The following is a 57,671-nucleotide window of genomic DNA, read 5'->3' as shown; positions in this document are numbered from 1 at the left end:
GGTGTGAATCTGAATACGATTGAAAAAATCGAGGTGGCGAAGCAGCTTGAAAGACTGGGTGTTGACATTATTGAAGCTGGATTTCCTGCAGCTTCAAAAGGAGACTTCGATGCTGTACAGAGGATCGGTTCCACTATTAAAAACAGTTCCGTAACGGGGCTGGCGCGGGCTCAGCAAAGAGACATTGATGCAGTATGGGAATCCCTGAAAGGAACGGCGGAACCAAGGCTGCATGTCTTCCTTGCCACTTCGCCCATCCACATGACCCATAAGCTGAAGATGACACCGGATCAGGTCATCGATACCGCCGTCCAGGCCGTACAATATGCGAAGAAATTCTTCCCCGTCGTTCAGTGGTCGGCAGAAGATGCTTGCAGGTCGGATCTCAATTTCCTGGTCAAAATCATGGAAAGGGTCATTGATGCGGGAGCTTCAGTCATCAATCTCCCTGATACGGTGGGGTATATCACCCCTCATAAATACGGCGAACTGTTTCGATACGTAAGGGAAAACGTCCCGAATATCGACGGTGTGAAGCTTTCGGCACACTGTCATGATGATCTTGGTATGGCGACTGCCAACTCCCTTGCAGCCATCGAAAACGGAGCCGACCAAATTGAAGGGACCATTAACGGTATCGGTGAACGTGCCGGTAATGCAGCCCTGGAGGAAGTGGCGGTCGCACTTCGGATCCGTGAAGATTTTTACGGAGCGACAACCCGGCTTAAATTAGACGAAATTAAGAAAACCAGTTCTCTTGTCAGCAAGCTGACGGGAATGAGGGTACCCGCTAATAAAGCAGTCGTCGGTGACAATGCCTTTGCCCATGAATCAGGCATCCATCAGGATGGAGTACTGAAAGAAAAAACGACATACGAAATCATCACTCCGGAACTGATCGGAGTAAACTCGAATCGTCTGGTACTCGGGAAACACTCAGGCCGCCATGCTTTCAAAAATAAGGCCGTCGAACTGGGCTTTGAACTGAGTGATGAAAAACTGAATGAAGCATTTCATACGTTTAAAGATTTGGCAGACAAGAAGAAGGAAATCGTCGATGAAGATCTCTTCAGCATCCTGACCAATAAGCAGACGGAGATGGCCGAATCTGTCGGTTTTACTTTAGAACGAATGCAGGTTCAATACGGCATGGACAATATACCGACAGCCACAATCGAGTTGAAGTTCGAGGACGGAAGCGTAACGAGGCTCGCTTCAACGGGATCAGGAAGTGTAGAAGCCATCTACAACACAATCGAGAAAATCCTTCCAGAGTCTTCAAAATTGCTGGATTACAAGATCAACTCGGTCGGCGGGGGCCGGGATGCCCTGGCAGAAGTATATGTAAGACTTGAATATGACGGAGAAAAGACAAGCGGACGCGGAACGGCCCAGGATGTACTGGAAGCATCGGCCCGTGCGTACTTAAACGCAGTGAACCGACTATCTCAACGGAAATCTCAACAAAGGGAAAGAGTAGAAGCCAGTTTGTAAGATCAAGGTCCCTGAAGTCAGGGGCCTTCCCTAAAACCAATAAGCAGGAGGTAATTCTAATGAAGAAAAAAATCGCTGTACTACCAGGAGACGGTATCGGTCAAGAGATTATGGACGGGGCATTAGAAGTACTGAAGGCAGTGGGTGATTGGTTCGGCCATGAATTCGAAGTGGAGAAAGGATACATCGGCGGCTCTGCTGTAGATCGCTTTGGTACGCCATTACCTCCTGAAACGATCAAGCTTTGCAAAGGGAGTGATGCCGTCCTATTAGGTGCTGTCGGAGGACCGAAATGGGAGCATCTGCCGAAGGAAACCCGTCCGGAAAAAGGGCTCCTGGCCATCCGCAAAGAGTTCGATTTATTCGCGAACCTGCGCCCGGTGAAGGCATTCGAGAGCCTGCTCGGTGCCTCTCCTTTAAAGCGCGAAATCGTGGAAGAGGTAGACTTAGTGATTGTCCGCGAACTGACAGGAGGATTGTACTTCGGTCAGCCGTCCGGTCGCCAGGGGAAACGGGATGAAGTAGCCGTTGACACACTGGTCTATGAAAAAAGTGAAATCGAACGGATCGTCCACAAAGCCTTTAAGCTTGCTCAGAAGCGCAAGAAGAAATTAACCTCCGTCGACAAGGCAAATGTTTTGGAAACTAGTCGAATGTGGCGGGAAGTCGTGAATGAAGTGGCGGTTGAATATCCGGATGTAGAAGTGGAGCACATGCTGGTTGATGTAGCGGCGATGAAGCTGATGTATCAGCCGAAGCAATTCGATGTGCTGGTGACAGAGAATATGTTCGGGGATATCCTGAGCGACGAAGCCTCGATGATCACAGGCTCACTGGGCATGCTGCCATCCGCAAGCCTGAGGGGAGACTCTTTCGGACTGTATGAACCGGTTCACGGGTCAGCCCCTGATATTGCAGGAAAAGGAAAAGCCAATCCTCTTGCCATGATTTTGTCGGTAGCCATGATGCTTCGTCATTCCTTCGGTTTAAAAGAAGAAGCGGAAATGATTGAAATGGCCGTCCAGGAAGTCTTGAATGCAGGATACCGTACAGGAGACCTTTGGACAATGGGGCGTGGAACCGTTGTCGGTACAGGTACCATGAGCCAGATGGTGGTGGAGCGACTGGAAGCCGATCACGCCCTATCTTCAATCTTGGCGGCTTACTTATAAAATTGGTTCGCAGGGTCGAAGCCCCGGAGCACGGACGTTATGGAAATAAAATTGTACCAAACCAGGAGGGAGTTCATGGCAGGGAAAAATATCATCGAAAAGATTTGGGAAAAACATATTGTGCACAGAGAAGAGGGAAAGCCGGATTTACTTTATATTGATCTGCACCTTGTACATGAAGTAACATCCCCCCAGGCATTTGAAGGGCTGCGCTTAAAAGATCGCAGCGTTCGCAGACCGGACTTAACGTACGCAACCATGGATCACAATGTTCCGACAAGGGAGAGACACATTGTGAGAGATGAAATCGCACGACTGCAAATGGATACACTGAAGAAAAATTGTGCAGAATTCGGCGTCACCCTTGCTGATATACATCACCCCGATCAAGGGATCGTCCACGTCATCGGGCCGGAACTTGGTTTGACCCAGCCAGGGAAGACCATTGTTTGCGGGGACAGTCACACTTCAACCCATGGTGCGTTCGGCGCACTGGCCTTCGGGATCGGGACGAGTGAAGTGGAGCACGTGCTGGCGACACAGACCCTTTGGCAATCGAAACCGAAAACCCTTCAAGTGGAAGTATCAGGGGAGCTTGGTTTCGGTGTCACGGCAAAAGACGTGATCCTGAACATCATTTCCGCTTATGGAGTGGGGTTTGGGACTGGATATGTCATTGAATTCACCGGTGATGTGATCCGCAATCTGTCCATGGAAGAAAGAATGACGGTTTGCAATATGAGCATTGAAGCCGGTGCGAAGGCAGGTTTGATCAGTCCCGATGAAACGACCTTTGGCTATTTAGAAGGAAGAAAATATCTGCCTAAAGACCGGTCATTCCAACAGTGCAAGGAAGAATGGAGAGCCCTTTCGAGTGACAGCGACGCAGCCTATGATCACACAATCTACGTGAAGGGTGAAGAAATCGAGCCGCATGTCACGTGGGGAACAAATCCAGGTATGGGGGCTGCGATTTCGAGGTCCGTCCCTCACCCGGATGAGTATAGCGATCCTTCTGATAGAGAAGGAGTGGAGAGGGCCCTTCATTATATGGGACTTGAGGCTGGTATGAGAATCGAGGACATCGAGGTTGATTATGTGTTCATCGGTTCGTGTACGAATTCGCGCTTAAGTGACCTGAGAGCGGCGGCTGAGGTGGTGAAGGGCCACAAAGTCAAGGAAGGGGTCACCGCTTTGGTCGTTCCAGGCTCTTATAAAGTGAAGCAAGAAGCAGAAGCGGAAGGCCTGCATACGGTCTTTGAAGATGCGGGCTTTGAATGGAGGGAAGCCGGATGCAGCATGTGCCTGGCCATGAATGACGACATCGTTCCACCGGGCAAGCGCTGTGCATCTACCTCCAACCGGAATTTTGAAGGCCGGCAGGGAAATGGATCGAGAACCCATCTGCTGAGTCCGTCCATGGCGGCAGCGGCTGCCGTGACCGGTAAATTGACAGATGTTCGTAAACTTGAGAAACTGCCGATTTCATAGGAGGTGAACCCCATGGCAATCAATCATGTGGAAGGCAAAGTGTTTCCTCTCAGGAGAGACAACGTAGATACGGATCAAATCATCCCGAAACAATTCCTGAAAAGGATCGAACGGAAAGGCTTCGGCCAGTATTTGTTTTATCATTGGCGATTTGAAGACGATGGGAAATCCTTAAGGAAAGACTTCTTATTGGATACCCCCCAATATCACGATGCCGAGGTTCTCCTTGGCGGAAAGAACTTCGGCTGCGGCTCATCAAGGGAGCACGCACCGTGGGCCCTTCAGGACTATGGGTTTCAAGTGATCATTGCAAAAAGCTTCGCTGATATTTTTTATAATAATTGTTTAAAAAATGGGATTCTTCCCATTCAGCTGGATGAAGCAACAGTGGATGCCCTTTTGAAAAATGAGAGTCAGGTAGATTTATATAAAATCGAAGTGTCCCTTGAGCATCAGACCATTTGTGATTCAGAGGGCCTCCGTGTCACGTTTGATGTCGATCCTTACTGGAAGACGATGTTGTTAAAGGGATTGGATGAAATCGATCTGACATTGCATTACGGAAAACATATCGAAGACTACGAAAAAAAATATGAGGTGAGTGACTTGGGAATTTAATGGATAACACTGAAGTTGTAGAAGCGATGGAACGAATCAGTCATCAGGTGCATCGAACACCGTTAAAGCAATCATCTACTCTGAATGCGTACACAGGTGGAGAAATCTATTTGAAAATGGAGAATCTGCAGCGAACAGGATCATTCAAAGTGAGAGGCGCCATGAATAAAATCATGTCATTATCTGACGCGGAAGCAGGCAAGGGCATCATTGCCGCATCGGCAGGGAATCATGCCCAGGGGGTGGCATTGGCCGCCTCTAAGCGCGGGGTTCCGTCGAAGATCTTCATGCCGAAGCGGACGCCTTCTACCAAAGTTGCGGCAACGAAACACTACGGAGCTGAAATCGTATTGACAGGAGACACCTATCAAGAAGCCTACGGGGCAGCACTCCAAGAGAAAATCAGAAAAGGCTCGACGTATGTTCATGCATTTGACGATCATAAAGTGATGGCTGGACAAGGGACAGTCGCACTGGAAATGCTTCAACAACTCAGTGATCTGGACATGATCCTCGTACCCGTCGGCGGAGGGGGCTTGCTCGCAGGGATGGCGCTGGCCGTGAAGGCCTTCAACCCACGGGTCCAAATCGTGGGGGTGCAGGCACTGGGAGCACCTGCGACATATAACTTTTTTACAGGAAGAAATAAAGGGGCCCTGGAGCATGTTCACACCATTGCAGACGGGATTCTCGTCAAGAAGCCCGGGGAACTCACATTTCCGATTATCCAGAAATATGTAGACGACATGGTCACGGTGACGGATGAAGAAATCTCCTACAGCATCATGTTCATGCTGCAACGGGAGAAGACGCTGGTCGAAGGAGCGGGTGCCGCATCATTGGCGGCAGCCATGTGCCAGAAGGTTCAGGTGAAAGGCAAGAAAGTGGGCTGTGTCATCAGCGGCGGAAATGCCGATCCGAGCAAAATCCCTGTGTACAGGGATTTATCCAAAATGGCCAGGCAGCTTCATCATATCGTGTAAAGGAGGGGCGGTCCTTAACTATGTGAGTAGTTGGGGGCGGTCCTCTGTTTATAGCCATTTGGTACGGGTGTTGATGGATTTACTATAAATGGAAAAAAGGCGCAATTACTAGATGAAATGGCGCAATAAACATGATAATGACGCAATTATCGAGAAAAAGACGCGATAAACAAAATAATGACGCAATTGTTCACTAAAATGACGCAATTATCTACAAGTCGGGATTAGAAGTGCCTCAGGAAATGAGGAAAGTGCTCCAATAACAGAACAGATAATAGTACCGCAACAACCCAAAAAAAGACCAACAAATTATAGGTGATCCTTGAAAAGCATAGGTTTTTCGTGGAGATAACCAGAATGAACCAGCAACATCACAATCAATTAAACTTGAAAGCTCTTACATTCTGAAAATACGCAAAAACCTATTGTAATAGGTAATTTTTTCAACTATAATGTCCACTATACAAGAACAAATGTACACGAGAAATAAACAAATGGAGGTTTTCGGCTTATGGAATCAATTTCAATCGGACTTTTAGGACTCGGCACGGTGGGAGCGGGAGTGGTGAAGATTGTAGAGAATCATCAGGATAAATTATCCCATCAAATCGGCTGCCCGGTGACGGTGAAAAAAGCCCTTGTACAGGATTTAGAGAAAGATAGGGGACTCGACATTGAAAACAGCATACTGACCTTAAATCCTGAGGAAGTCCTGTTTGATCCTGAAATTGATATTGTGGTCGAGGTCATGGGTGGAATCGAAGCGACAAAGGAGCATCTTCTTCATGCTCTAAACGAGGGTAAACATGTCGTGACGGCAAATAAAGACCTCATGGCTCTCCATGGACCGGAATTATTGAGGGCTGCATCGGAGAATGGCTGTGACTTATTCTACGAAGCAAGTGTCGCTGGAGGCATCCCGATCTTAAGGAGTTTAGTAGACGGCCTGGCCTCCGATCGCATCACCAAAATGATGGGAATCGTAAACGGAACAACGAACTTCATTTTGACAAAGATGACGAAAGAGGGACGGACCTTCGATGATGTTTTGAAGGAAGCACAGGTTCTCGGTTATGCTGAAGCGGATCCGACAGCGGATGTCGGCGGACTGGATGCAGCAAGGAAGATGGCAATCCTCTCCACATTAGGTTTCTCCATGAACGTGGACCTTGCCGATGTGAAGGTGAAGGGCATCACGGAAGTAACGGGTGATGACATTCAATATGCCGAGCAGTTCGGTTATACGATGAAGCTCATCGGATACGCCCATAGGGAAGGGGAGAAGGTTGAGGTAAGTGTGGAACCAACTCTCCTTCAAAATGAACATCCCCTCGCCTCCGTACACGACGAATATAACGCCGTTTACGTTTACGGGGAAGCAGTGGGGGAAACGATGTTCTACGGTCCCGGGGCCGGCAGTCTCCCAACGGCTACAGCCGTCGTATCCGATATGGTGGGAATCATGAAGAATATGAGACTGGGGGTCAACGGTAAGAGTGCCGTTAATCCTCAATTCCCGAAAAAGTTGAAAGAACGGAATGAAATTCATTCAAAATACTTCCTGCGCCTGCATGTACAAGATGAAGTGGGCGTGTTAGCCAAACTGACATCCATCTTTTCAAATCATGGAGTCAGTTTCGAGAAGATCCTGCAGAATCCCCTGGAAAGTGATGAGTTTGCCGAGATCGTCCTGGTGACACACAAAGCGTCACTCGATCATTATGAGGACATTTTGATGGAGTTGAAGGATTATGAAGCGGTTCATTCAATCGAAAGCTCATATCGTGTAGAAGGAGGAGAAAAAGGATGAGATGGAAAGGGCTACTGGAGCAGTATAAAGAACATCTTCCATTAAATGCGGATACTCCCCTTTTAAGCTTGAACGAAGGAAACACTCCGCTGATCGAGCTGAAGTCGCTGTCCAGGGAATGGGGCATCGAGCTTTATGCAAAGGTAGAAGGGGCGAATCCGACGGGCTCCTTTAAGGACCGGGGAATGGTCCTCGCGGTTGCGAAAGCCGTGGAAGCCGGCAGCTCGACAGTCATTTGCGCTTCAACCGGCAATACAAGTGCTTCCGCTGCGGCTTATGCTGCAAGGGCGGGAATCAAATGCATCGTCGTCATTCCCGAGGGGAAGATCGCTCAAGGGAAATTGGCACAGGCCGTCATGTACGGAGCAGAGATCATTTCAATTGAAGGGAATTTTGATGAAGCGCTTGAGATTGTCCGGGAGTTAAGCAAAACCGAATCGGTCACTCTCGTGAATTCAGTGAACCCGTATCGATTGGAAGGGCAGAAAACAGCTGCCTTCGAAGTGATAGACGGATTAGGGGAAGCTCCTGATGTACTGGCAATCCCCGTCGGAAATGCAGGAAATATTTCAGCATACTGGAAAGGATTTAAGGAATATTCTCGTCAACACGCTTCCACACTGCCCAGGATGTTCGGTTTTGAAGCTTCCGGTGCGGCGGCTATCGTCCATGACCGTGTATTTCCACAGCCCGAAACGGTCGCCACTGCGATCCGGATCGGGAACCCGGCAAGCTGGACATTGGCAGTCGACGCTTTGAGGGAATCAAATGGTCATATCGACGAAGTGACGGATGACGAAATCCTTGAAGCGTATCAGCTGATGGCAAGGAAAGAAGGAATCTTCGCCGAACCGGCGTCCTGCGCGTCCATTGCCGGGGTTAAGAAGTCTTTGGAAAAAGGGTTGCTCGACAAAGGGTCGAAGATAGTCGCGGTATTGACGGGTAACGGTTTGAAAGATCCGGTTACGGCCATGGAGTGCAGCCCGGTCACACCGGTGAAATTACCGAATGATCGTGAAATGGTGAAGGATTACATTAAGGGAACGATCGGGGTATGAAGGGGCGTCGCTCTTGGAGAATCGTCGTCCCGGGAAGTACGGCTAATTTAGGTGCCGGTTTTGACTCGCTTGGCTTGGCTTTGGATGTGTATTTAACCGTTGAGGCACAAGAGGCAGACGAATGGCAAGTGATTCCCCTGTCGGCGGCACTTGAGGTATTTCCGGCTGATGAGTCCCATTTCATTGTTGAAGTAGTGAAAGAAGTATGTAAGGAATACGGAAAGAAGCCTACTCCGTGCCATTTGTATATTTCAAGTGACATACCGTTGACGAGGGGGCTGGGCTCCAGCGCAGCTGCCGTAGTGGCCGGGGTGGAGCTCGCAAATGTCCTGTGCGACCTGAACTTGAGCAGGGAGAGGAAGCTTTCCATTGCGAACAGGTTCGAAGGTCATCCCGATAACGTTGGCGCATCACTTTACGGGGGGTTCATCGTCAGCTGTCAGCATGAAAAGGGTGTCAACATCATAACCGTACCTGATCTTCCGATTGAAATCGTATGCGTCATCCCGAAAGCGGAGCTGAAAACATCCGATTCGAGAAATGTCCTTCCGTCCACTCATTCATTTGCAGAATCCGTGGGGGCTGGATCCATTTCGAATGTACTTGTGGCAGCGCTTTTGACCGGCGATTGGGACATGGTCGGGAAGATGATGAAGCGTGATCGATATCATCAACCGCACAGGAGAAAGTTGCTCCCTCACTACGATGCCGTAGAAGAAGTGGCGGGACGATTCGGCGCATTCGGTGTCGCCCTTAGCGGTGCCGGCCCGACGATTGCCTGCTTCGTGGAAAGGGAAGCTGGCGAATGGCTCCACCGTCAGCTCGAGCAAACCTTCCCATCCATGGATGTCCGTAAACTATCCATTGCCGAGTCCGGCAGCACCATCACCCTCCAACAACCAAAGGTCCGTCCCTCATCGCTTTAAAGGAGCGAGGGACGGACCTTGTTTTTATGCTTTCTGCCCTGGGCGTACATTTAACATGGTGGAAATATAGGCTCTTCGAGGAAGCCTGGGAGATACTTGGTTTCACTATTTCTCCCTGGTGATCATAAAACAATTTTCTTTTTCATTGATGTGGAGGCAGTAGGATGATTGATCAGTCATCCCCATTTCTTCCCGGAGTTCCTTTGGGATATGGACAGTTCCTTTTTCTGAGATGTAGCGCTTGTTATGGGTGGAGTCTTTCAACGCGCGTTTAATATAGAGGCAGTTGTTTTGATAGACGAGTTCTGCGAGCCTTCCCGGCAATAGCCCAAACTGCTGTCGCCATTTGTGGGGAAGGGTAATCGTGCCACTTTTACTGAACGGTTTTCTGCCATACATCAAGCTCAACATGATGCATCACCTGCTTTCAATTTCCTTTTGCTTCTCTTTTTACCAACTTTCCGGTAAATAAACGCCATTTTGAAAAAATAGGAAGAAGGTTGGGGTGGAGTTTAGTAAAATAAAAGGAGTGGAAATAGACTTGTAACTGGAGGTGTGAGTCATCGAACCTATACATATTTTAATCTTGCTTATGATTGGTTATAGCGTCTTTACCTTTGACAAAAAGAAGAAGAACATTCCCGTGCCGGTTGTTTTGCTCCTTATTGGGATGGGGCTGTCGTTTGTTCCCGCGTTTTCTGATGTCACCCTGACAAAGGATATAATATTTCAGTGGTTTCTGCCAGCGCTTCTATTTATATCCGCGTATCAATTTCCTGCAAAGGCTTTAAAGAAGCATGCTGGAATCATCACTCTCCTAAGTACGGTGGGGATTGTCATCACGACATTATTGATGAGTCTTCTTACGTACTATGGTCTGCATCCTTGGATCCCTGTGACCTATGGAGAAGCTTTACTGATTTCTGCCATCTTAACACCGACGGATCCGGTTTCGGTCGTATCGGTCTTGAAAGAGTCTTCAAACAGAGATGATATAGCCGATGTAGTGGAGGGGGAGTCGATGATCAATGATGGCACAAGTATCGTTCTCTTTACGGTTGTGGCTGGAATCTACTTTGGAGGGGAGACGTTTTCCGTTTCTTCTTTCATGGGAGAATTCCTTTTGGTTTCCCTTGGAGGGATCGTGTTGGGTGTGACGCTTGGATGGCTGGCGAGTAAAGCAATCCATTTCACGACAGATTCGCGGTATCAGATCATGCTGAGTATCATCCTTGCATACGGAACCTTTTACGTAGGGGAGGAGCTGGGAGTTTCAGGAGTTCTTGCAACTGTATCGGCAGGAATCCTGCTTTCCTATGAGTATGGAAAAATGATAAAGGAAAATCATTTCCGGAAGGATCTGGATGGATTCTGGACTGTGATTGAACCGACCATCTTAACCTTTTTATTCTTATTGATCGGAATCCAGACAACGCGATATCTCTCTTTTTCTTTAATTGGATGGATCTTCTTCCTTTTTGTTCTCTCATTATTTGTTCGCTATGTTATTATTATTGGTGTTGTAAAATTGAAAGAAACATGGAGAAAGACGTATGGATGGAAGGAAGTATCCATCTTAACCTGGTCTGGAATTAAAGGCACGATGTCTGTGGCGTTATTATTAGGTTTAGATGATCAAGGTCCCCTTCTACTGCACTCCTTAACATTCGGAGTGATCATGCTGTCGCTCCTGATACAAAGCGTTGGAATTTATCCTTTGTCCACCTTTTTCCTGAAAGGGGAGAAAGAGAGGAAAGATTATTGATAAATTGGTAAGAACTGTGAAACCATAGGAGAAAGACTATCTGAATGTAGGTGAACATTCCGAAATGAAACAAGCTAAAGACATTGCCTTAAGAGTTACCATCACCTATGTATTGTTAGGAATTCTCTGGATTGTGTTATCCGATTATTTTTCTATGGCACTGACTCATGAAAACCTTAATATGTATATCTACTTTCAACGATATAAAGGCTGGTTCTTTGTTTTTGTAACGGGTACCATTCTCTTCTTATCCCTATATCGGAGGACTCATGCACTCATTGAATCAAATAATAAATTGATGAATAAAGAGAGACAACTGCAAATAAAGAATCAACACTATCACTCCTTGTTCGAGCAGAACCCCGATGCCGTCTTTGAATTGAGTCTGGACGGCGATGTAATGTCTGTCAACGGAGAGGCTGAGGGATTACTTGAGTCAACATTTGAAGAATTAAAAGAAGTGAACTTCAGCCAATTCCTGCTAGGGGAAGAAATGAAACGTGTCACAGACTACTTTTTCGAAACGTTCAAAGGGTTTGCCTCTACATTTGAAACCACGATTCATTTGCCCAACATGAAAAGGAAGATTCTGCGCTGCTCCCTCGTTCCAATCATCGTGAACAGGAACGTGACAGGGATCTTTGCGATTGCAAGGGATATTACGCATATTAAAGAAAATGAAGAAATGGTTGTCGCATCTGAAAAGCTTTCAGTGATAGGGCAATTGGCTGCTGCCGTGGCCCATGAAATCCGTAACCCACTTACATCTTTAAAGGGATTCATCCAATTAATGCAGTCGACCAAGTCTATTAACGACAGCCATCTGGACATTATGCTATCTGAAGTGGACCGGATCGATTTGATATCGGGAGAGATGTTGATACTTGGAAAACAGCAGGAAATCCATTTCCGGCAAGAGGGATTGGATGAAATCTTACGGCAGGTATTGATACTTATGGAAGCACAGGCCCATCTTGATAATGTGTCCATTACATATGAAAACCTCGAGGGGAAACCTTTATGTGTGTTAGGGGAATCCAATCAGCTGAAACAGGTATTCATCAATATTATTAAAAATGCAGTGGAATCTATCCCTGCAGGTAGAAATGGAAGGGTCTCAATCACATTGGCCCCGCATGGGACGGACGCTCGTGTCATCGTAAAGGACAATGGTGTGGGGATGGAACCGGAAAGGATCGAGCATCTGGGAGAGCCATTTTACTCGACCAAAGAAAAAGGGACGGGTCTCGGTCTCGCCGTTTGTCAGAAAATCATCGAACGACATAAAGGACATATACACTTTAAAAGTGAAATACAAAAAGGAACGGCAGTGGAGATCACCTTACCTGTCAAGGAAAGTGAGACTACATCCGACTTTGCCGATTAGAAAGGACGAATCGAATGAATTCAATATCAGATATTATACATTCTCCGTCGCTACAGAAAAACTGGGAAGAATCAGGGTTTACTGCCTTAACTCCTGTACAGGAAAAAGTTGTGCCGGTCATCATGGAGGGGAAAGATGTCGTATGCGAATCGCCGACAGGGACAGGGAAAACCCTTGCCTATTTGCTGCCGATCATCCAGGCCATTGATCTATCCAGAAAACAGGCACAGGCCGTCATCCTTGCCCCGTCAAGAGAACTGGTCATGCAGATACACCAGGAAATCCAGAAATGGGCGAAGGGGACAGACGTAACGAGTGCTGCCTTCATCGGTGGAGCGAATATTAAAAAGCAGGTCGAGAAACTGAAGAAGAAACCGCATATCGTTGTCGGAACAACCGGGCGAATGATCGAACTGATGAAAATGAAAAAGCTGAAGATGCATGAAGTGAAAACGATCGTCGTCGACGAATTCGACTTAATGATCTCAGCAGAACATATCCGGGAAGTGAAGGATATCATCAAATCGACCCTGAAAGAACGTCAGGTGCTATTCTTCTCTGCCACTTTATCAGATGAAACGGAACAAGTCGCACAGTCTCTACTGCAAAACTATGAAATCATCAAAATGGAAGCGAATCTGGATAATCCAAAAGTGGATCATGTCTTTGTGTATAGTGAGCTGCGGGATAAGATGGAAGCCCTCAGAAGCATCTCTTACTTCAAAGGAATCAAGGCACTTGTATTCTTCAATCAATTGGAGAAACTCTCTGAAATGGAAGAAAAGCTTAAATATAAGGGAGTCGAGCTCGAGGTACTGGCAGGGGAGTCCAACAAGATGGAGCGTAAACAATCACTGGACCGCTTCCGCTCAGGTAAAGTATCCATGCTTCTCACAACAGATGTCGCTGCACGTGGTCTGGATATCACGGACGTCACACACGTCATCCATTTCGACTTCCCGAGTGACACTAAGCAATATATCCATCGTTCAGGAAGAACCGGCCGGATGGGAGCTGAAGGAACCGTCATCTGTCTCGTCTCAAAGCGCGAGTTGAGCTTCCTTGAAAAACTAAGCAAAGAACTCAACCTCCCATTCCAGGAAAAGACGATCCGTGGTGGAGGCCTTCAAGACCAGGAAACAAAATAGCATACGTTAAAGGTCCGTCCCTCATGAGTGAGGGACGGACCTTTATTGCGTTATATCATGCCGCTACTTCCCAAATACAATCTCACCGTCCATGATGGTCAACCACACATTCGTCTCAAGGATAGCCTCTGCTTCCCATGCGAATGGGTTTCGGTCCAACACGACCAAGTCGGCTTTCTTTCCCGCTTCGATTGTCCCTAAATCATTCTCTCTGAAGTTTCCATAAGAAGGGGACTTCGTGTAATGAATCAGGGCATGCGCTAATGAGATCTTTTCTTTTGGATTCCACCCGCCGTGAGGAGTGCCGTCTTCATGCTTCCGGGTGACAGCCCTGTACAGGCCAAGCATAGGATTCAGATCCACTATCGGAAAGTCCGTGCCAAACGCGATGCTCGCGTTATGTTGCTGCAATGACCCAATCGGCCATGTATACCTTGCACGTTCTGGTCCGAGTCGGTCCAGATATGCATGGGTGTCCATTGATCCAGATGTCAGATGCTCAGGCTGAATCGACGCGATGACCCCGAGTTTCTGAAAACGAACGAAGTCTTCTGGGCTGCAGACTTCAATGTGCTCGATCGTATGCCGTGAATCCCTTGAACCATTCACATCCCGGGCGTGCTCATAAAGATCCAGGCCCATCCGTACTGCCGCATCCCCGCATGCGTGAAGACGGATACGGAATCCTTGCCTGTCAGCGTCCTCGATTAACTGTCGGTACACATCAGGCTCATAGATGGTACCGCCGGTTTCTGCAGGTCGGTCAGCATATGGCTGCAGCAAATATCCGGTATAGGTGAGGGGGACCCCATCCAAGAATTGCTTCAGTCCTGAGAATTGAAGCTTGTCGGAGTGATACTTATTTCTATAACCGATACTGCGTTCAAGGTCTCCATCCAACACATCCAGAAAATGAATGCGTGTCGTGAGCTTTCCTTTTTCCTCAAATTCTTGATAGAAAGAGGGATCTCCTAACGTATAGCCGGGGAGGGGCAGCATGTCGGAAACGGAGGTGATCCCGTAGGAAGAAGCCTTCTTCAGCATCCCGTTCATCAATCGAAGCTTCACATTCTCATCAAAATGGAAGGCCTCCACCACATACTGAACAGCAGTCTCATATAAAAACCCTGTTGGCTCACCGCTGTCATCTTTTTCAATCTTTCCGAAAGGGGGCTCAGGTGAATCCCGGTTAATCCCTAATTTTTCGAGGGCGGCCGTATTCAACCACGCGCTATGAGCTTCTTCATTCAGGAGAACGACTGGGCGGTGTGGGATATATTTATCCAATGAATGACGTGTGGGGAGCGTCTGGCCTGGCCAGCGTACGTGATGCCAACCGAACCCGAGCACCCATTCCTCATCAGGGTGCTTCCCCGCATAGTCTGCCACCATCTTCGCCGTCAAGTCTTCTGTAGAACCGAAAGTCAATTGACAAAACCCTTCGAACATCGCCCCTAAAAACCAGTGAAGATGAAAGTCGTGAAACCCTGGTACTACGAGTCGACTTCCGACATCCCATACTTCAGTACCTGATCCTTTATAAACCTCCATTTCAGAACGTGGGCCAACCCCAATAATCATATCCCTTTTGATAGCTGCAAACCCATCAATAGGGAAAGAGGCATTTCCGGTGAATAATGCAGTGCTTACAATAATTTTATCGGCTTTCATCGCCATTCCCATCCTTTTTCATCTGTTATATCGATTGTAACCAGATATAGGAAAGAACACAAATTGTGATTTTATGAAACTTTATCTAATAAGAAGGCATTGTAAAATCCCGTGTTGAATTAATAAGTAGAACAAGAAGAAAAGGAGAATGAAATATGCTGACACGAACCTTTCCGGTCATGGAAACAGCAAGATTCCGTTTACGTCAGATGCAAGAGACGGATGCTCCCAATGTTTTTGATTATTTTTCAAAAGATGAAGTGACACGATATTATGATTTGGACTCTTTTCAAGAGGAAAAGCAGGCGAAGGAAATCATTGAGAAATGGAACGAAAGGTTTCATGTAAATGAAGGCATCAGGTGGGGGATTGCTTTAAACGATTCCAACGAGATCATCGGCAGCTGCGGTTTTCATCAATGGGAAAAAGAACATTTTAAAGCTGAGGTGGGATTTGAGGTTCATCCTGCTTATTGGAGACAAGGTGTGATCACTGAAGTATTGCAACCGATCCTTCGATACGGGTTTGAAGAAATGGCCCTTAATCGCATAGAAGCGTATTATGATCCGGAAAATACGGCATCAAAGAGAAGTCTGGAGAAGGCAGGTTTTATTTTTGAAGGGATCTTAAGAAAAGCTGCATTTGAAAAAGGCGTCTTCTGCGATGCGGCGGTCTGCTCTTTATTAAAAGAAGAATTTTGACACAAATTTAAGACGCTGCTTATGCCTATACCACATAAACAGCGTCTTAACTTAAGTAAACCATATTCAATTAACTTTACTATCCTTTCTTACTAATACACATACGTAACATTCATTTAACAATTAAATTAATGGTCTTGCATGGTTTATTAGTTTATTTTCACTTTCCGTTGATTTTCCCACACGCCCACATGTTACGAAGATAGTTTTCACGGGCTATCTTCTTACGTACCATGATGTTAGCATGCTTCGCTTACACTCTTCATTGGAATCATCTCCTGAAATAAGATTGCGCATTCCCACATATCCACACATCTTGAAATCAGTTTTCACGGGCCGATCTCAAAAGCGAGATGTGATGCTGATATGCTTTGCTAGCTCACTTCATTGGAATCACGCCTTCCTTTAAAGTTTGTGTTTGTAAATCATTTATTAATTATATATTAACAAATTATAAAATTAATGCAAATGTTCAGAATTATTAATTTAATACGATTTGGGGTGGTTTTTGAATTGGAATGGGTGTTTATCTCGGTTTATCTTATTTTTTCTTGGTTTTTTAAAATCTTTTTAAAACCTTTGGAGATGGTTGGTGAATGAGCGATTCGTTTTGCGTTGACCGTTCCTTTCCGCTGCAGGTGCTCGCTTTCCGCGGGGCGGGCGGTGAGCCTCCTCGGGCTTTGCCCTGTGGGGTCTCACCTGTCCCGCGTTTCCCGCAGGAGTCGAGCACCTTCCGCTCCAATCCACTCTGTGCTTCTACCTTATTTATCAATTATAGGTATGAAGATAGTTAAAACACTTTTACAAAAGTTTTGAACATAATTTCCAAAAAGTAGCCCCAGTTTAAAAATTCATCATTTGATTAATCCAATCTCCTCCTAAGATAATTCTCCTCCAAGTCCATCTCCCGGTTGACTAAGAGTTCCATTTGTTCGAGGTGGTGGGTTTCGACGACGGGATCTAGGTGGGACCAGTGGATTTTGTTGACGAAGTAGTAGTTTCTGATTTTCCTGAGGATGACAAGGGAATGTGGGAAGTGATCGAATTCTGCTTTTATGCTGTTGAAGCGGGTAAAGCCCCATTTTGTTAGTTTCATAGTTTATCACCTAATGTTTTATTACCTTTTCTTACAATATGTTAATCCCCGGGGAGCATATCCGATTTAAACAAACGTTTGATTAGTACTTCAAAACATTTATTCTACTAGGGTTCAGGGGATTAAACAATCGTTTAACAGTATTTACATATCGGGTAGTCTATCCCTTTCACCCTGAGATTGTCATTGCTATTCACAAAGACCTCTTGTTATGATGAGAAGGTTATGAATCGTAAAGAAAAGCTAGGAGAATGAGCTTTGAATAAAGTATTAAACAATTATTCTAATTATCCATATGAAGCGGAAAAGAAAGAAATCCCCATGGCGCCACTTCATAAGGGAGAGACGTCGGAACAGCTGGTATCCTCCCATGAAGAGGATGCTTTTTTCTTTCGGACGCTGGAAGAAGCCGGTATCCACTTAAATGCAGCGCAAATTGAAGCGGTCAGGCATGTGAATGGACCTTGCTTGACCCTGGCAGGCGCAGGGACCGGGAAGACAACAGTTCTTGTCTGCAGGGCGGGGTATCTCATGAGGTATCAGCATATCCATCCAAGAAATATTCTGCTCGTCACGTTCACGAAGAAAGCGTCGGAAGAAATGAAGCAGAGGATCTCGAATCTGCCGGGTACTGAACATGGCGGGCAGGTGCATGCCAGCACATTCCATGCCTTGTTTCTATATCTATTAAGATCCCGTCATTATACACAGGAAGTAATCGGGAATGAAAGATATAAACAAATCATATTGAAACAGATTCAGAGAGAAATGAATATATATGATCCTTATGATGCCGAGACGCTCCTTGCAAAGCTCTCTCATTATAAATTAAATCAAAAAGATATCAGGGAAATTCCGCAGAAATCCAAGTCAGAAAAAGAAGTTCGTGACATTCTATTGAAATATGAAGAGTGGAAGCGCATGAATCATAAAATGGATTTTGATGATATTCTGACAGAGGCCCATCAATTATTACTGGGTAACCCGAACCTTCTGACTTCTCTTCAGCATCGTTTCCAGTATGTCATGGTCGATGAATTTCAGGATACAAACCTTGTACAATACGAGCTGATCAAATTGATTGCGGCTCATCGAAACTTGTTCGTGGTGGGGGATGGTGATCAAACGATCTATACCTTCAACGGTGCCCGGAACGAATTTATTTTGGATTTCGATGAAGAGTTTCCTGATGCGAAAGTCGTGACACTAAAAGAAAACTATCGTTCTGATGCCTATATTATCGGGTTAGGGAATGAAGTGATCGGGCGGAATGAACATCGTCGGAAAAAAGAATTGATTGCTACCAAAATCGAAGGTCAAAAGCCTCTATATTCAAGACCGGCAACGGCGGATGAAGAAGCCGTCTGGATTACAGAAGAGATTCAAAGACTGATAGGGGAAGGCTACACGTACAGGGACATGACGGTTCTTCACCGCACCATGAGCAGCGGCCGTGCCGTGTTCGAGCAGCTGCTGCTTAAGGAAATTCCTTTTACACCCTATAATCAGAAGGATTCCCTTTTCTATGAAAACTGGACGGTGAAACCAGTTGTGGATTACTTGCGTTTATCAATCGTTCCAAGAAATTTCCCAGCGATGGAATCGATCTTGCCCACGCTTTTCATCAGAAGGGATCGAGGGATGGCTCACATTTTGGAAGAAGAACAGAAGGAGAGAAAGATATATCCTCTCATTCACTTGACGACTTTATCCGGACTCAAGCCTTTCCAAGTGAAAAATATAAAAGAGCGAATGAAGTTTCTGAAGGCGATCGGGGATCAATCACCGGAAACAGCCATCAAGCGTATCCGGAAGGAATTCTACCATCAATACATCGATGCAAAGGAATCTCATGTCGTAACCGAACAGAAGGAACTCATTAAAGAAATGCTGGACGAGCTTGAAGGTTCGGCAAAGCGTTTTGAGACGATTTCGAGTTTCATTACGTTCATTGATGAAATGAAAGCAAAGTATGAGGAAATCTATTCGAATCAAAGAGGTAAGGACACCGACAGCGTTTCCCTTATGACGATTCATCGGTCAAAGGGGCTAGAATTCCCTGTCGTGTTTTTAATCGGCGCAATTGAAGGAAATCTTCCCCACAGTTCAGCCCTCAACGCCAATAAGCTGGAGGATAAGGTCTATAAGGATCCGAATCAAAAAGAGAAGGCATCTGGAGCAGTGGAGGAAGAAAGACGCCTTGCTTATGTGGCAATCACAAGGGCGAAAGAGAGATTATTCATTTCTTCTCCCGCTTATTATCAAGGGGAACAGCGGAAGTGCTCGCGCTTTATTTCGGACTTGTTCAAACAGGTCCCCCATGTGGACGAGCCGAAAATATCTAAAAAGGCGAGAAGCGGTAAGGTGAGTAAGATTCTGGCGTGGGTTTGCACTAGCCCTGGATGCATTGCATGGCAGAGGCCGGAAACCCATGAAGACACGGATTCAAAGGTTTGTCCCCTTTGTTCAAGCTCAATGAAGCTTGGGGAGAAGGAGATTACGGAATAAAAAAGGCCCCGGCGTCCCCTGAAACACAGGACGCCGGGGCTTTTTGCGGTTTATAGACCGTTATTGAAAAATCGATCGTTCTACAAAAGTCTACAAATCCTGCATAAGTCGATCAACAAACTGAAGCCTCATTGCGAAAAATGATCATCACGCGAATCAATCTTTTTGGAGTCATTTGAATCCAAAGCCTGTCGTAAGAAATAAATAAGTATACCCATTATGATTCCAAGTATCACGATAAAGCCGATGGTGATCGTAATTCCCATAAACCCCACTCCTTTTTTCTAGCTATCTACTATTAGTCTATGAAAAAGGAGTGGAGATATATTCGATTCTAAGGACAAAAACCATTCAGTCAGAAGAAAATGTTTTACTTTCGATCGATCAAAACGGCGCGAACCGGTGATCCGTCCCCTTCTTTAAGAGGCAGGGGGAGGGCTACAAGTTCGTATACCCCCGGGTCCACATGGGAAAGGTCAATTCCTTCCAAAATCCCGATATCACACTCCCGAAGAGAATGATGGGCTTTTAAGTCCTTACTATCCAATGGATCAACAGAAGGAAGATCGACCCCGATCAGATCAATGCCCTTTTCCTTTAAAAAAGGGGCAAGTTCTTTATTGATAGGAGGAATATGCTCGGGGAATCGAGCCGGCTCCTTCCAGGCACCGGTCTTGAAAAGTACTTTTTTTACAGAAGTAAAGTCGACCTTCATTACATGCTCAGGACCGATTTCAGGAATATCTTCCACTGAAACCACAATAGCCGGTCCCATGAATCGTTCAAGGGGCATGTCGAGGATCCGTTTTCCATCGCTGTCAAAATGGAATGGAGCATCAACATGGGTCCCTGTATGCGAACTCATGGTCAGTTGACCGACATTCACGGATCCTGTTTCCTCCTTCGTCCAGTTCAAGGAGAAGGAAAATGGCGTGTCACCCGGCCATACGGGTGTTTCATTGTAGAGAGGTCTCGATATATCAATGATCTTCATGATTGCACCATCCTTTCTGCGTTACGCAACAACATTACGCGTATTTTCAAACTGCTTGTATTCTTCATTTTCCATGATCCCCTTGAGGATTTGAACGGTCTCCCATACATCTTCGTACGACGAATAGAGGGCGACGGGAGCCAAACGGATCACATTAGGTGAACGGAAATCAGGGGTCACCCTGTTGGCTTTCAAAGCTTTACAGATTCTTGCTGCTTCCTCATGCTGTAAGCTGATATGACCACCCCGGCGATCATCTTCAAGGGGGTTGCAGAGGGTGAATCCATATTCGGAAAGCTCCTGTCGGAATACGTCCATCATGAATCGTGTAAGAGAAAGGGATTTTCTTCTCAGGTTCTCAATCCCAGCTTCCTCAAACAATTGGAGGGAACCGAGTAAGGGTGCGCTGCTCAAGATATGTGGCGTGCCAATTTGAAAAGCCCCGGCCGATTCAGCGTGTGTTAAGTTGTGATCCATATCAAACTGTGCATCCTTACGGGAACTGAACCATCCGGACAGACCAGGCTTTTTCCCTCTATGCCGGTTATGGACGAATAATCCTCCTACACCACCAGGCCCGCTGTTTAAGTATTTGTAATTACACCAAACCGCAAAGTCCACCCCGTCTTCATGAAGCTTATGGGGAAGGGCACCGATGGAATGGGCAAGGTCGAAGCCGATGATGATATCACGTTTGTGGGCTTCATCAGTCAAAAGCTTAATATCCAGCAGCTGTCCACTTCGATAGAGAACGGACGGTAATAGAATGAGGGCAATATCATCCGTCATATGTCCGATAATGTCCTCTTCACTTAATGTATAACCGTCTGTGCTTTTTACTTGTATTAAATGTTCGTCAGGGGAGTATCCCTTCAATTCCAGCTGACTTTGAATCGCGTATATATCCGAGGGGAAAGTCAGTTCATCTGCCAGAATCTTGGTGCGTTTTCCACGAGGTTGATAGAATGTGGCGAGTAATTGGTGAAGATTCGTCGTGATGGAACCTGTCACAATGACCTCTTCTTTTTCTGCTCCCACTAAAGGGGCAGTCATTTCTCCAAGTTTCTCAGAATAATAGAACCAGGGCTCCTGACCGTCCATCCACCCATCGATTCCATGTTCCTTCCAATCATTCAAAGAGGTCAGTAATGCCTCCTCAGCCCGCTTCGAAAGCAGTCCTAAAGAATTCCCGTCCATATAATAATGATTTTCTTTTAAATAAAATTCATTGCGGAATGGAGCAAGTGAGTCCTGTTTGTCCAGCTCCCGGGCATGTTTCAGTGTTAATTCTTCTCTATGTACCATCTTTATCCCACCTTCAACAGTCTTACCAAAATGATAATCGAAATGATTTGAATAGTAAAATAATTATTGAATTAAAGGTATTCATCTATGAATAAATTATTCAAAAGTGTATAAATAATCAAAAAAGTCTGGTATAAATGGATTAATATAATAATAATAGTGAAGATTATTCATTGTTGAATAATCTTCACCTCATCAAAGGAGTGACTTGGATGACTGAAACGAAAAAAGTTTGGAATGAAAACGAAGCGATTCTTCATTCCCTGCAGGACGATATTTTAGTAACGAATACAGACGGGATCATTCTGAAAGTCAGTGAGGCAACCGGTGGTATCTACAATGTGAAGTCTGAAGATATGGTCGGTAAATCCGTTTATGATCTTGAAAAAGAAGGGATATTCACACCTTTATTGACTCCGTTGGTTCTAAAGGAGAAAAAGAAAATCACGCTGGTTCAAACAAGTAAAGAAGGCAAGAAGCTCCTGGTTACAGGAATACCAGTCTTTCATGAAGATGGAGAACTTGTTCGGGTCGTAAGCTATTCACACGATGTAACGGAATTATTGAATATGAAAAAGTATTTAACGGATATGGAAGACGAGATGGAAAGGGTGAAAAGCGAGCTGGAAATTCTCAGGAGCCGTCATTATTATTCTGATGGCATCATTGCAACAAGTGATGAGATGAAGAGGGTGCTGCAGGTCGCGCTTCAAGTGGCGGATGTCGACGTGAATGTCCTATTACTTGGAGAATCCGGTGTAGGGAAGTCCCACATCGCTAAATTCATTCATAACAAAAGTCAAAGAAAAGGGGGGCCGTTCATAGAGGTCAATTGCGGGGCTATACCAGAGTCCTTATTTGAAGCTGAATTCTTTGGATATGAGCCCGGTTCTTTCACAGGAGCAGATCGTAAGGGGAAGGTAGGATTGGCCGAACTTGCAGAAGGAGGGACTCTTTTTCTTGATGAAATTGGCGAACTATCTCAATCAAATCAAGTGAAAATCCTGAAGTTCATCCAGGAGAAACAATTTTATCGGGTTGGTGGAACGAAGCAAAGGAAGGTGGACTTTCGGGTGCTGGCAGCGACGAACAGGGATTTGGAGGTGGCTATAGAGAAGAGGGAGTTCAGGCAGGATCTGTTCTTTCGCCTGAATGTAGTGCCCATTACCATCCCGCCTCTTAGGGAGAGGACATCGGATATTATTACGTTGATCGATTACTTTGTGAACTATTTTAGTGAGAAATATGACAGGCAGAGGACCGTGGATGAAGCGGTGGTTCACCAGCTGTTGATTCAAGAGTGGAAAGGGAATGTGCGGGAGTTGATGAATGTGATCGAGAGGCTGATTGTGACGTCATCTAAGCAGTTAATCGAGATGGAAAACCTGCCGGGTCAATACATACAACATAGTGGTCATTTATCGGGATTTGCCCATGAAGGTCAATCATTGACAGCCATCTTGGAAGCGGTGGAAGAACAGGTGCTGAAGAAAGCGAGGGACAAGCATAAGACAACAACTCAAATGGCGCAAAGTTTAGGAATCAGCCAACCGTCAGTAGTCAGAAAACTTAAAAAATACAAAATAAAATAAAAATTGGCATGATACTTGCAAGTAATAAGGTGAATCGACTCAGAAACGAATAAAGGGGGAGCAGGCGCTTTAGCTTCACAATCATTGGATAAAATTTCAAAGGGGTGTGTGCAATGGAAGTTGGAAAACCGAATGTAAGTGAGTTGCAAACTCAGTCTAGATCGGTAAAAGAAGCGATGAAGTTTATCATTCCTTCCTTGATTGGGGTGTTGTTGTTTTTGATCCCTGTTACTTATGAAGGGAATATGACCATCGGTGTCGGAATATTTGCTTCTTATTTTCAAGGGATGTTAGAAGGTGTGCTGCCATTATTCATGACAGTCATTTTTGGTCTATCGGCTCTGATGGCCATTTTTACGAAAATGTTTAAACCTCAATGGATTGTTAAGCAATCATTCTTAAAAGGATTATTCGATGTAGGCTATTTCTGGATTGCGACCCGCGTAATAGGGACTGTGTTTGCCGTGATGACCGTCAATGGAATCGGACCGGAGTGGATTATATCCGACTATACGGGTGGAACGGTCCTGTATTCGTTAGTTCCCGTCTTAACGACCTGGTTCCTGTTTGCCGGGCTATTGATGCCCCTATTATTAGACTTTGGTCTGATGGATTTCTTCGGTACGCTGCTTCAAAAGATCATGAAGCCTTTATTCCAGCTGCCCGGACGATCTTCTATCGACGCCCTTGCTTCCTGGATGGGAAGCGGGACGGTAGGTGTCCTGATTACAACGAAACAATTTGAAGAAGGATACTATACAAAACGCGAAGCGGCAGTGATTGCAACGAACTTCTCGGTTGCTTCCATCGCTTTCAGTCTTGTGATTGTCAGTTTCATAGGGTTGGAATCCATGTTTGTCCAACTATATGGAACGGTCGTGATTGCCGGGATTGCAGCAGCTGTGATCTGTCCGAGAATCCCGCCGCTTTCCCGTAAAAAGGACACGTATTATGAGCCTGTCGGCATGCAAATTTCTGAAACGGTGCCCGATGATGTATCCCGCCTTCAGTGGGGATTTGAAAAAGCCGTAGAAAAAGCATCAGAAGTGAAGAGTGTCGGGGAAGTGACCAAGAAAGGATTGCAGAACGTATTGGATATCTGGTTCGGACTCATTCCACTTGTCATGGCCCTTGGGACGCTTGCCCTAGTAGTGGCAGAGTATACACCGGTGTTTGATGTATTGGCCTATCCGGTCGTACCATTCCTGGAGCTTCTTCAAATACCACAGGCTGCAGATGCTGCCCCTGCGATGATCGTCGGGTTTGCCGATATGTTCCTGCCAGCTGTAGTAGGGAGTGGCATCGAGAGTGAGTTGACGAGGTTCGTAATTGCCGCTATGTCTCTGACTCAATTAATCTACATGTCCGAAATCGGAATTTTATTGATCAAATCTAAGATTCCCATCAGCTTTTTGGATCTATTTATCATCTTTATCCAGCGTACGATCATTACATTGCCGATCGTAGCGTTACTGGCGCACTTTTTCTTTATGTAAAACCTCGAGGATTTATACAAAAATGGATATGGGGGTACTGAAATGGAACGAACGTTTGAACAGCTTATTGAGCGTATGCCTGATCGTTTAGCACCGAGCATGGCAAAGGATCATCCAAATTTACCGGTAGTGAAAGAAGAAGGTTGCTACTACTATGGACTTGACGGTAGGAAGTATCTTGATTTCACCTCCGGGATCGCCGTCACAAATGTGGGACATCGTCACCCGAAGGTCGTACAAGCGATCAAAGATGCAGCAGACGGGCTGATGCATGGTCCGTCAGGTGTCATCATGTATGAATCGATTCTTCGCCTGGCAGATGAACTGGCAGAGATTCTACCGGGTGACCTGGATAGTTTCTTCTTTGCCAACAGCGGAACGGAAGCGATCGAGGGGGCGCTCAAGCTGGCTAAATATGTGACGAAGCGTCCATATGTGGTTTCCTTTACAGGATGTTTTCATGGGCGCTCCCTTGGTGCCTTAAGTGTCACCACTTCCAAGAGCAAGTACCGAAAGTTTATGCAGCCTTCAGGATTAACATATCAAATTCCTTATGCGAACGAACGGGAGTGCCCAGAGGGAAAAGATTCGACCCAATATGTTGTCAACAAGCTCGAAAAGGATTTTGAAACGCTATTTAATCATCAGGTAACCCCTGAAGAAGTGGCATGCGTCATTTTGGAACCTGTACTTGGGGAAGGAGGATATATCGTTCCTCCGAAGGCATGGCTTAAAAAGGTAAGGGAGATTTGTGATCGACACGGTATTTTATTGATTTTTGATGAAGTTCAAACAGGATTCGGACGGACTGGAAATTGGTTTGCTGCACAAACCTTCGATGTTACGCCGGATATTATGGCGATTGCAAAAGGGATTGCCTCGGGACTCCCGCTGAGTGCGACGGTCGCATCCAATAAACTGATGAAACAATGGCCTCTTGGAAGTCATGGAACCACGTTTGGCGGGAACCCGATTGCCTGCTCTGTCGGTCTTGCCACCTTAGAAGTCATGAAAGAGGAAAATCTTTTGGATAATACGAAGACGATGGGGGCTTACGCTGTTTCGAAGCTTGAGCAATTGCAGGAGAAACACCCTGTGATTGGGAGCATCCGGGCGGTGGGGTTGATGATCGGGATCGAAATCGTTCATCCCCAAACAGGAGAACCGAATCAGGAAGGCCTGATGGACGTCCTTGACAGGGCTCTGGAAAAAGGGGTTTTATTCTACCTATGTGGAAACCACTCCGAAGTGATCCGGATGATTCCTCCTCTTACTGTCACAAGAGAACAAATTGATGAAGGGTTGCGAATGCTGGATGAAGCACTGAGTGAATACGAGGTGACATTGATGAGTCATTTCGATTAAAAGCAAAAGGCTGGATTTAGGTACTAAGTTGTACCTGAATCCAGCCTTTTTGCATGACCTTATGCAGTTTGTTGTAATTGAGCGTCATCCTTGTCAGAAGTCATAAGAGTCACAACTACCAACACAATGATGGCTAATGGAACCGCAATGACGACACTGTTCAGATCAAATGGTTTCTGAAGGGCAATTTCCCAAACCAACGTTGAAATGACACCTGCTATCATTGATGAAACTCCACCGGCAGCATTGACACGTTTCCAGAAGAAAACGGCTAAAACAGCCGGGGTAATGCCTGCACCATAAACGGTGTAAGCATACATTTGGACATCGAGTACACTCGGGAAGTAATTGATAATGATGAATGCTAAAGCTCCAAGTATAACGATGAACATCTTTGTAATTTTTAACTGCTTATCATCTGAAGCATTAGGATTTATATATTTTCCGTAAATATCATAGGTTAGATTCGTTGCAGCAGACAATAAATACGAATTTCCTGTTGTAATGATAAAGGATGCTGCCGCTGCCAAAAGAATTCCCCCGATTCCAATCGGCATTGCTACCGTCGTTGCCATCAACGCCATTCCTGGATCGATATCCGGGAATAGAGAACGGGATGCAAAGGCGATCAATGAGATGGCAGGAGAAATGATGATCATGGCAATAAGCCATCCAATTTGTCCCTTTCTTGATGAAGAATCTCCTTTAGATGAAGCGAGCCTTTGATACATATTCTGGTCGCCCAATAATAAGAAAAGAGAAGGCAGTAAATAACCGATCAATTGGATGATGGATAAGTTTCCTGTTGCTGACATATGGGATGCAGGTACATTTTGAACAATTTCATCCCATCCCCCTGCAATAAAGAATATGGTTGGAACAGTAATGATTAATCCACCGACCATCAGAAAACCACTCAGTGCATCGGTTTGAGATACAGAGCGCAAACCACCGATCATCGCTAGAAAAATGATCAAGGCAGCACCAATGGTCGTCCCGAGACCAACCGACATGCCTGTTGTTAAGTTAAGAATAAAGCCGAACCCTTTCATCTGGTATGAAACAATACCGACATAGGCTAAGATGATGATGGCACTTGAAAGATTCCGTGCAGTGGAACCGTATTTTTCTTCAAGGATGGCTGAAACGGTATATTTACTGAATGCACGTATTTTGGGAGCAACGAGGTAAAGAATCCCGATTCCCACAAGGGTCGGAATCATAAGCATTAACGAAGGAATAATCCCAAAGCTGTATGCAACAGATGTTTCCCCACCGGAAATACTTCCGCTTCCAGTCCAAGTTGCAAGTAATGTCCCCATCAATACAAAAGGACCCAGACTTTTTCCAGCCAGAATAAAATCATTACTGCTGGATACTTTCTTAGACATATACGTACCGATCCCAATCATTAGTACCGCATATATCCCTATAAACCATAATAAATGTGGATTTTGTTGTAATTCCATAAAACGATCATCTCCTGAACAGTATTTGTTCACGCGAGAGAACGTTGATTCATTTCTTAATCACAATTTAATAATCACCGGTGAAAAGATAAACACATTTTAGCCTGAAGGGAAGGTAGAAAGTTCTACCTATCAATTAAATATTCTAAAACTATTGAGAAAAGTTTAGAGGTTGTAAGAGGCTTTGAAAATGTCTTTCTTTGTGATGTTTTTCATGAATGCTTGTCTCACGTAAAAACATTTCTACTTAACCTTAGCACATATTCATTCCGATAAAAAATGCTCGGAAAGCTTGATTTAGCGAGATTTTCGGACAATAATTGCAAACAGGTAAAAAATGGGATGGATGTTAAGGTCATACGGGACAATTGATACAGAAATAGAAGGAATTATTCGAAATTTATAATAATTGAAGGTTGTGAAAGGGATTAAAATCATACTTTTTACCTACATATCCGTTCGGTTATTTAGGTCGAAAGTGTTATTGATTTTAAGAGAATGAGAGTATTAAAAAGATGGACCGGCTAAAGCCAATCCATCTTTTAAAGTCTTTTAACCGAAATAGCTTTGCGCATTTTCCTGAGCGCATCCTGTCCTTCCATTTCCCGCCTCATCATTAAATTTACATAAAGGGCATCGATCAGTGTTAACTGGGCAATGCGGGAAGATAAGGCTTCTGAGCGATAATCGGTTTCTTCGGAAACAGTGAAGAGTGACGTATCGACTCGTTGACTTAATGGGGACTTGGCGAAATTGGTGATACAGATGGTCTTTGCCCCGGTTTCTTTGACGATATCGAGAACCTGCAGAATATCCTTCGTCGAACCTGAGTGAGATATGAATACTGCGCAATCGTCACTCGTCATCTGGGAAGCGGTCATAAGCTGAATGTGACTGTCGCTTGCCGCATGCACACGTAATCCGGTCCGGATGAACTTATGATATGCGTCAAGGGCGATGACACCGGATCCGCCACTGCCGAAGAAGTCAATGGAACGTGCGCTATTCATCATATCCACAGCTTTCAACAGCTTCTTTTCATCAACCACCATCAGTGTGTCTTCTATCGTTTTGATATTGGACCTGAAGACTTTAGTGGCAATCGTCTGTGCTGTGTCGCCTTCATCGATCCGCTCATGAATGTCCTTAAGTCCAGTCACGATTTCAGAGGCAAGGGCGATCTTCATTGCCTGATAGCCTTTGAAACCGATTCGTTTACAAAAACGGAAGACGGTAGAGTCGGCAACTCCCAAGTCTTCGGCCAGTCCATTGATTGTGGAATGGATGATCTCGTTTGGATTTTCAAGGATATAGTCGGCAATTTTTTTCTCTGTCACACTGAACTGGGGATAGTGAGAACGTATACTTGCTAAACAATGTTGATGTTGACTCATAGACACCACTCCTGTAAGGGTTTTCATAATTTCATTATACAAGATTACAAGAAAAATAAAAATAATTTCTGTAAACGGTTGCAAAAAGAAAAATATTTTTTATAATAGAGATAGACAGAAAATAATTTTCCTGATGATTTGTGAAAATCATTTTAGAGAGTACTAGATACATAGGGTGTTTTGCAAACGCTTTACTGCTTTCTACAAGGAGTCAGGATCAACCGTTATAAAAAATGGGCAGCAGGGCTGCCGAGACAAAAGAAAGGTAGGGATACACAATGTCAGATCAAATGCTTATTTTAGTGGCACTCGCCGGAATTTTTCTTCTTTTATTTTTAGTAATTAAAACAAAGCTTCACGCTTTTGTTGCCCTATTATTAGTGAGTTTAATCGTAGGGATCGCCGCTGGAATGCCGTTGCAGGATGTTGTTGCCTCGATCCAGAGCGGAATGGGCGGGACCCTGGGGTTTGTCGCCGTCGTTGTTGGTTTAGGTGCGATGTTCGGTCGTATGCTTGAAGTATCAGGTGGAGCAGAACGACTTGCTCAGACGCTGATTAACAAATTTGGGGAAGATAAGGCGCAATGGTCACTGGGTATCACAGGTTTCTTAGTCGCCATTCCCGTATTCTTCGATGTAGGATTCATCATTCTTGTACCAATCGTATATGGGTTGGCACGTAAAACAGGAAAGTCACTGCTATACTATGGAATTCCATTACTTGCAGGTCTTGCCGTTACACACAGCTTCATCCCGCCGACTCCGGGACCGATTGCGGTTGCGGACTTAATCGGGGCAGACCTTGGTTGGGTCATCCTGTTTGGTGCGATCGCCGGTGTTCCATCCATGATCATCGCAGGTCCGCTTTTTGCAAAATGGATTTCGAAACGAATCCATGCAGTGGTTCCTGAATATATGCAGGCAGAAGAAATGGAATATGATAAAGAGCTGCCAAGTTTCGCACTGATCGCATCGCTTATTTCCATTCCATTAGTATTGATCTTATTGAATACGCTTTCTGGTGTTATTTTAGATGAGGGGAATATGATTCGTTCAATCCTTACATTCTTAGGACATCCTTTCGTAGCCTTAACGATTGCGACGCTGTTGACGTTCGTTTTATTAGGAACAAAGCGTGGATACTCACGCCAGGAAGTTCAGGACATTGCAACGAAGGCACTTGAGCCAGCAGGAATCATCATTCTTGTCACTGGTGCTGGTGGAGTATTCAAGCAAGTATTGATTGACTCCGGCGTAGGGGAAGTATTAGGAAATATGATGGCTGGTTCAAGCCTGCCTCCAATCGCCCTTGCCTTCCTGATCGCCATGGTCGTTCGTGTGGCACAAGGTTCAGCGACCGTTTCAATGGTTACAGCGGCAGGGTTGATGAGCCCGCTGATTGAAACGCTCGGTATGCAGGGTCCTGTTCTTGGATTGATGGTTATCGCCATCGCATCAGGAGCGACAGTCTTCTCCCATGTGAATGACAGCGGATTCTGGTTAGTGAACCGTTACTTTGGATTAGATGTGAAAGATACGTTAAAATCATGGACAGTGATGGAAACGCTTATCGGGTTCGTAGGATTCGGAGTAGCATTCATTTTAGGGATATTCATTGGCTAAATTAGGATAGAATAATAGCAGAAGAGGGAAGAGCCATGTCGCTTCTTCCTTTTCTCTATTTATTTAGGAGGAACAAAGATGTCAGAATTCATGATTGGTGTCGATATCGGGACCACAAGTACAAAAGCGGTACTATTCAATAAAGAAGGAAAAGCGATCGAGCGTCACGGGATCGAATATCCATTACATACACCAACACCGGGGACGGCTGAACAGGACCCCGAGGAAATCTTTCAAGCGGTCATTAAGTGCATCAAGGAAGTGGCTTCGAGCACGAATGAAACGATTTCGTTTGTGTCATTCAGCTCTGCCATGCACAGCCTGATCCTTGTAGATGAGAATGATCAACCGTTGACCCCTTCCATTACATGGGCGGATAACCGCAGTGCCGCATGGGCGGAGAAAATCAAGAAGGAAATGAACGGACTTGAAATCTATAGAAGAACCGGCACCCCGATCCACCCGATGTCACCCCTTGTGAAGCTTGCCTGGCTGAAGGATGAGAAACCGGAATTGTTCGGAAAAGCCGCGAAATTCATCTCGATCAAGGAATTTGTCTTCCATCGCTTGTTCGGAAAATATGTCGTGGATTATTCCATTGCATCTGCTACAGGGATGTTCCACTTGGAAAACCTGGCATGGGATGAAGAAGCCATGAAAGTGGCAGGTGTATCGAAGGATCAGCTTTCGGTACCGGTTTCTACAACTGAAAGTCTGGTCGACTTAAAGTCTGAATATACCGAAATGCTGGGATTGCCTGCTGACACTCCATTCGTTGTTGGAGCAAGTGACGGGGTTCTATCGAATCTTGGAGTGAATGCTATCGAACCTGGTGTGGTGGCTGTGACCATTGGAACTAGTGGGGCGATCCGAGCCGTGACCGACCGTCCTGTGACTGATCCGAAAGGCCGAATTTTCTGCTATGCCTTAACAGATAAGCATTGGGTGATCGGCGGACCGGTGAACAATGGAGGAATGATTTTTAGATGGGTCAGGGACGAGCTGGCATCCGGTGAAGTGGAAGTGGCCAAGCGATTAGGAAAGGATCCATATGAAGTGCTCACAGATATTGCGGCTAAAGTGGAACCAGGTTCTGAAGGGTTACTATTCCACCCTTACATGGCGGGAGAACGTGCTCCACTTTGGAATGCAAAAGCCCGCGGCTCCTTTTTCGGACTCGGAATGCATCACAAAAAAGAGCATATGATCCGTGCGGTCCTTGAAGGAATCGTCATGAACTTATACAGCGTTCTTCTGGCACTGGAGGAATTGATCGGTACGCCGAAACGGGTGCAGGCGACAGGCGGATTCGCCCGCTCTGAATTGTGGCGCCAAATGCTTGCCGACGTGTTCGATCAAGAAGTGGAAGTGCCGGAAAGCTTCGAAAGCTCATGCCTTGGTGCAGTAGTTCTTGGCATGTACGGAAACGGAATGATCGACTCTCTTGAAGAAGTGAGAGATATGGTAGGATCTGTTCATTCTCATCAGCCAGATCCGAAAGCGACGGAAGCCTATAACAGGCTGATGCCGATCTTCATTCGCGTTCCACGTTTGTTAGAAGAAGAATACGAAGCCATCAGTGCTTACCAGGAAGGAAGCTGACTCTCTTGAGTCGGCTTTTTTTCGGATGAAGTTATCTACATGTATGCTCGTTTTTTATTGTTTTTATTTTTTTGAGAACAACATTATATAAATGCAGGGATTGCTTTTCCGTCACCATATTTAAGAGATTTTTAGACAGAGCTAAAAGGTGCCAAAGAACAACCTGATAGAAAACAGAAGTCTACCTCCATAAAAGGAACTTTATTTTTTACTTACCTAATTTAGGTTGGTTGCTGAAGTTTAATTTTTTGTAGGATACATGCCCATAAAGTTGATTGGAGCGGAAGAATGCTCGACTCCTGCGGGAATAGCTGGACAGCTCGAAAAGCGGAGACGGCTTGCTCAGCCCCGACAAGCATAAGGTGGATGGACCTAGAAGGCGCTTTTTGCCTTCTTGGACCATTTAACTTATGACCTCGAGGGGCTAGCCGTTGGAGCTGGACAGGTGAGACCCCACAGGCGCAGCCGAGGAGGCTCACCGCCAGCCCCGCGGAACGAACATCCTGGAGCGGAAATCAACTACGACATACTATTCTAAGGTGTGCAAACAAATTTACCAAAAGAGCTTTTAGATAGAAACATGGAAAGGACACTTAGCCAAAAAGTGCCCTTTTCATGTATAATAGAAACGAATATACCTTTTATTATCAGAAACTATCCATAGATAAATGAAAGAGAGTGAAACAAAATGGGACGTAAGTGGAATAACATTAAAGAAAAGAAAGCGTCAAAGGATGCCAATACGAGTCGCATATATGCAAAATTCGGCCGCGAGATCTACGTTGCGGCGAAACAGGGAGAACCGGATCCCGAACTGAATCAGACTCTTAAATTCGTTCTTGAGCGTGCAAAAACATATAGTGTACCAAAACATATCGTGGACCGTGCCATCGAAAAGGCAAAGGGCGGTTCAGAAGAGAATTATGACGAATTACGCTATGAAGGCTTTGGGCCGAATGGCTCCATGGTCATTGTGGATGCCCTGACCAACAACGTAAACCGTACAGCATCTGAAGTGCGTGCGGCTTTCGGAAAGAATGGCGGAAACATGGGTGTGAGTGGATCTGTTGCCTACATGTTCGATTCCACAGCTGTCATTGGAATGGAAGGGAAATCAGAAGAAGACGTGATGGAGATCCTCATGGAAGCAGATGTTGACGCACGTGACATCATCGAAGAAGAAGATTCCGTGATCGTCTATGCAGAGCCGGATCAATTCCATGCTGTACAAGAAGCATTTAAAGGCGCGGGTATCACTGAGTTCACAGTGGCTGAGCTTACAATGCTTGCACAGAATGATGTTGAGCTTTCAGAAGACGATCAAGCTCAATTCGAAAAAATGATCGATGCGATTGAAGATTTGGAAGATGTTCAGCAGGTTTATCATAACGTTGACCTAGGTGAATAAAAGCTGTTGAATCCCCCTGACACATATGTCAGGGGGATTTTCTTTTTTTTATACGATTGATTTGGGAAGTTGGTGTCGTGTAAAGTCGCATGAACACTTTATTTGTCGAAAAGACTGAAAATTCAGCATAATACTTCATTCTCAGCAGGGCCTTTGTTATGCTAAAGATGAATCTGAATAAATACGTGAAAAGGGAGAGGAAAATATGGGACTAGATCAACTTGAAATGCAGCAGGCCAAACAGAATGTGAAAGAAAAAACCAAACCCTATTTAACGGCACTGATCGGTTGGAGCCTGCCGGCCATCGAGGCGTGTACGAAGCTTGAAAGACCTTTCGTCGTTGTGGGTCCGCCTGATTTCGAGGCTTATGCAGAAAAGCATGATATTGCCTTTATCGGCTGGGACTTCGATCGATTGAATGAAGGTTCAGATCATCTTTACAAACAACTGAAAGCCCTTGGTGCTGAAGTCGCCATTCCATTATATGAAGAATGCGTGGAGTGGGCAGGGGCGTTGAACTCCCGTTTCCGCAGCGAACCCCGTGTCTTTAACCGATCTCTCCTCTTAAGGGATAAAGGAATGATGAAGCGTAAAGCCCAAATTGCGGGAATCAAAGTAGGTGTATTTGAAGAAGCAAGGGATAAAGAGGATGTAAGACGCTTTCTAAAACGAGTAAATGAAGCCCTTTTGAAAGTGGAAGGGGATAAGAACGACCCCATTCACGTCAAGCCTCTTGATAAAGCAGGCTCTGTCGGACACCGGGCAATCGAAAATCCGGAAGATATCGATGCCCTCACTGAATCTGAGTTTCCCCTATTGATGGAGAGTCATTTAGACGGTCAGGAATTCTCTTGTGAAGCATTCATCCATAAAGGCAAGATCCAGTTTTTAAACATAACGGAGTATGTGCGATTGGGTTATTCCAATTTCGTACCTGCCTCTCCAACCCTTGAAGAAAAGCGACCGATCATTCGTGAAGCGATTCAACAGCTCATCGATGCGTTCGAGATAGAATACGGAGTCATCCATCCTGAATATTTCATTACGTCTGATGGTACTCTTCACTTTGGAGAAGTTGCGGCCAGGGTGCCAGGTGGACATATCTTTGACCTGATTGAGCGGGCGTACGGATTCAATGCCTATCAAGCTCAGATCCTTTGTGGGGATCCGAATACGACTGAAGAAGAACTTAGAGAATTCTTCCCTTCAACAGGAGAGGAAGCAAAGGCTCATGCAGGTTGTTTAATGGTCCATCCTCATGTGAACTATGTGGAGAAGCTCGAGGTACCAGATGAACTGGAGAACCATCCTTATTTCGAAAAGCATGATATGTTCAGTCCGGCTCAGGGGAAAGTGGCCCAGCGGATCGGCTTCGGGAATCATTATGGAACCATCTTCTTCTACGGTGAAGACAGCGAAGTCATGAGAGGGTTATTGAAAGAATACGAACAATTTAACTTTTATATTTAATAGGAGACCGTGCACCCTTCAGAGAACAGCCTATCCGATATTCTGAACGATAAAGGAGTTTTGAAATGGCATTTGAATTAACGTCAAAGCTGGAAGATCGATTTTTGCAAGCGTTGAGTGAATTGGAAAGCGCGGCTTCATTTGCGAAATCAATGTATCAAACAGACGTTTACCAGGAAGCTCAGAGGTTACTGGATACAGAAAAAGGGCTCGAAATCTTATATCAAAGTGCCAGCCGCTTTGAGAAAGCAGGGGTATTCCAGGACGGTCCATGGGAAAAAGCATCCAAGCTCCAGCCCCCTCTTGTAGCCGGATCCCTGCAGGCGAAAGGATTACCTTCAATCATTGAGATCCTGAGCGAACTAAGGATGCTCTCGATTGCAGAAGCCCAATATGAGCACCCTGACGTCAGTGATGAAATGGCGCAGGATTTCCTGAATGAAGTCATGGTCCTGAATCTGAACCTGCTTTTTCCTGAAGCGACGGAAGCAGCTCGTATTGAAGGTGGAGAACAAAGTGAAAGGGCAACGGAATTATTTCACTTCCTTTCCGAAAAGCTGTCCTATCAAGCCCTTACGACCACACTGATCAAAGAAATCGAGCGCTTGACCGCTCAGCGGCCGATTATGGTGAAACGGACGGTCTCCATGATCGAAACGGCGAAGAAGATGCTCCACTCTGATCTTAGTGCCGCGGAACGACTGGTGCTGGAGAAGTATGTATCGGCGATTGAAGGTCCGTCTCCGTTGAGCAAAACAATCATGCAGCCGGGGGAATACCGAAAGAAGCTGATGGATCTTTCCCATGAAGAATTGGAGAAGGAGGCGACAGCGTTTGCGCGGTCCATGCGCGAAACGGGATTGGTTGCACCTCAGCATGCGATTCTACTGAGGTTCTTAAGCAGGAAGGTCCAGAATCTTGTTCCGGCTGCCCTTCAATTAAATGATAAAGGAAAGGCAAATCTTGATGAACATGCAGAGCTCGTATTCCAGCTCATCAAAGTGGCGATCTACCCTGCCACTAAGCAATCTGTATACGGTCTTGCCCTTATGCTTGAACGGGGGGTCCTGTCATCATCGCCTGTGTCACCTGGATTGAAGAGGCTTATCGAACTTGATATAAGACCCGAAGTGAGGACAACCCTCCTTAATTCATGCAAATCGGGTGACGGAATTACGGCAAATTCGGTACTTCTTGCAGGTGTCATCAGTGTCCTGGGGCAGCCTATAGGAATCGGACAGGGGCTGAATCCAACCTGTCAAACGGCCCGTGGGATCAGCCTCTGGGCCCAGCATGCCCCTGGGTATTTACTCGAACTCATTCCGAGGGCGGCGAGAGACGGGGATATCGACATCAAGTTTGAAGGAACACCGGTTCACTCCAAGGATCTAAGCGGGGGCCTTGCGCCTGAGCTGCATCAGGAGCTTGACCCGGTGTCCCTGGTTCTCGTCCCTCATCTTGACAGGATTTACAGTGAGATGATGAGACGGGTCTCCCTTAGAGGGGAAGATGGGCACCGCTGGGTCAATCCAGAATTCTACGGGGATTGGGTCCAAAAGGGATTCAGTACGGTGATTGACCCTTTAACCGGACTCATCTCCGACTATCCCGGTTTTGTGAGACTCTTTTATGCCACTCATCATCCGGAATACAATGATGATTACGGTTTGATTTACCCAAATCCGGTGGGGATTTTCATTACGAATGTCCATGGGAAGCTCCTTGGATTCCATGCCGTGTCGATTCTGAGGATCACTCAAGATCCACAAGGAGAGTACAGGATTTATTTCTATAATCCAAACAACGACGGTTCTCAGAACTGGGGGCAGGGGATCGAGCCTTCCGTTATGGAAAACGGGGAGCTGGAAGGGGAATGCTCGCTCCCATTTCACGAATTTGTCTCAAGACTGTATGCTTTTCACTACAACCCGTACGAACAGGGTGATGCTTTCGCAGTGGAAAATGACATTGTCGATGAAATCAAGGACCTTGCCAGGGAGAGTTGGGGAAGGGATTATACGTGGGTTTGAATATTGAAGGCGTTTGGGCAGCAATGTCCCAAACGCTTTTTTATGCGTGGGATGATTCTTCTGACACCAGCCATACTAAGGAATGGAGGTGGTACACATGAGAAGTGATGGGAATTCAGATGAGAAGAGAATGGACGTCCCGTTAAAGGCGGAATTTACAATGAATGACCGACTCCGTAACCCGAGCGGGGTGTATGTCCCTGGAGAATCAGTGGAGGAGCACCATGCCATTGAGGAAGGGAACGGGGTCATCGCTGAAAAAGTAATCGGACAAGCAAATGAGAATGGATAGGAGAGGAATTATATGAGCGATTATTCTGTAGCGAATCTGTCAGACGATATGTTGGATAAGGTAAAGAGCATGGAAAGTGAACTCCGCCGGCAAACAGCGGACGACATCGTCTTAATCGCCTATAAAAATACGGAAATCAGCCCGGAAGGAGAGGGACAGAATGGATAAAGGAAACAAAGAAATGCCGGACTTTAAAGAGCTGAATGACCGGATCATTGCAGAAGAACCGAAAGGACCGTTTTTCGCCATCAAAACAAATATGGATACACAAGGTGTAAAAGATAATCCTTATGCGTCAGAGAAAGCGAGTCCTGAACAAGAGGAGAAATTACAGCAGTTCTTTGAAGATGAAGAGTTATAAAAGGATGACATAAAGAAGCGCCCATCTACATCGATGGACGCTTCTTTAACTTTATTTAGTGTGGGATTGTTCATCGCGTAATTCCTTTGACACTTTCGGTGCCACCCAGAGCATGGGAAGTAAAAGAAGGGAGACGGGAACGGCCGTGACGACGATGAAGTTCTGCAACGCAGTGACACTTCCGTCTCCTATATATAGAAGAATCGCTGCGATGGAACCCATCAGGATGGACCAGAACACTCGTAAGGACACTTTAGGGTCTCCCTCACCCGAAACCGCCATGGCAATCGTATAAGACATGGAGTCTCCTGTCGTGACAACGAAAAGAATCGTCAATAATAAAAATAAGGGTGAAATAATCCCGGAAAGTGGCAGTTGATTGGTAATGGCAATCATTGCTGCAGGCATTCCGCCACTCGTTAATTCCTGTGATACACTTCCTGGATTCTGCAGTTCATAAAAGATACCTGAACCACCGACAACCGTAAACCAGAAGGTAGTGACAATGGGAGCGATGATCGCAATGGCCAGTATAATCTGGCGTATTGTCCTGCCTCGCGAAATACGGCTGACAAGTATCGCCATCATTGGCCCATACCCAATGAACCATCCCCAGAAAAACACAGTCCAACTTCCCAACCAGCTCTTATCTGACCGGAATGTGCTGACCTGGATAAAGTGATCCACATAAAATCCGAAAGAAGAGATGAATGAATCAACAATGAATCCTCCGGGACCGAATAATAAAACAAATAGAACCAATCCAAAGGCTAATCGTACATTGAAATTACTCAGGATTTGGATCCCTTTATGCAGTCCGGTTGCAGCTGAAATGGTCGACACGATCACTAAACAGACAATGATCGCAAGCTGGGTTGAGAATTGATCAGGGATTCCGAAAAGGGCAGACAGACCGTAACTTGCCTGTAAACCAAGGAATCCGATCGGTCCGATTGTACCTGCGGCGACCGCAATGATGGCAAAAGCATCGATAAGGGTCCCGAGGAAACTGTTTTTAAGCTTTTCCCCAAAAATGGGATACAGAAGGGTGCGGGGTTTCATCGGCATCCCCCTGTGATAATGGCCATACATCATGACGACGGCACTCAATGTACCCAGGATGGCCCAGGCAAGAAAACCCCAGTGCATAAAGCTTTGGGACAACGCCGGCATGATAGCCCCGGCGGTCATGGGATCGACTCCCTCGTGCATCGGTGGAACCGTCATAAAGTGGTACATAGGCTCTGCGGCAGCCCAGAACACGCCTCCCCCGGCAAGCAGGGTAGCCATGATGATCGATAACCATTTAAATGTTCCGATCTCCGGTTTTTCCACATACCCTAACCGGACGCCTCCATACTTAGAGAATGCCAGATACAGAGCTACGATGAAGTGTACCAGCATTAACACTTGCCAGAAGGCCCCGAAGTATGTCGAAGACCAGGCGAAGCCTTTGTTTACAAAGGCAGTAACACGATCGAGACGAACGAAAGCCGCGACAACGAAAAGAATAAGTAATCCACCACTGATGGCAAATACAGACCAATCAATCTTGGATTTGTGATGCTTATTAGACATATAGAATAAATGCTCCTTTAATATTCATTGAAAAACACAAGGTCCTACTATCTCACAGGGGGAAAAGAGTTGTAAAGGGAACGAAAAGAATTCATAAAAGACAATTTTTGTCACGGTTAAAATTTGGAAAATTACATCTTTTCAACGGTAAAAAAAGAACTATACTAAAGAGTAAGAATAAAACAAAACTGAAAAAGGCAAACTTGTTGAAAAACAAGGACGCAAAGCTATGGGCCTACCCGATTTCGAATGGTCGCCAGGCTGCCAGGCTCCTCAAAAGGGCCAAGGCTCAGGGAAGAGGAGAATGAAAGATGAGAAGATGTTGGAAATGGGTTTGTATTTGTTTGATCATGATGAGTATGATTTCTAATCCATCAACTGAAAAGGCAGCTGGTGTAGACATGAGAGGGAAAAGTACGTGGCTTTGGAATACAATGGAGATTATCACACAAAAAGAAGAAATCATTGACTTCTTTAAATCCCATCATGTAGATGAAGTTTATTTGCAAGTGAATCCAGCAGTGGAAAAGGAATACTATCACCAATTTATCGAAATGGCGAATGGTGAAAATATACATGTATACGCATTGGACGGGGCACCAAAATGGGCGACCGTAAAAGGACAAACCTCCCTTAGTGCCTTTTTTGATTGGCTCTCTGCATACCAGCTTGAAGCAAGTGAGACTCAACGATTCACCGGAGTTCATCTGGATGTTGAGCCTTACCTTTTAACTGGATGGACAACCGCCTATGGGAAGACGGTGTTGAACTATCAAAAAATGGTCAATATAGCAGTGGATCGCTCCAATTCGCTTCAACTGCCATTAGGGATGGATATTCCATTTTGGTTTGATGAAAAAACATACAATAATGAATTTGGGAAAGGGAACCTTGCTCAGTGGGTGATCGGACAAACGGAAGAAGTTGGTATCATGGCATATCGTGATCTAGCCATTGGAGGGAATGGGATCATAGAGCTTGTCAGAAATGAAATGGCTTTCGCCCAGTCTGCAGGGAAAAAAGTGAAAGTTGGAGTGGAGACCGCTCCATCTGCAGAGGGGAATTTCCTGACTTTTCACGAAGAAGGGGCGGCTTTCATGTTTGATGAGCTTGCGGTGGTTGACGCGGAGTATGAAACCAATTCATCTTACAAAGGAATCGCTGTCCATCATTACGGAAGCTGGAAGGAATTGTTAGAATAAGAGAGGAGGCATGAATGATGTCGAAAGTAGCCTTGGTTGCAGGGGCGACCGGTCTGGTCGGTTCGCACTTAACGGATATCCTGTTAAAGAGTCCGGAGTATACAAAAGTGATTTCTTTCGTTAGAAGGGCAAGCGGTTTGGAACATGAGAAACTTGATGAACGGGTCATTTCGTTTGATGGGATGAAGCTTCTGCCTCACGAAGAAGTCAATGATGTATTCTGTTGTCTTGGTACTACGATTAAAAAAGCGAAGACAAAAGAAGCATTTATGAAGGTAGACTATGAATATCCCATCCAACTTGGAAAGATTGGGAAAGAACATGGGGCGACGAAATACCTTGTCATATCTTCCATGGGGGCAAGTCCGGGTTCTCCATTCTTTTATAGTCAGGTGAAAGGAAACCTGGAGGAAGGATTAATGGAGCTTCATTATCCTTCCCTTCACATTTTCAGACCCTCCCTTTTATTGGGGGAGAGACAGGAGTTCCGTCTTGGGGAAAAAGCGGGTGAAATTTTCTCAAGGATGGTCCGTCCGATCATGGTTGGCAGGTTGAAACGTTACAGAAGCATCTCGGGCAAACAGGTGGCGTATGGGATGTACCGTACAGCAATAAGTTCAACCGGGGAGAAAGTAACCATTCATGAATCAGATCAAATCCAGCAGCTGTGAAAAGGGAGGGAGACCATGAAGAGAATACTGAGAGGACATCATCTTCTGTGTACTCACGGATTTAAAGGCATGGGGTACAGTCCTGAATTTGTTCATAAGATGGCTGAGATAGTAGAAGACATACGCAACGACGACATGGACTTTCCCATCCAGGTCGTTCAAACCTTCGATGATGCCTGCGGCGCCTGCCCCCATAAAGGGAAATCAGCATGTGAAAAAAGTGAGGACTCCAATAATCATGTTCTTACATTAGACAGCAGGGTGATCCATCACTTAGGATTGAAACCCGGTGAGGTTTATATGAAATCAGAATTAATCAATACAACGGCCCAAAAGGTCAAACCCGAAGATCTTGACCATCTATGTGAAGGCTGCTCCTGGCTGGAGTATGGAGTGTGTAAAGACGGAATCGAAGCATTGCGGAAGAAAGAGTTGGCTTGATCTCTTAGAAGAATGTAGCTTATAGAATAGAAAAGAAGCTGGGACAAAAGGGGTATCAGCTAAAGAATAACCCGAACGATCATTGGAAATCGTTCGGGTTTTTCTGTTGAATGTTGCAAAAACATCAATCATGTATAGCTCAATTCGTTACGACCTGGCCTCATCATTGAATTTGATAAACATGTCTCAAAGCATTCATAAGGTGCTTCATAGAAGGATCTTCAGCCAGATTCACAAGCATTCCTTTGATGACGACGGGACGGGTTTCGTCTTTTTGTATTTCTTCTCTAATGACTTCCAGGGAAATCCGGGTATTCTCGTCCTCAGCCAACTCCAGAGCATCCTGAATCATGTGAATGAGTGTCGACTCATTGATTCTGGTGGAAGTGGTGAAATCCTTAACCAAGTCATCCAGTTTTTCAAAGGAAAGTACCGGCTTATCTCCGCTTTTAAGCAAACCATCCACAAGGTCATCTGTTCGTCTCAATATAAAATGGGATAGGTATGAAAAGTCCAGATCGATTTTATCCAGCATGACCAGTTCTAAATAAGAATGGAAAAAACCTTGAATCATCATGGTAATGTCCCAAAAATAGGGCTCGATCTTTTTTCCATAGATCCCGAATAATCTTCTTCGGTAATACCGGTGAGTGTTCATCTTCATCTCGCTGAGGAGATCATGAATTTCATCATTGAACGGCATGGCGTTCTCCCTGATCTGCATGATAATGAACTCTTTATGTTTACAGATTTCAATCAGCTGACATTCTAATTGCTTTTGGAATTTATCGTATGGTGATAAATCCTCGTTCTCGATCTCGTTTACTTTGTCCGTGATCATGGTGAAATAGTAATTCATAATGGCGAGCAGAAGGGCTTCCTTTGACTTGAAATATAAATAGAAGGCACCCTTCGATATATCGCATTCATTCACGATTTCTTGAACGGAGGTAGCGTTGAACCCTTTCGTGGCAAAAAGCTTAATGGATGTTTCAATGATTAATTTTTCTTTTTCCTTCATACTTTCCTCTCCTTGATAAACTCCTTATGTATATTATGACCGATTGGTCACAAAAAATAAACCTTTTGTTTTATAAGTATATTGACTTATGACTGTGTGGTCAGTTATATTAGATTGTGTTATGACTAGTCGGTCAGAATAAGAGAGAAGGGATGAATACAACGTGAATAGTATTATTAATTTCGTACTTAAGAATAAGTTTGCTGTTTGGCTGATGACGATCATCGTCATTGTTGCAGGCTTATATTCAGGATTTAATATGAAGCTTGAAACCCTGCCGAACATCAATACGCCGATTGTCAGTGTGACAACCGTGTATCCTGGCGCTACGCCGGAAGATGTTGCAGACAAGGTTTCAGAACCGATTGAAAAACGCTTGAAGAATTTAGATGGGGTGAATGTCGTCAGCTCTACCTCATATCAGAATGCTTCAGCCGTTCAGATAGAATACAAGTTTTCAAAGGATATGGATGAAGCCAAGACCGAAGTGGAAGAGGCTCTTTCCGATCTTCCTTTTCCGGATGGAGTCAATGAGCCTGAAGTTTCAAGACTTAACTTTAACGCCTTTCCGGTCATCGCTCTCAGTGTAGCGAATGAAGACCAATCGTTGGCACAATTGACGTCTACAGTAGAAGATACGATCGTTCCGGAACTCGAGGGAGTGGACGGGGTAGCTTCTGTACAGGCTTCAGGTCAACAGGTGCAAGAAGCTCGTCTTGTTTTTGACGAAGAAAAGCTTGCTAAGTACGGACTTACAGAAGAAACGGTTCAAAACATGATCAAAGGCTCTGACGTGACGGCACCATTGGGGTTGTACACGTTCAAAGATAGCCAGAAATCCGTCGTGGTCGACGGAAACATCACGACGATTGAAGATTTGAAAGAAATGAAGATTCCTGTGACTCCAAGCACTGGTGGAGCCTCGGCACAAGGGCAGCAACAGTCTTCTGCACAGGGACAAACGCCACAAGCACCTCCTGCTGGAGCAGCATCTTCAGGCATGAAGATCCCAACGATTCAACTTTCAGATATTGCTGATATTGAACTGGTTGGTAAAGCAGAATCCATTTCCAGAACGAATGGAAAAGAATCCATCGGACTTCAGGTGGTGAAAACGGCAGACGCCAATACGGTGGATGTTGTCAATGCCGTCAAAGATAAGATCAAAACGTTTGAAAAAGACATTGATGGTGTAGAAATCATTTCTACCTTTGACCAGGGGGAGCCGATTGAAGAATCAGTCAGCACGATGCTGAACAAAGCATTATTCGGTGCTGTGTTCGCAGTCATCATTATTCTCTTGTTCTTACGGGATATCAAATCGACGCTCATTTCAGTTGTATCGATTCCATTGTCATTATTAATCGCGATTTTACTTTTGAAACAAATGGACATTACATTGAATATCATGACACTTGGGGCAATGACTGTCGCCATAGGACGTGTCATTGATGACTCTATTGTTGTAGTGGAGAATATCTATCGAAGAATGTCTCTGAAAGGTGAAATGCTGAAAGGGAAGGACCTGATCCGTGAAGCAACGAAAGAAATGTTCGTTCCGATCGCGTCTTCTACAATTGTCACGATAGCCGTCTTCCTTCCGTTAGGATTGGTTCAAGGAATGATCGGGGAATTATTCCTTCCCTTCGCCTTAACGATTGTGTTTGCTCTACTTGCTTCCCTTCTTGTAGCGGTTACGATCGTACCGATGCTTGCCCACTCCATGTTTAAAAAGGGTGTAGGGAAAAAGCATGTAGAGAAGAAAAGCCGTTTAGCCAACTGGTATAAAGGCGTATTGAATTGGACGCTGAATCATAAGATCATTACTTCAGTGCTTGCCATCGCCATGTTGGTCGGAAGCTTGTTCCTGGTTCCGTTGATCGGTGTCAGCTTCCTCCCGTCCGATGAAGAGAAGATGATCATGGCGACGTATAAACCAGAACCTGGCCAAACGGAAGAAGATGTCCAGAAAATCGCGCAGGATGCAGAGGGGTATTTCCAGGACCGTAAAGGGGCTGAAACCATTCAGTACTCTGTCGGCGGGGAGAACCCGATGAGTCCGGGAAGCAACAATAATGCGATTTTCTACGTTCAATATAGTGACGATACAGAGAATTTCTCTGAAGAAAAAGAAAAGGTCATCAAAGACCTGCAACAAGCAACAGATAAAGGTGAATGGGCTTCACAGGACTTCTCTGCAAGTGCCGGCAGCAATGAGATTGTCGTGTTCGTGTACGGGGAAACCTTGAAAGACATCGAACCTGTTGTCAACGATATTCAAGACATGATGGAAGACAAGAAGGATTTCAAAAAAGTCGGATCAAGCATCTCTGAATCCTATGATGAGTACTCGTTCATCGCCGATCAGGAAAAGCTGAGCGAACTGGGTCTCTCAGCAGGTCAAATCGCCATGGAGCTTGGTCAGACACGTCAGCGCCCTGTCCTCACGACCATTGAAAAAGATGGTGAAGAAGTGAATGTCTATCTTGATGTCGAGAAGGAAAAGTATGAAAGCATCAACGACTTAACAGATAAGACCATCCAGTCACCACTGGGTGTGGAGGTTCCAATTAAAGACGTTGTTGAAGTCCAGGAAGGTGAAACATCCGATACCGTTTCACGTCGGGACGGAAAAGTCTTTGCTCAAGTGAGTGGGGAACTGAAAACCGACGATGTTTCGAAAGCATCCCAGGATATTCAGAAAGAAATCGATGAAATGGATATCCCATCCGGTATCGACGTGAACATGGGCGGGGTAACGGAAGACATCAAGGAATCCTTTACACAATTAGGATTAGCGATGCTTGCAGCGATCGCGATTGTCTACTTGATCCTTGTCATCACATTCGGCGGTGGTCTAGCACCATTTGCCATCCTGTTCTCACTGCCATTCACGATCATCGGAGCATTGGTAGCGTTATTGATTGCAGGAGAAACGATCAGTATTTCGTCTATGATCGGAGCACTTATGCTGATTGGTATCGTGGTCACCAATGCGATCGTTTTAGTCGATCGTGTCATTCATAAAGAAAACGAAGGTCTATCCACTAGGGAAGCCTTGCTGGAAGCCGGATCCACCCGACTTCGCCCGATCCTCATGACGGCCATTGCCACAATCGGAGCACTGTTCCCATTGGCACTCGGTCTTGAAGGAAGCGGGTTGATCTCGAAAGGGCTCGGGGTAACCGTTATTGGCGGATTGACTAGCTCGACACTCTTAACGCTTGTCATCGTGCCGATTGTTTACGAAATCCTGATGAAAATCAAAGGGAAGATCGGTGGACGGAAACGTAAGGTAGTGAAAGAGTAGATGGAAAGAAAAGCAGTCCTCTTGTGGACTGCTTTTTTTTATGGGTGTGCGGAGGAATGATTTTTCTATTATTTGTCTATTGGCTGGATTTTTTTATATTCCGGCTGGATTCGGTCCGATATCGGCCGAATTCCTTTTCATTCCGGCTGGTTTTTTACCAAGAACCGGCGGAATCCAACGAATTTCCGCTGGTTTCCACTCCACAAGCGGCACAATCACCAGCAAGAGTCCCATAAGGCAGTCTTTCACGGGTACTTCCAAAAAAAACCACCCGATTTTTAAAAGTTTTCTAAAAATTAGTATTGATTCCATGAAAAGTCTGAACTATAATAACAATTAACGAAAGCGCTTTCGATGAAGAGGAGACAGCAATGGTTACAATCTATGACTTAGCAAAACGCACTGGGTTCTCCAGTACGACAGTTTCTAAGGCTCTAAACAATTATACAGATGTGAGTCAAAAAACGAAGCAAAAAATCCTCGATGCAGCGGCTGAAATGGGATATCTACCCAATGCCCATGCCCAGTCCCTTTCGACCAAGAAATCCTGGACGATTGGAGTCATGTTTGCAGAGGATAACGAGGTCGGATTGAAGCATCCTTTCTTCAGTGCCCTGATTGAGAGTTTCCGAAAGTATGTGGAACGGGAAGGGTATGATCTGATCTTTGCATCACGAAACCTCCGGAATCGGGATACGAGTTATCTCGAGCATTTCCTTTACCGGGCAGTGGATGGCATCGTCGTCATATGCTCAGATCCGAATGATCCCCAGGTACAGGATATGATCAACAGTCATGTGCCGATTGTCGTGATCGATATGAGCAATCAGAACTGCAGCGTGGTCTATTCCGATAATGTTGAGGGTGGAAGGTTGGCTGTGAATCATCTATATTCATTGGGCCATACCAGAATCGCTCATATTTCAGGTGATCCGTCCATCGATGCTGGAGCACAGCGGATCAAAGGATTTACGAAGGGTATGGAGGAGCTCAATCTACCAATTCATCAAGGATATTTAGTCAATGGCGGGATGTTCTCGATTGAAGAAGGGAAAGCTGCGATGGAATCGCTCCTTGCACTGGACATGATGCCTACAGCTGTCTTTGTGGCAGGTGACCATATGGCCATCGGTGCCATGGAAGCCATCAAAGAGAAGGGATTAAGAATACCTGAAGATATCTCTATCATCGGGTATGATGACATTGAAATGTCTTCCTACCTCACACCAAAGCTGACCACCGTCAGACAGGATACGGACCGAATCGGTGCACGTGCCGGACAATTACTCATGAAACAAATTATTCAAAAGAAGAAGCTGTTGACGACAGAAGTCATTCCTGTGGAACTCATCATCAGAGAATCTTGTACATCAGTAAAAAAAGAAAAAAAGAAATAATCTTATATTTTTTGAAGGATTTCGAAACCGGTTTCGAAATTTTTAATTAAAGTAAAACGAAACCGCTTTCGATTCTGTATTTATAAATGAAAAAGGGGGATTAAGATGAAAAAAGTACTAGTATTATTCATGACATTTGTACTGGTAGCAGGGATCCTTTCCGCTTGTTCGGGAGATTCCAAGACTTCAAGCTCAAAAGATAAAGACGTAGATTTAAAGGTGTGGTCATTCACGGATGAGCTGAAGAAACCGATCACGAAGTTTGAAGAGAAAAACGGTGTGAAAGTCGAATTGACGATTGTTCCGATTGCCGATTATCCGACGAAGTTAAAGCCGGTACTTGAAAGCGGCGTAGGGGCACCGGACGTATTCACGGGTGAAATCGCGTTCCTTAAACAATGGGTGGACGCAGGTTACTGGGAAAACTTATCAGAAGATCCGTACAATGTTGATGAAATCAAAGATAAATATGTTCCATATGTATTCGACCTAGGTAAAGATAAGGACGGAAATGTAAGGGCTTTATCTTGGCAGACGACACCAGGTGGAATCTACTACAAGAGAAGCATCGCGAAAGAAGTGCTTGGTACAGATGATCCAACAGAAGTCGGAAACATGATGAACTCCATGGACAATGTATTCAAAGTAGCTGAAAAGATGAAGGAAAAAGGATACAGCATGTTCCCGGATGAGGGTTCGATCCGCTGGTTCTCACAAGGAGATAATCCACAACCGTGGGTGAATGACAAGAATGAATTACAACTGACAGATGAAAAGATTGAGTATATGGATTCTGCGAAGAAACTTCGTGAAAACAATTATACAGCTCTTGCAGCTGAGTGGTCTCCATCATGGTTCGAAGCGATGGATAAGCCGATCAAAATGAAAGAAAACGGAAAAGAAAAAGAAACACAAGTATTTTCTTATGTTCTTCCTACCTGGGGGCTTCACAGCGTTCTGAAAACGAATGTAAAGGAAACTGCAGGTGACTGGGCAGTGACAAGTGGACCAAGCCCGTACTTCTGGGGTGGAACATGGTTAGGTGTTTACAACAAATCAGAAAACAAAGAACTTGCTTATAAATTTGTGAAAATGATGACTCAAGATGATGAATTCCTGACAGATTGGGCGAAGGAAACAGGCGATGTGCTTTCTTACCTGCCTGTAACGAATGAAATCAAAGATGATTTCAGTGATGAATTCCTCGGCGGTCAAAACAATTATCAATTCTTCCTTGAGCAGGCGAAAGAAATCGAGCCTGGTATCGTAACGAAATATGACCAGCAGCTTGATACGTTCTATGGAAATGCCGTTCAACAGTACGTAGACGGTAAGAAATCCAAAGACGATGCGATTAAAGAATTCTATAAGAAAGTTCAAAACGCATATCCAGATATAAAAGTACCAAAAAACTAAACAAGTAAAAAATGAATGGCAGGCGGCGTGGCTTCATGTCGCCTGCCGATCATCTATTAAACAACTAGGGGGGCTGGGGAATGAAAAAAGTAGATCGATTTGGTTATCTATTTATTGCCCCATTTTGGATCATCTTTTTAATATTCAGTATTTATCCCGTGGCGTTGACATTCTATTACAGCTTTACGAATTATTCTGGAAGCGGAACAGCAGAAGTCGTCGGCCTGGCAAACTATACCCGTTTACTCACGGACAGCTATTTCGTGGAAGCATTTTTTAACACTTGGAAAATATGGGGTGTCAATTTCGCCCTGCAAATCGGTCTGGCCCTTGTACTCGCATTAATCTTCTCTGATATGAGAATGAAGTTGAAAGGTTTGGCATTTTTCAGATCGATCTTTTATTTACCTAATTTAATCACCATTAGTTCCGTCGCCCTTCTCTTTGGGATCCTACTGGACTGGCAGCATGGATCATTAAATATGATTCTATTAAATATAGGTCTTATATCAGAACCGATTAATTGGCTGAATGAGCCAACGACTGCACAACTTTCCGTATCCCTGATCCTTACCTGGATGTGGTTCGGCCATTCGTTCATTGTTGTCATGGCAGGTGTCTCCGGAATTTCGAAGGACTACTATGAGGCTGCATTGATCGATGGGGCAAACAGATGGCAGACCTTTACGAAAATCACGGTTCCTTTATTGAAGCCGATCTTGCTATATATCATGATCACGTCCCTGATCGGCGGCCTTCAGCTGTTTGATTTGCCGATGCTACTGACAGACGGAATCGGTTCTCCGGATGGATCACTGAATACGATGGTGCTGTATCTGTACAATCAGGCATTCAAGTTTAACAATTATGGATACGCTTCAGCTGTCGCTTATGGATTGTTCGTCATTACCTTGATCTTCTCGGCGATCGTCTTCAAAGGGATGTATGGAAATGAACGCAAACAAGCAAGGAAGGTGTAAAGCATGTTGGGGAAAACAGCCGTTGAAAAAGAGGTACCGACTCAAAAAATAGAGAAGTCGAAGCCCGAACTTCTGCCTCATGAGTCGAAACTAAAGACAAGAAATACCATTGTGAAGAGCATCATCTATATCGTGCTGGTGTTGATGGCGATTGTCTGCTTCATTCCGTTCCTTATGATGCTTGTGAACGCTACAAGATCAAACGAAGCGATATTGTCGGGGTTTACCCTGATTCCAGGAACTGCTTTATTGGAGAACTATACGACGATGATGGAGTACGTAAACATCTGGTCAGGGTTCAAGAATAGTCTGATCATCTCTGTCCTCACGACTTTGTTATCAGGATATTTTTCCGCTTTGACTGCCTATGGATTCGCATTTTACACATTCAAGGGGAAGAATTTCTTATTCGTTTTCATGCTTGTGATGATGATGGTTCCAGGGCAATTGGGGCTTATCGGATTTTACGAACTGAGTAAGAATCTGGGGATCCTTGATTCCTTCATTCCACTGATTGTACCAGCCATTGCCAGTCCATTTGTCGTCTTCTTCCTGAGACAGTACATCCAGACGACGCTTCATCCAAGTTTGATCGAAGCAGCCCGTATCGATGGGGCGAGTGAATTCAAGATCTTCCACACAGTGGCCATTCCAATCATGATGCCTGCTGTGGCGACGATGTCGATCTTTACGTTCATCGGCTCATGGAATAACTACATCATGCCACTCGTCATCCTGTTCTCGCCGGAGAAATATACACTGCCGGTCTTAATGGGATTCCTGAAAGGATCTCAAGTGGCACAGAATTTAGGATCAATGTATTTAGGGATTGCCATTTCCGTTGTCCCAATCATGATTGCCTTCCTATTCCTGTCTAAATATATCGTAAACAGCATTTCAGCAGGATCAATCAAAGAATAGAGGAGAAAATGACCTATGAAATTTGATAAAGCATTTACCTTTGGAACCGCGACATCATCATATCAAATAGAAGGAGCTCATAATGAAGGGGGAAGGACGCCTTCCATCTGGGATATGTTCTGTGACATCCCGGGGAAAGTATACAAACAGCATAATGGGGATGTCGCTTGTGATCACTATCACCGGTTCGAGGAAGATATTCAGCATATCAAGCGCCTTGGAGTGGATACATACCGATTCTCCATTGCCTGGCCCCGCATTTTTCCTGAGAAAGGTAAGTACAACCAGGAAGGGATGGACTTTTATAAAAAATTGGCGGCAAAACTTCAAGAAGAAGGAATCAAGCCTGCTGTAACGTTGTACCACTGGGATCTTCCAATGTGGGCCCATGAAGAAGGCGGATGGGTCAATCGTGAATCCGTTGAGTGGTTCCTTGAATATGCAAAGGCATGCTTCACTGAGCTTGATTCAGTCGTTGATTCATGGATTACGCATAATGAGCCATGGTGCGCAGGATTCCTCGGGTATCATCAAGGGGTGCATGCTCCGGGTCATACCAATATGGATGAGGCAGTCAGAGCCGTTCACCACATGCTGTTGTCACACGGTAAAGCGGTTGAAATGCTGAAAAAGGAATATAAATCCGAGACGGATATCGGCATTACGCTTAACCTGTCACCTGTCTATCCAAATACCGATTCAGTGAACGATGCCCTTGCTGCCAACAATGCGGACGGATACTCCAATCGCTGGTTCCTGGATCCTGTATTCAAAGGGGAATACCCAAAAGACATGATGAACTTGTTTTCGAAATATGTTCATACGTATGACTTCATCAAAGAAGGCGATATGGAATTGATTTCGACGGAATGCGATTTCTTCGGCATCAACTATTACAGCCGAGGAATTGTCGAGTTCAGTGCCGCGAATGACTTTATGCATAAGGGAGCTTTCTCCGACTATGAGAAAACAGGAATGGGCTGGGATATCGCTCCGAATGAGTTCAAGGATCTCATCCGCCGTCTGAGACAAGATTATACGGATCTGCCAATCTACATCACAGAAAATGGAGCGGCATATGACGATGTGCTGGAAAACGGACGAGTGCATGACCATGATCGCTTAAATTACTTGAATCTGCATCTTCAGGCTGTTTCGGATCTGAATGAGGAAGGAATGAACATTCAGGGATACTACTTATGGTCACTGATGGATAATTTTGAATGGAGCTTCGGGTATGATAAGCGTTTCGGCATCCTTTATATCGATTTCGATACTCAGGAGCGAATCTGGAAAGACAGTGCTTTCCGATACGCTGAAATCATCCGGGATCATAAAGTGAAGCATAACCTTCAATCTGAGGAAGTTGCACAATGAATATGAAGGTGATCCTGACAGCGAAAGAAACGGGAGACCGGTTCTCAGAAAAAGAACCGGTTTCTTTTTCTGAAGGTCGTGCCTCTACGAACATCAAGCTTAATCGAAAGCTGAAATTTCAGAAGATGTTAGGGTTCGGTGGAGCGTTCACAGAAGCTGCGGCTCACAGTCTGTCCCTCATCAGCTCTGAAAAACGTGAAGAAATCATCTCCATGTATTTTGATCCGGAAGAAGGACTGGGGTATCGGTTTGGGAGGACACATATCAATAGCTGTGATTTCTCTTTAGAGAACTATACATATGTGGAGGATGGAGACGATTCGCTGGAAAGCTTCTCCATTGAAAGGGAGAAGACACTCGTGATTCCCCTTATCCGTGAAGCGATGGAAGTGGCCGGACGGGAATTGTCCATCGTTGCTTCCCCGTGGAGCCCTCCTTCATGGATGAAGACGAGCGGAGAAATGAACAACGGCGGGAAGCTGTTACCTCAGTTTGAATCCGTCTGGGCCGACTATTACTCAAAGTACATAGAGGCAATGGAAGAAGAGGGGATTCCAATTTGGGGATTGACGATCCAAAATGAACCGGAAGCGAAGCAGGTTTGGGATTCGTGCCTGTACTCGGGAGAAGAAGAACGAGATTTCATTAAACATCATCTAGGTCCGTCCCTCGAGAAAAATGGTCACCAAGATGTGAAGGTCATTATATGGGATCATAATCGTGATGTGATTTATGAGCGTGCGAAGGCAGTCCTATCCGATCCGGAAGCGGCTAAGTATGTATGGGGGACAGGGGTTCACTGGTACGTTTCCGAGGAGTTTGAAAATCTTTCAAAGGTTCATCATGATTTTCCCGATAAGCATTTGATCTTTACAGAAGGGTGCATTGAAGGCGGGGTTAAACCCGGTGCCTGGGATACTGGTGAACGTTACGGGCGAAACATCATCGGTGATCTGAACAATTACCTTGAAGCATGGATCGATTGGAATATGGTTCTGAACGAAGAAGGCGGACCGAACCATGTCGGGAATTACTGCGATGCCCCGGTGATCGTAGACACAGTAAATGACGAGGTCCGCTACAATAGCTCTTATTACTATATCGGGCATTTCAGTAAGTATGTCAAAGAGGGAGCAAGGCGCATCGGGTGTGAGATTTCTGGTGAGGCGGTATTGGGCACCTCCTTTGAAAACCCGGATGGGGAGATTGTAGTGGTTGTGATGAACGCGAATGACCATGATGAAGAGATTTCCTTAGCGTGTGGTAATGAACATTTCAGCACGACGCTTCCATTGCATTCCATTGCAACTTTCATTATTCGATAGTTGGAGAGCAGTCCTTCTGGGGCTGCTTTTTTTATTTGTGTAAATACTGACACTCCATCAAAAACACACCATCACATATTCCCGGGACAACCATCATAGAATAGACCATCTATAACAAAGGCAGGGTACAAAATATGAGTCTGTTTTTAAGGGGAACATTGGTGTTGGTGGTGACGGCTTTCATAGGGGAATGTTTAGAATTTGTGATTAATATGATTCTTGCCCGTGAGCTTGGTGAAGCCGGGCTTGGCACATACATGTCGATTCTTCCTACCGTATTTTTGATCGTGATTTTATCGAGCATGGAGCTGCCGATCAGTCTTTCTAAATTCTTTGCCGAGCGTGATGAGCGGTATCATCGCGGCATGCTTCATTATGCTTTCAGGTTTGCGGTGATCACGACGAGCATCCTTTTGTTGATCATGATATTGGTCTATGCCTGGACGCCGTTATTTCAAGGCTATCATTCAGGAATCCGCTGGCTTATCCTGATTTGCATACCCATTGTGGCATTTACATCCATTACTAGGGGATATTTCATGGGAATCCAGCAGATGGGGAAGATCGCAACAGCGAATTTTCTTCGTAAAGGTATCCAGTTGTTCTTATTAGTGTCGATCTATCAATTTTTATCCTTTGGCATTGATACGTCCATCTTCATTGCACTCGGGACATTGATCGCGAGTGAAGCGGTAGTATTTGTTTATTTGATTCATGCTTACGTTCTTGAAATTAAGGGTAAAAGAAAGAACAGCCACTCTGTATTATCAACGGGGGAGATGAGAAAATCGGTGCTGTCCGTTTCGATTCCCACTACCGTTCTGCGCATCTTCCATGCCCTTACCCATGCTATTCAGCCATTCCTGATAAAATGGGCATTGGTTCTTTCAGGTCTCGGGGCAGCGGAAGCGAATGAACATTTCGGGATGCTTGCAGGTATTGCCCTGACCATCGGATTCTTTCCTTCGTTCATTGCCTTTTCGATGCTGATCGTACTGATCCCGACCGTGTCGGAAAAAGTGTCAACGAAGGATTTTGAAGGGATCCTGATGCATCTTAAACAGGTGATGTGGATTACATTGGGCTACGGTGTGCCGGCTGTGTTTATATACTATTCCTTCGGGGACTATATAACTGGGACCTTTTTTCACTCGGTTTCTTCAGCTTATTACTTGAAGCTGCTCTGGCCATACTTTCTGTTCCATTTCCTTGTGTTCCCCCTTCAGGCATTTTTAATTGGATTGGGTCTTGTCAAGGATGCCCTTCTCCATACCGTATGGTCGAGCATTTTTTCATTTACACTCATATATCTGCTGGGATCACGTTTTGGAATGGAGGGAGTCATTCTCGGCATGAATGGCGGAGCCGTCCTTATCACCATGCTCCATTATGTCACCATCTGCCGAAGACTGGAAACGACTCTTTGGTTAAAATCAGCCATAAAAATGTAAACTATACAAAACAGATGTGCTACTCGAAGGCATTTGTTTTGCATTATGAGGGACGGACCTTTTATCCTGATTGTAATCGAAAAACACGTACATACCATTTGTAGTTATAATGGCTGATTCAAACCCTCAAAGGAGAAAGCTATGATCGATTCTATTTTATTCAACATCATGTTAGTCGGAGTACTGGGAATTGCTTCTCAGTGGGTTGCCTGGAGATTCAGGCTGCCTGCCATCGTCATCATGTCGATTGTCGGACTGCTCGTAGGACCGATCTTCGGTCTCATCAACCCAAAGGACGATTTCGGGGAAGTATTTAAACCCATTATATCGATGGCAGTCGCCATCATCTTATTTGAAGGAAGCTTGAACCTCGATTTCCGTGAAGTGAGAGGGCTGGGGAAACCGGTCTTCAGAATCGTCACGATCGGGGCCATGCTTGCATGGATCCTCGGTTCACTCGGAGCACATTATGTGGCCGGGTTATCCTGGGCCGTTGCCTTCGTGATCGGCGGACTTTTCATCGTAACGGGTCCTACGGTCATCCTGCCCCTCTTAAGGCAGGCGAAGCTTAAACCGAGGCCGGCAGCGATACTTAAATGGGAAGGGATCGTCGTCGATCCATTCGGGGCGCTGATTGCCGTATTTGCCTTCGAAATCATCAACTTTTTGATCAGCGACGATGTAACGGGATTATCATTACTGTTATTCTTCGCTGCTTCCCTGTTTGCCGTCGTTTTCGGCTGGGCGCTTGGGAAATTCACAGGCTTTATCTTTGAAAATGGACATGTTCCAGAGTTCTTGAAATCACCTGTTGTGTTTGCCCTGGTCCTTGCCTGTTTCACGGTCTCAGATCACATCACCCATGAAACAGGACTTCTTGCCGTAACGGCCATGGGGATGACGCTCGCGAATATGCATATTTCGTCCATTGACGACATGCGTCACTTTAAAGAGAACATCTCGGTGCTGCTCATATCGACCATATTCGTCATGCTGACAGCATCCTTAACCGTCGATACCCTGTTCCAGATCTTCAATTGGAACATCGTGGCATTCGTCCTCCTTATGCTCTTCATTGTACGGCCGATTTCCATCTGGCTGTCTACGATAGGGACGGACCTCTCCGTCAGGGAAAAAATCCTGGTCGGATGGATCGCTCCGAGGGGGATCGTCGCCTTAACCGTTTCGAGTTACTTTGCCTCTGTACTATTGGACAAAGGCTTTGAGGATGCGAAAATCTTGACGTCCCTTACCTTCGCCCTGGTGTTCTCCACGGTGTGCGCACATGGCTTTTCAATTAAATGGCTTGCCAAGAAACTTGACCTCGCCATCAGTGACCAGCCGGGTGTCGTCATTGTAGGGGGGAGTAAGTTCAGTACTGAATTTGCCAAAACCCTTCAGGACATGAAGATTCCAGTCCTGATCACGGATTCATCCTGGCAGCGGTTATTTTCGGTGAGGAAGGCCGGAATCCCATTTTACAGAGGGGAAATCCTGTCAGAACAAACCGAGTATTATCTGGATATGACTCCATATGAGTACATGATTGCCGCGACGGAGCTTGATTCCTACAACGCTCTTGTATGTACGACATTCGTACCTGAAATCGGCAGGAATAATCTGTTCCAGCTTAGCCTTAGAAGCAAGAATGATGATGATCTGGAGGACATGGTCCATACGATCGGAGGACGCATCCTCTTCCAAAATCATGTGACGTGGGAAGAGCTGAATAAACGTGTTGAGCGTGGGGACGTTTTCAGAAAAACGAATATTACGGAGAAATATACCTTTGAAGAGTATCTGAAAGAACGGAATGAAAATACCCTATTGTTGTTTGCTCATAAACCAACGGGCAGAATCGAGTTCTTTACAGAAGGAACTTCACCGAAGATCGAACAGGGAGACGTCATTGTCAGCCTGACCCAGCCGTGTAAAGAAATGAATAAGATCCAGGAAAGGCTGACCGTTCAGAGGGAAACAAAAGCAAAAGAAGATAAAGAGAAAGAAAGCGCCGATTGAGTCGGCGCTTTCTTTTACTTTTTACCCGTAAACTGCTCTCCAAGCATCTGCTTCACCTGATTGTACGTGAGGCCTGAATGGGCGTTCTGACGCTTGACTTCATCAATATCCGTCCCAGACTTCGTTACCTTTTTATTTGGCTGATTCATGATGACACCCCCTGCACTTAATGTCAGTCAGAGGAGGTCATTCTATGCAAGAATAAAGAGGCTGGGACATAACTAAATCGATACATTCTAAAGACGAACAATGAGATTACGTGTTACACCGCTGTTGATTTCCGTGCAAGACTTCGCTTTCCTCGGGCGGAAGGCGAGCCTCCTCGTCGCTGTC

48 protein-coding genes and 1 riboswitch (1 of these 49 running past the window's edge) are annotated in these 57,671 nt (G+C 45.3%); of the genes, 36 read left to right on the top strand and 12 right to left on the bottom strand.

Annotation, left to right across the window (positions count from 1 at the left end):
* The 8 genes from KYJ26_RS13570 to thrB form a co-directional block, all read left to right on the top strand.
* Positions 1-1,494, top strand: the 3' portion of a protein-coding gene (locus KYJ26_RS13570) for a 2-isopropylmalate synthase (protein WP_219167938.1). The gene continues 54 nt to the left of window position 1, outside the view; only the last 1,494 of its 1,548 coding nucleotides appear in the window; the start codon falls outside the window, past its left edge; the stop codon is at positions 1,492-1,494.
* Between the two features lie 59 nt (positions 1,495-1,553).
* Positions 1,554-2,666 (top strand): 3-isopropylmalate dehydrogenase, encoded by a 1,113-nt coding sequence (leuB, locus tag KYJ26_RS13565; RefSeq protein ID WP_219167937.1) that lies wholly within the window; start codon positions 1,554-1,556, stop codon positions 2,664-2,666.
* Between the two features lie 75 nt (positions 2,667-2,741).
* On the top strand, positions 2,742-4,157 hold the full coding sequence (gene leuC, locus KYJ26_RS13560) for a 3-isopropylmalate dehydratase large subunit (protein WP_219167936.1): 1,416 nt from the start codon (positions 2,742-2,744) through the stop codon (positions 4,155-4,157).
* Positions 4,158-4,169: 12 nt separating this feature from the next.
* The gene (gene leuD, locus KYJ26_RS13555; protein WP_219167935.1) at positions 4,170-4,775 is read left to right on the top strand and encodes a 3-isopropylmalate dehydratase small subunit; all 606 of its coding nucleotides are present in this window, start codon (positions 4,170-4,172) and stop codon (positions 4,773-4,775) included.
* Entirely contained in the window at positions 4,775-5,758 is a 984-nt protein-coding gene (gene ilvA, locus KYJ26_RS13550) for a threonine ammonia-lyase (protein ID WP_257475038.1), read from the top strand. Before leuD ends, ilvA begins: the two co-directional genes overlap by 1 nt.
* Positions 5,759-6,269: 511 nt before the next feature.
* Positions 6,270-7,568, top strand: a complete 1,299-nt coding sequence (locus KYJ26_RS13545; RefSeq protein ID WP_219167934.1) for a homoserine dehydrogenase — start codon at positions 6,270-6,272, stop codon at positions 7,566-7,568.
* The gene (gene thrC, locus KYJ26_RS13540) at positions 7,565-8,626 is read left to right on the top strand and encodes a threonine synthase (protein WP_219167933.1); all 1,062 of its coding nucleotides are present in this window, start codon (positions 7,565-7,567) and stop codon (positions 8,624-8,626) included. Before KYJ26_RS13545 ends, thrC begins: the two co-directional genes overlap by 4 nt.
* Complete coding sequence (gene thrB / locus KYJ26_RS13535; protein ID WP_219167932.1) at positions 8,623-9,552, top strand: homoserine kinase; 930 nt, start codon at positions 8,623-8,625, stop codon at positions 9,550-9,552. The genes thrC and thrB overlap by 4 nt, the downstream gene beginning before the upstream one ends.
* 105 nt (positions 9,553-9,657) lie before the next feature.
* On the opposite strand, the gene KYJ26_RS13530 is transcribed toward thrB, so the two are convergent.
* Positions 9,658-9,963, bottom strand: coding sequence for an AbrB/MazE/SpoVT family DNA-binding domain-containing protein (locus tag KYJ26_RS13530; protein WP_226671775.1), 306 nt, complete (start codon positions 9,961-9,963; stop codon positions 9,658-9,660).
* Positions 9,964-10,144: 181 nt separating this feature from the next.
* On the opposite strand from KYJ26_RS13530, the gene KYJ26_RS13525 reads away from it, so the two are divergent.
* The 3 genes from KYJ26_RS13525 (at position 10,145) to KYJ26_RS13515 (ending at position 13,852) form a co-directional block, all read left to right on the top strand.
* Positions 10,145-11,317, top strand: coding sequence for a cation:proton antiporter (locus KYJ26_RS13525; RefSeq protein ID WP_219167931.1), 1,173 nt, complete (start codon positions 10,145-10,147; stop codon positions 11,315-11,317).
* 64 nt (positions 11,318-11,381) lie between these two features.
* Positions 11,382-12,704 (top strand): ATP-binding protein, encoded by a 1,323-nt coding sequence (locus KYJ26_RS13520; protein WP_219167930.1) that lies wholly within the window; start codon positions 11,382-11,384, stop codon positions 12,702-12,704.
* A gap of 14 nt (positions 12,705-12,718) precedes the next feature.
* Complete coding sequence (locus KYJ26_RS13515; protein WP_219167929.1) at positions 12,719-13,852, top strand: DEAD/DEAH box helicase; 1,134 nt, start codon at positions 12,719-12,721, stop codon at positions 13,850-13,852.
* 63 nt (positions 13,853-13,915) lie between these two features.
* Here KYJ26_RS13515 and KYJ26_RS13510 read toward each other — a convergent pair whose 3' ends face one another.
* Positions 13,916-15,523 (bottom strand): amidohydrolase, encoded by a 1,608-nt coding sequence (locus tag KYJ26_RS13510; RefSeq protein WP_257475037.1) that lies wholly within the window; start codon positions 15,521-15,523, stop codon positions 13,916-13,918.
* Positions 15,524-15,678: 155 nt separating this feature from the next.
* On the opposite strand from KYJ26_RS13510, the gene KYJ26_RS13505 reads away from it, so the two are divergent.
* Positions 15,679-16,224, top strand: coding sequence for a GNAT family N-acetyltransferase (locus KYJ26_RS13505; RefSeq protein ID WP_219167927.1), 546 nt, complete (start codon positions 15,679-15,681; stop codon positions 16,222-16,224).
* A gap of 862 nt (positions 16,225-17,086) precedes the next feature.
* On the opposite strand, the gene KYJ26_RS13500 is transcribed toward KYJ26_RS13505, so the two are convergent.
* Entirely contained in the window at positions 17,087-17,320 is a 234-nt protein-coding gene (locus KYJ26_RS13500) for a hypothetical protein (RefSeq protein ID WP_219167926.1), read from the bottom strand.
* A 258-nt stretch (positions 17,321-17,578) separates the two neighbouring features.
* Here KYJ26_RS13500 and KYJ26_RS13495 point away from each other — a divergent pair, with 258 nt between their 5' ends.
* Positions 17,579-19,828: a UvrD-helicase domain-containing protein gene (locus tag KYJ26_RS13495; RefSeq protein WP_257475036.1), complete on the top strand. Its 2,250-nt coding sequence runs from the start codon at positions 17,579-17,581 to the stop codon at positions 19,826-19,828.
* 128 nt (positions 19,829-19,956) lie between these two features.
* Here KYJ26_RS13495 and KYJ26_RS13490 read toward each other — a convergent pair whose 3' ends face one another.
* From KYJ26_RS13490 to kynU, 3 genes are all read right to left on the bottom strand, one after another.
* Positions 19,957-20,094: a hypothetical protein gene (locus KYJ26_RS13490; RefSeq protein WP_219167925.1), complete on the bottom strand. Its 138-nt coding sequence runs from the start codon at positions 20,092-20,094 to the stop codon at positions 19,957-19,959.
* A 104-nt stretch (positions 20,095-20,198) separates the two neighbouring features.
* Positions 20,199-20,822, bottom strand: coding sequence for an arylformamidase (gene kynB, locus KYJ26_RS13485; protein ID WP_219167924.1), 624 nt, complete (start codon positions 20,820-20,822; stop codon positions 20,199-20,201).
* A 21-nt stretch (positions 20,823-20,843) separates the two neighbouring features.
* Positions 20,844-22,127 carry a kynureninase gene (gene kynU / locus KYJ26_RS13480; protein ID WP_219167923.1) on the bottom strand — a complete coding sequence of 428 codons (1,284 nt, stop codon included), beginning with the start codon at positions 22,125-22,127 and terminating at the stop codon, positions 20,844-20,846.
* A 212-nt stretch (positions 22,128-22,339) separates the two neighbouring features.
* Between kynU and KYJ26_RS13475 the strand changes: the two genes are divergently transcribed.
* From KYJ26_RS13475 to KYJ26_RS13465, 3 genes are all read left to right on the top strand, one after another.
* Entirely contained in the window at positions 22,340-23,719 is a 1,380-nt protein-coding gene (locus tag KYJ26_RS13475) for a sigma-54 interaction domain-containing protein (RefSeq protein WP_219167922.1), read from the top strand.
* Positions 23,720-23,832: 113 nt separating this feature from the next.
* A complete protein-coding gene (locus KYJ26_RS13470) occupies positions 23,833-25,215 on the top strand; it encodes a YjiH family protein (RefSeq protein ID WP_219167921.1) in 1,383 nt (460 codons plus the stop codon).
* 42 nt (positions 25,216-25,257) lie between these two features.
* A complete protein-coding gene (locus KYJ26_RS13465; RefSeq protein WP_219167920.1) occupies positions 25,258-26,580 on the top strand; it encodes an aspartate aminotransferase family protein in 1,323 nt (440 codons plus the stop codon).
* 59 nt (positions 26,581-26,639) lie between these two features.
* On the opposite strand, the gene KYJ26_RS13460 is transcribed toward KYJ26_RS13465, so the two are convergent.
* Together KYJ26_RS13460 and KYJ26_RS13455 are read right to left on the bottom strand one after the other, a co-directional pair.
* On the bottom strand, positions 26,640-28,049 hold the full coding sequence (locus KYJ26_RS13460; protein WP_219167919.1) for a sodium:solute symporter family protein: 1,410 nt from the start codon (positions 28,047-28,049) through the stop codon (positions 26,640-26,642).
* A gap of 542 nt (positions 28,050-28,591) precedes the next feature.
* Positions 28,592-29,443 (bottom strand): MurR/RpiR family transcriptional regulator, encoded by an 852-nt coding sequence (locus tag KYJ26_RS13455; RefSeq protein WP_219167918.1) that lies wholly within the window; start codon positions 29,441-29,443, stop codon positions 28,592-28,594.
* A 278-nt stretch (positions 29,444-29,721) separates the two neighbouring features.
* Between KYJ26_RS13455 and KYJ26_RS13450 the strand changes: the two genes are divergently transcribed.
* From KYJ26_RS13450 to KYJ26_RS13415, 8 genes are all read left to right on the top strand, one after another.
* Complete coding sequence (locus KYJ26_RS13450) at positions 29,722-31,065, top strand: GntP family permease (protein WP_219167917.1); 1,344 nt, start codon at positions 29,722-29,724, stop codon at positions 31,063-31,065.
* 78 nt (positions 31,066-31,143) lie between these two features.
* Positions 31,144-32,667: a gluconokinase gene (gntK, locus tag KYJ26_RS13445; protein WP_257475035.1), complete on the top strand. Its 1,524-nt coding sequence runs from the start codon at positions 31,144-31,146 to the stop codon at positions 32,665-32,667.
* A 688-nt stretch (positions 32,668-33,355) separates the two neighbouring features.
* On the top strand, positions 33,356-34,075 hold the full coding sequence (locus KYJ26_RS13440; RefSeq protein ID WP_219167916.1) for a YebC/PmpR family DNA-binding transcriptional regulator: 720 nt from the start codon (positions 33,356-33,358) through the stop codon (positions 34,073-34,075).
* A gap of 205 nt (positions 34,076-34,280) precedes the next feature.
* On the top strand, positions 34,281-35,546 hold the full coding sequence (locus KYJ26_RS13435) for an ATP-grasp domain-containing protein (protein WP_219167915.1): 1,266 nt from the start codon (positions 34,281-34,283) through the stop codon (positions 35,544-35,546).
* 65 nt (positions 35,547-35,611) lie between these two features.
* Positions 35,612-37,576, top strand: a complete 1,965-nt coding sequence (locus tag KYJ26_RS13430; protein ID WP_219167914.1) for a hypothetical protein — start codon at positions 35,612-35,614, stop codon at positions 37,574-37,576.
* 97 nt (positions 37,577-37,673) lie between these two features.
* A complete protein-coding gene (locus KYJ26_RS13425; protein ID WP_219168077.1) occupies positions 37,674-37,868 on the top strand; it encodes a hypothetical protein in 195 nt (64 codons plus the stop codon).
* Between the two features lie 12 nt (positions 37,869-37,880).
* Positions 37,881-38,036, top strand: a complete 156-nt coding sequence (locus KYJ26_RS13420) for a hypothetical protein (RefSeq protein ID WP_219167913.1) — start codon at positions 37,881-37,883, stop codon at positions 38,034-38,036.
* Positions 38,029-38,229: a hypothetical protein gene (locus tag KYJ26_RS13415; RefSeq protein WP_219167912.1), complete on the top strand. Its 201-nt coding sequence runs from the start codon at positions 38,029-38,031 to the stop codon at positions 38,227-38,229. The genes KYJ26_RS13420 and KYJ26_RS13415 overlap by 8 nt, the downstream gene beginning before the upstream one ends.
* Positions 38,230-38,280: 51 nt before the next feature.
* On the opposite strand, the gene KYJ26_RS13410 is transcribed toward KYJ26_RS13415, so the two are convergent.
* Complete coding sequence (locus KYJ26_RS13410; RefSeq protein WP_219167911.1) at positions 38,281-39,807, bottom strand: BCCT family transporter; 1,527 nt, start codon at positions 39,805-39,807, stop codon at positions 38,281-38,283.
* Between the two features lie 186 nt (positions 39,808-39,993).
* Positions 39,994-40,076, top strand: a riboswitch (cyclic di-GMP riboswitch).
* 42 nt (positions 40,077-40,118) lie between these two features.
* Between KYJ26_RS13410 and KYJ26_RS13405 the strand changes: the two genes are divergently transcribed.
* The 3 genes from KYJ26_RS13405 to KYJ26_RS13395 are packed head-to-tail and all read left to right on the top strand — an operon-like array spanning position 40,119 to position 42,121.
* Positions 40,119-41,009, top strand: a complete 891-nt coding sequence (locus tag KYJ26_RS13405) for an amidase (protein WP_219167910.1) — start codon at positions 40,119-40,121, stop codon at positions 41,007-41,009.
* Positions 41,010-41,023: 14 nt separating this feature from the next.
* Positions 41,024-41,680, top strand: a complete 657-nt coding sequence (locus tag KYJ26_RS13400) for an oxidoreductase (RefSeq protein WP_219167909.1) — start codon at positions 41,024-41,026, stop codon at positions 41,678-41,680.
* A gap of 15 nt (positions 41,681-41,695) precedes the next feature.
* Positions 41,696-42,121, top strand: coding sequence for a DUF1284 domain-containing protein (locus KYJ26_RS13395; protein WP_219167907.1), 426 nt, complete (start codon positions 41,696-41,698; stop codon positions 42,119-42,121).
* A 163-nt stretch (positions 42,122-42,284) separates the two neighbouring features.
* Here KYJ26_RS13395 and KYJ26_RS13390 read toward each other — a convergent pair whose 3' ends face one another.
* Positions 42,285-43,142, bottom strand: a complete 858-nt coding sequence (locus tag KYJ26_RS13390) for a TetR/AcrR family transcriptional regulator (RefSeq protein ID WP_219167905.1) — start codon at positions 43,140-43,142, stop codon at positions 42,285-42,287.
* A gap of 163 nt (positions 43,143-43,305) precedes the next feature.
* On the opposite strand from KYJ26_RS13390, the gene KYJ26_RS13385 reads away from it, so the two are divergent.
* Positions 43,306-46,452: an efflux RND transporter permease subunit gene (locus KYJ26_RS13385; protein WP_219167903.1), complete on the top strand. Its 3,147-nt coding sequence runs from the start codon at positions 43,306-43,308 to the stop codon at positions 46,450-46,452.
* Positions 46,453-46,545: 93 nt separating this feature from the next.
* Here the strand turns inward: KYJ26_RS13385 and KYJ26_RS13380 are convergent, their stop codons facing one another.
* Positions 46,546-46,713: a hypothetical protein gene (locus tag KYJ26_RS13380; protein ID WP_219167901.1), complete on the bottom strand. Its 168-nt coding sequence runs from the start codon at positions 46,711-46,713 to the stop codon at positions 46,546-46,548.
* 110 nt (positions 46,714-46,823) lie between these two features.
* On the opposite strand from KYJ26_RS13380, the gene KYJ26_RS13375 reads away from it, so the two are divergent.
* From KYJ26_RS13375 to KYJ26_RS13340, 8 genes are all read left to right on the top strand, one after another.
* Positions 46,824-47,849, top strand: coding sequence for a LacI family DNA-binding transcriptional regulator (locus KYJ26_RS13375; protein WP_219167900.1), 1,026 nt, complete (start codon positions 46,824-46,826; stop codon positions 47,847-47,849).
* A 105-nt stretch (positions 47,850-47,954) separates the two neighbouring features.
* Positions 47,955-49,265 carry an ABC transporter substrate-binding protein gene (locus KYJ26_RS13370; RefSeq protein ID WP_219167898.1) on the top strand — a complete coding sequence of 437 codons (1,311 nt, stop codon included), beginning with the start codon at positions 47,955-47,957 and terminating at the stop codon, positions 49,263-49,265.
* An 80-nt stretch (positions 49,266-49,345) separates the two neighbouring features.
* A complete protein-coding gene (locus tag KYJ26_RS13365; protein ID WP_219167896.1) occupies positions 49,346-50,245 on the top strand; it encodes a carbohydrate ABC transporter permease in 900 nt (299 codons plus the stop codon).
* Positions 50,246-50,389: 144 nt separating this feature from the next.
* The gene (locus KYJ26_RS13360) at positions 50,390-51,166 is read left to right on the top strand and encodes a carbohydrate ABC transporter permease (protein WP_226672802.1); all 777 of its coding nucleotides are present in this window, start codon (positions 50,390-50,392) and stop codon (positions 51,164-51,166) included.
* A 15-nt stretch (positions 51,167-51,181) separates the two neighbouring features.
* On the top strand, positions 51,182-52,543 hold the full coding sequence (locus tag KYJ26_RS13355; RefSeq protein ID WP_219167893.1) for a GH1 family beta-glucosidase: 1,362 nt from the start codon (positions 51,182-51,184) through the stop codon (positions 52,541-52,543).
* Positions 52,540-53,868 carry a glycoside hydrolase family 30 protein gene (locus KYJ26_RS13350; protein ID WP_219167891.1) on the top strand — a complete coding sequence of 443 codons (1,329 nt, stop codon included), beginning with the start codon at positions 52,540-52,542 and terminating at the stop codon, positions 53,866-53,868. The genes KYJ26_RS13355 and KYJ26_RS13350 overlap by 4 nt, the downstream gene beginning before the upstream one ends.
* A gap of 134 nt (positions 53,869-54,002) precedes the next feature.
* Positions 54,003-55,319 carry an oligosaccharide flippase family protein gene (locus KYJ26_RS13345; RefSeq protein WP_219167889.1) on the top strand — a complete coding sequence of 439 codons (1,317 nt, stop codon included), beginning with the start codon at positions 54,003-54,005 and terminating at the stop codon, positions 55,317-55,319.
* A 141-nt stretch (positions 55,320-55,460) separates the two neighbouring features.
* Positions 55,461-57,338, top strand: coding sequence for a cation:proton antiporter (locus KYJ26_RS13340; protein ID WP_219167887.1), 1,878 nt, complete (start codon positions 55,461-55,463; stop codon positions 57,336-57,338).
* 14 nt (positions 57,339-57,352) lie between these two features.
* Here KYJ26_RS13340 and KYJ26_RS23985 read toward each other — a convergent pair whose 3' ends face one another.
* The gene (locus tag KYJ26_RS23985; protein ID WP_257475034.1) at positions 57,353-57,487 is read right to left on the bottom strand and encodes a hypothetical protein; all 135 of its coding nucleotides are present in this window, start codon (positions 57,485-57,487) and stop codon (positions 57,353-57,355) included.
* Between the last annotated feature and the right edge of the window lie 184 nt (positions 57,488-57,671).

This window comes from Rossellomorea orangium (assembly GCF_019334305.1).
In the GTDB taxonomy this organism is placed as follows: domain Bacteria; phylum Bacillota; class Bacilli; order Bacillales; family Bacillaceae_B; genus Rossellomorea.
Note: the sequence above shows the minus strand (reverse complement) of the source record. Positions and strands in the feature narration are given on the sequence as shown.

Coding starts and splice junctions, on each gene's coding strand:
- leuB (WP_219167937.1), top strand. CDS start 1,554: ATGAAGAAAAAAATCGCTGTACTACCAGGAGACGGTATCGGTCAAGAG.
- leuC (WP_219167936.1), top strand. CDS start 2,742: ATGGCAGGGAAAAATATCATCGAAAAGATTTGGGAAAAACATATTGTG.
- leuD (WP_219167935.1), top strand. CDS start 4,170: ATGGCAATCAATCATGTGGAAGGCAAAGTGTTTCCTCTCAGGAGAGAC.
- ilvA (WP_257475038.1), top strand. CDS start 4,775: ATGGATAACACTGAAGTTGTAGAAGCGATGGAACGAATCAGTCATCAG.
- KYJ26_RS13545 (WP_219167934.1), top strand. CDS start 6,270: ATGGAATCAATTTCAATCGGACTTTTAGGACTCGGCACGGTGGGAGCG.
- thrC (WP_219167933.1), top strand. CDS start 7,565: ATGAGATGGAAAGGGCTACTGGAGCAGTATAAAGAACATCTTCCATTA.
- thrB (WP_219167932.1), top strand. CDS start 8,623: ATGAAGGGGCGTCGCTCTTGGAGAATCGTCGTCCCGGGAAGTACGGCT.
- KYJ26_RS13530 (WP_226671775.1), bottom strand. CDS start 9,963: ATGTTGAGCTTGATGTATGGCAGAAAACCGTTCAGTAAAAGTGGCACG.
- KYJ26_RS13525 (WP_219167931.1), top strand. CDS start 10,145: ATGATTGGTTATAGCGTCTTTACCTTTGACAAAAAGAAGAAGAACATT.
- KYJ26_RS13520 (WP_219167930.1), top strand. CDS start 11,382: ATGAAACAAGCTAAAGACATTGCCTTAAGAGTTACCATCACCTATGTA.
- KYJ26_RS13515 (WP_219167929.1), top strand. CDS start 12,719: ATGAATTCAATATCAGATATTATACATTCTCCGTCGCTACAGAAAAAC.
- KYJ26_RS13510 (WP_257475037.1), bottom strand. CDS start 15,523: ATGAAAGCCGATAAAATTATTGTAAGCACTGCATTATTCACCGGAAAT.
- KYJ26_RS13505 (WP_219167927.1), top strand. CDS start 15,679: ATGCTGACACGAACCTTTCCGGTCATGGAAACAGCAAGATTCCGTTTA.
- KYJ26_RS13500 (WP_219167926.1), bottom strand. CDS start 17,320: ATGAAACTAACAAAATGGGGCTTTACCCGCTTCAACAGCATAAAAGCA.
- KYJ26_RS13490 (WP_219167925.1), bottom strand. CDS start 20,094: ATGGGAATTACGATCACCATCGGCTTTATCGTGATACTTGGAATCATA.
- kynB (WP_219167924.1), bottom strand. CDS start 20,822: ATGAAGATCATTGATATATCGAGACCTCTCTACAATGAAACACCCGTA.
- kynU (WP_219167923.1), bottom strand. CDS start 22,127: ATGGTACATAGAGAAGAATTAACACTGAAACATGCCCGGGAGCTGGAC.
- KYJ26_RS13475 (WP_219167922.1), top strand. CDS start 22,340: ATGACTGAAACGAAAAAAGTTTGGAATGAAAACGAAGCGATTCTTCAT.
- KYJ26_RS13470 (WP_219167921.1), top strand. CDS start 23,833: ATGGAAGTTGGAAAACCGAATGTAAGTGAGTTGCAAACTCAGTCTAGA.
- KYJ26_RS13465 (WP_219167920.1), top strand. CDS start 25,258: ATGGAACGAACGTTTGAACAGCTTATTGAGCGTATGCCTGATCGTTTA.
- KYJ26_RS13460 (WP_219167919.1), bottom strand. CDS start 28,049: ATGGAATTACAACAAAATCCACATTTATTATGGTTTATAGGGATATAT.
- KYJ26_RS13455 (WP_219167918.1), bottom strand. CDS start 29,443: ATGAGTCAACATCAACATTGTTTAGCAAGTATACGTTCTCACTATCCC.
- KYJ26_RS13450 (WP_219167917.1), top strand. CDS start 29,722: ATGTCAGATCAAATGCTTATTTTAGTGGCACTCGCCGGAATTTTTCTT.
- gntK (WP_257475035.1), top strand. CDS start 31,144: ATGTCAGAATTCATGATTGGTGTCGATATCGGGACCACAAGTACAAAA.
- KYJ26_RS13440 (WP_219167916.1), top strand. CDS start 33,356: ATGGGACGTAAGTGGAATAACATTAAAGAAAAGAAAGCGTCAAAGGAT.
- KYJ26_RS13435 (WP_219167915.1), top strand. CDS start 34,281: ATGGGACTAGATCAACTTGAAATGCAGCAGGCCAAACAGAATGTGAAA.
- KYJ26_RS13430 (WP_219167914.1), top strand. CDS start 35,612: ATGGCATTTGAATTAACGTCAAAGCTGGAAGATCGATTTTTGCAAGCG.
- KYJ26_RS13425 (WP_219168077.1), top strand. CDS start 37,674: ATGAGAAGTGATGGGAATTCAGATGAGAAGAGAATGGACGTCCCGTTA.
- KYJ26_RS13420 (WP_219167913.1), top strand. CDS start 37,881: ATGAGCGATTATTCTGTAGCGAATCTGTCAGACGATATGTTGGATAAG.
- KYJ26_RS13415 (WP_219167912.1), top strand. CDS start 38,029: ATGGATAAAGGAAACAAAGAAATGCCGGACTTTAAAGAGCTGAATGAC.
- KYJ26_RS13410 (WP_219167911.1), bottom strand. CDS start 39,807: ATGTCTAATAAGCATCACAAATCCAAGATTGATTGGTCTGTATTTGCC.
- KYJ26_RS13405 (WP_219167910.1), top strand. CDS start 40,119: ATGAGAAGATGTTGGAAATGGGTTTGTATTTGTTTGATCATGATGAGT.
- KYJ26_RS13400 (WP_219167909.1), top strand. CDS start 41,024: ATGATGTCGAAAGTAGCCTTGGTTGCAGGGGCGACCGGTCTGGTCGGT.
- KYJ26_RS13395 (WP_219167907.1), top strand. CDS start 41,696: ATGAAGAGAATACTGAGAGGACATCATCTTCTGTGTACTCACGGATTT.
- KYJ26_RS13390 (WP_219167905.1), bottom strand. CDS start 43,142: ATGAAGGAAAAAGAAAAATTAATCATTGAAACATCCATTAAGCTTTTT.
- KYJ26_RS13375 (WP_219167900.1), top strand. CDS start 46,824: ATGGTTACAATCTATGACTTAGCAAAACGCACTGGGTTCTCCAGTACG.
- KYJ26_RS13370 (WP_219167898.1), top strand. CDS start 47,955: ATGAAAAAAGTACTAGTATTATTCATGACATTTGTACTGGTAGCAGGG.
- KYJ26_RS13365 (WP_219167896.1), top strand. CDS start 49,346: ATGAAAAAAGTAGATCGATTTGGTTATCTATTTATTGCCCCATTTTGG.
- KYJ26_RS13360 (WP_226672802.1), top strand. CDS start 50,390: ATGGCGATTGTCTGCTTCATTCCGTTCCTTATGATGCTTGTGAACGCT.
- KYJ26_RS13355 (WP_219167893.1), top strand. CDS start 51,182: ATGAAATTTGATAAAGCATTTACCTTTGGAACCGCGACATCATCATAT.
- KYJ26_RS13350 (WP_219167891.1), top strand. CDS start 52,540: ATGAATATGAAGGTGATCCTGACAGCGAAAGAAACGGGAGACCGGTTC.
- KYJ26_RS13345 (WP_219167889.1), top strand. CDS start 54,003: ATGAGTCTGTTTTTAAGGGGAACATTGGTGTTGGTGGTGACGGCTTTC.
- KYJ26_RS13340 (WP_219167887.1), top strand. CDS start 55,461: ATGATCGATTCTATTTTATTCAACATCATGTTAGTCGGAGTACTGGGA.
- KYJ26_RS23985 (WP_257475034.1), bottom strand. CDS start 57,487: ATGAATCAGCCAAATAAAAAGGTAACGAAGTCTGGGACGGATATTGAT.